The organism is Vibrio sp. IB15 (genome assembly GCF_016406055.1).
Taxonomy (GTDB): domain Bacteria; phylum Pseudomonadota; class Gammaproteobacteria; order Enterobacterales; family Vibrionaceae; genus Vibrio; species Vibrio chagasii.
The window spans coordinates 1-41,692 of record NZ_JAEFCE010000046.1; the positions used below are offsets into that span (position 1 = coordinate 1).

Annotated in this window: 34 protein-coding genes, 1 tRNA gene and 1 riboswitch; of the genes, 26 read left to right on the plus strand and 9 right to left on the minus strand. The window is 43.3% G+C overall.

The annotated features are described in order from the left end of the window. The first annotated feature begins 647 nt into the window (after positions 1 to 647). From JC606_RS16370 to JC606_RS16390, 5 genes are all read left to right on the plus strand, one after another. The gene (locus tag JC606_RS16370; RefSeq protein ID WP_198778992.1) at positions 648 to 1,460 is read left to right on the plus strand and encodes a winged helix-turn-helix domain-containing protein; all 813 of its coding nucleotides are present in this window, start codon (positions 648 to 650) and stop codon (positions 1,458 to 1,460) included. A gap of 130 nt (positions 1,461 to 1,590) precedes the next feature. Then, a complete protein-coding gene (locus JC606_RS16375) occupies positions 1,591 to 1,971 on the plus strand; it encodes a hypothetical protein (RefSeq protein WP_233090427.1) in 381 nt (126 codons plus the stop codon). 186 nt (positions 1,972 to 2,157) lie between these two features. After that, positions 2,158 to 3,561 (plus strand): sphingomyelin phosphodiesterase, encoded by a 1,404-nt coding sequence (sph, locus tag JC606_RS16380; protein WP_137408076.1) that lies wholly within the window; start codon positions 2,158 to 2,160, stop codon positions 3,559 to 3,561. A gap of 656 nt (positions 3,562 to 4,217) precedes the next feature. Beyond that, complete coding sequence (locus tag JC606_RS16385; RefSeq protein WP_137408078.1) at positions 4,218 to 5,549, plus strand: excinuclease ABC subunit B; 1,332 nt, start codon at positions 4,218 to 4,220, stop codon at positions 5,547 to 5,549. 19 nt (positions 5,550 to 5,568) lie between these two features. Further along, a complete protein-coding gene (locus JC606_RS16390; protein WP_137408079.1) occupies positions 5,569 to 6,009 on the plus strand; it encodes a hypothetical protein in 441 nt (146 codons plus the stop codon). A gap of 366 nt (positions 6,010 to 6,375) precedes the next feature. Here the strand turns inward: JC606_RS16390 and JC606_RS16395 are convergent. Further along, positions 6,376 to 6,451 (minus strand) — tRNA-Asn (locus JC606_RS16395). Between the two features lie 509 nt (positions 6,452 to 6,960). Here JC606_RS16395 and uvrB point away from each other — a divergent pair. The 3 genes from uvrB to luxU all read left to right on the plus strand — a co-directional run bounded on the left by uvrB (position 6,961) and on the right by luxU (position 11,037). After that, positions 6,961 to 8,991, plus strand: a complete 2,031-nt coding sequence (gene uvrB / locus JC606_RS16400; protein WP_137408080.1) for an excinuclease ABC subunit UvrB — start codon at positions 6,961 to 6,963, stop codon at positions 8,989 to 8,991. A 289-nt stretch (positions 8,992 to 9,280) separates the two neighbouring features. Then, positions 9,281 to 10,669: a quorum-sensing sigma-54 dependent transcriptional regulator LuxO gene (luxO, locus tag JC606_RS16405; RefSeq protein WP_032553998.1), complete on the plus strand. Its 1,389-nt coding sequence runs from the start codon at positions 9,281 to 9,283 to the stop codon at positions 10,667 to 10,669. A gap of 23 nt (positions 10,670 to 10,692) precedes the next feature. After that, positions 10,693 to 11,037 carry a quorum-sensing phosphorelay protein LuxU gene (gene luxU, locus JC606_RS16410; protein ID WP_061033803.1) on the plus strand — a complete coding sequence of 115 codons (345 nt, stop codon included), beginning with the start codon at positions 10,693 to 10,695 and terminating at the stop codon, positions 11,035 to 11,037. A 79-nt stretch (positions 11,038 to 11,116) separates the two neighbouring features. Here luxU and JC606_RS16415 read toward each other — a convergent pair whose 3' ends face one another. Continuing rightward, positions 11,117 to 12,004 carry a YvcK family protein gene (locus tag JC606_RS16415; protein WP_102426541.1) on the minus strand — a complete coding sequence of 296 codons (888 nt, stop codon included), beginning with the start codon at positions 12,002 to 12,004 and terminating at the stop codon, positions 11,117 to 11,119. Positions 12,005 to 12,198: 194 nt separating this feature from the next. Next, positions 12,199 to 12,351, plus strand: a riboswitch (molybdenum cofactor riboswitch). On the opposite strand from JC606_RS16415, the gene moaA reads away from it, so the two are divergent. From moaA to JC606_RS16470, 11 genes are all read left to right on the plus strand, one after another. After that, the gene (gene moaA / locus JC606_RS16420) at positions 12,340 to 13,329 is read left to right on the plus strand and encodes a GTP 3',8-cyclase MoaA (protein ID WP_004737343.1); all 990 of its coding nucleotides are present in this window, start codon (positions 12,340 to 12,342) and stop codon (positions 13,327 to 13,329) included. (Overlaps the previous riboswitch by 12 nt.) A gap of 79 nt (positions 13,330 to 13,408) precedes the next feature. Further along, the gene (gene moaB / locus JC606_RS16425) at positions 13,409 to 13,921 is read left to right on the plus strand and encodes a molybdenum cofactor biosynthesis protein B (protein ID WP_004737344.1); all 513 of its coding nucleotides are present in this window, start codon (positions 13,409 to 13,411) and stop codon (positions 13,919 to 13,921) included. A 12-nt stretch (positions 13,922 to 13,933) separates the two neighbouring features. After that, positions 13,934 to 14,413 carry a cyclic pyranopterin monophosphate synthase MoaC gene (gene moaC, locus JC606_RS16430; RefSeq protein WP_137408081.1) on the plus strand — a complete coding sequence of 160 codons (480 nt, stop codon included), beginning with the start codon at positions 13,934 to 13,936 and terminating at the stop codon, positions 14,411 to 14,413. After that, positions 14,410 to 14,655 (plus strand): molybdopterin synthase sulfur carrier subunit, encoded by a 246-nt coding sequence (gene moaD, locus JC606_RS16435; protein ID WP_004737346.1) that lies wholly within the window; start codon positions 14,410 to 14,412, stop codon positions 14,653 to 14,655. Before moaC ends, moaD begins: the two co-directional genes overlap by 4 nt. A 2-nt stretch (positions 14,656 to 14,657) precedes the next feature. Continuing rightward, positions 14,658 to 15,113, plus strand: coding sequence for a molybdopterin synthase catalytic subunit MoaE (moaE, locus tag JC606_RS16440; RefSeq protein WP_137408082.1), 456 nt, complete (start codon positions 14,658 to 14,660; stop codon positions 15,111 to 15,113). A 629-nt stretch (positions 15,114 to 15,742) separates the two neighbouring features. After that, a complete protein-coding gene (locus JC606_RS16445) occupies positions 15,743 to 17,374 on the plus strand; it encodes an ABC transporter substrate-binding protein (RefSeq protein ID WP_198778994.1) in 1,632 nt (543 codons plus the stop codon). 115 nt (positions 17,375 to 17,489) lie between these two features. After that, positions 17,490 to 18,410: an oligopeptide ABC transporter permease OppB gene (oppB, locus tag JC606_RS16450; protein WP_198778995.1), complete on the plus strand. Its 921-nt coding sequence runs from the start codon at positions 17,490 to 17,492 to the stop codon at positions 18,408 to 18,410. 12 nt (positions 18,411 to 18,422) lie between these two features. Beyond that, positions 18,423 to 19,325, plus strand: a complete 903-nt coding sequence (gene oppC / locus JC606_RS16455; protein ID WP_137408084.1) for an oligopeptide ABC transporter permease OppC — start codon at positions 18,423 to 18,425, stop codon at positions 19,323 to 19,325. 52 nt (positions 19,326 to 19,377) lie between these two features. Beyond that, positions 19,378 to 20,352 carry an ABC transporter ATP-binding protein gene (locus JC606_RS16460; RefSeq protein WP_008220235.1) on the plus strand — a complete coding sequence of 325 codons (975 nt, stop codon included), beginning with the start codon at positions 19,378 to 19,380 and terminating at the stop codon, positions 20,350 to 20,352. Beyond that, positions 20,349 to 21,344, plus strand: a complete 996-nt coding sequence (gene oppF / locus JC606_RS16465; RefSeq protein ID WP_061033797.1) for a murein tripeptide/oligopeptide ABC transporter ATP binding protein OppF — start codon at positions 20,349 to 20,351, stop codon at positions 21,342 to 21,344. Before JC606_RS16460 ends, oppF begins: the two co-directional genes overlap by 4 nt. Positions 21,345 to 21,549: 205 nt before the next feature. Further along, complete coding sequence (locus tag JC606_RS16470; protein WP_198778996.1) at positions 21,550 to 22,488, plus strand: glutathione S-transferase family protein; 939 nt, start codon at positions 21,550 to 21,552, stop codon at positions 22,486 to 22,488. Positions 22,489 to 22,569: 81 nt separating this feature from the next. On the opposite strand, the gene pta is transcribed toward JC606_RS16470, so the two are convergent. Next, positions 22,570 to 24,735: a phosphate acetyltransferase gene (gene pta / locus JC606_RS16475; RefSeq protein ID WP_105057414.1), complete on the minus strand. Its 2,166-nt coding sequence runs from the start codon at positions 24,733 to 24,735 to the stop codon at positions 22,570 to 22,572. Positions 24,736 to 24,874: 139 nt separating this feature from the next. After that, on the minus strand, positions 24,875 to 26,071 hold the full coding sequence (locus tag JC606_RS16480) for an acetate kinase (protein WP_004737356.1): 1,197 nt from the start codon (positions 26,069 to 26,071) through the stop codon (positions 24,875 to 24,877). 343 nt (positions 26,072 to 26,414) lie between these two features. Here JC606_RS16480 and yfbV point away from each other — a divergent pair, with 343 nt between their 5' ends. Then, complete coding sequence (yfbV, locus tag JC606_RS16485; RefSeq protein ID WP_137408087.1) at positions 26,415 to 26,867, plus strand: terminus macrodomain insulation protein YfbV; 453 nt, start codon at positions 26,415 to 26,417, stop codon at positions 26,865 to 26,867. Between the two features lie 270 nt (positions 26,868 to 27,137). After that, positions 27,138 to 28,106 carry an ABC transporter substrate-binding protein gene (locus JC606_RS16490; RefSeq protein ID WP_137408088.1) on the plus strand — a complete coding sequence of 323 codons (969 nt, stop codon included), beginning with the start codon at positions 27,138 to 27,140 and terminating at the stop codon, positions 28,104 to 28,106. Between the two features lie 98 nt (positions 28,107 to 28,204). On the opposite strand, the gene dusC is transcribed toward JC606_RS16490, so the two are convergent. Then, a complete protein-coding gene (dusC, locus tag JC606_RS16495) occupies positions 28,205 to 29,161 on the minus strand; it encodes a tRNA dihydrouridine(16) synthase DusC (RefSeq protein ID WP_137408089.1) in 957 nt (318 codons plus the stop codon). 180 nt (positions 29,162 to 29,341) lie between these two features. Here dusC and JC606_RS16500 point away from each other — a divergent pair, with 180 nt between their 5' ends. Next, positions 29,342 to 29,962, plus strand: a complete 621-nt coding sequence (locus JC606_RS16500) for an SEC-C metal-binding domain-containing protein (protein ID WP_137408090.1) — start codon at positions 29,342 to 29,344, stop codon at positions 29,960 to 29,962. Positions 29,963 to 30,331: 369 nt separating this feature from the next. On the opposite strand, the gene dsbB is transcribed toward JC606_RS16500, so the two are convergent. Together dsbB and nhaB are read right to left on the minus strand one after the other, a co-directional pair. Then, entirely contained in the window at positions 30,332 to 30,841 is a 510-nt protein-coding gene (gene dsbB / locus JC606_RS16505; protein WP_137408100.1) for a disulfide bond formation protein DsbB, read from the minus strand. A 146-nt stretch (positions 30,842 to 30,987) separates the two neighbouring features. Further along, positions 30,988 to 32,580 carry a Na(+)/H(+) antiporter NhaB gene (nhaB, locus tag JC606_RS16510; RefSeq protein ID WP_137408091.1) on the minus strand — a complete coding sequence of 531 codons (1,593 nt, stop codon included), beginning with the start codon at positions 32,578 to 32,580 and terminating at the stop codon, positions 30,988 to 30,990. A 640-nt stretch (positions 32,581 to 33,220) separates the two neighbouring features. Here nhaB and fadR point away from each other — a divergent pair. Further along, positions 33,221 to 34,060, plus strand: coding sequence for a fatty acid metabolism transcriptional regulator FadR (gene fadR / locus JC606_RS16515; RefSeq protein ID WP_102426029.1), 840 nt, complete (start codon positions 33,221 to 33,223; stop codon positions 34,058 to 34,060). 385 nt (positions 34,061 to 34,445) lie between these two features. Here the strand turns inward: fadR and JC606_RS16520 are convergent, their stop codons facing one another. Together JC606_RS16520 and metG are read right to left on the minus strand one after the other, a co-directional pair. Beyond that, entirely contained in the window at positions 34,446 to 34,925 is a 480-nt protein-coding gene (locus JC606_RS16520; RefSeq protein ID WP_105025319.1) for a DUF1456 family protein, read from the minus strand. A 215-nt stretch (positions 34,926 to 35,140) separates the two neighbouring features. Beyond that, complete coding sequence (gene metG / locus JC606_RS16525) at positions 35,141 to 37,201, minus strand: methionine--tRNA ligase (RefSeq protein ID WP_198778997.1); 2,061 nt, start codon at positions 37,199 to 37,201, stop codon at positions 35,141 to 35,143. Between the two features lie 157 nt (positions 37,202 to 37,358). On the opposite strand from metG, the gene apbC reads away from it, so the two are divergent. The 3 genes from apbC to JC606_RS16540 all read left to right on the plus strand — a co-directional run bounded on the left by apbC (position 37,359) and on the right by JC606_RS16540 (position 41,587). Beyond that, positions 37,359 to 38,435, plus strand: coding sequence for an iron-sulfur cluster carrier protein ApbC (apbC, locus tag JC606_RS16530; RefSeq protein ID WP_198778998.1), 1,077 nt, complete (start codon positions 37,359 to 37,361; stop codon positions 38,433 to 38,435). Between the two features lie 276 nt (positions 38,436 to 38,711). Continuing rightward, a complete protein-coding gene (udk, locus tag JC606_RS16535; protein ID WP_004737367.1) occupies positions 38,712 to 39,353 on the plus strand; it encodes a uridine kinase in 642 nt (213 codons plus the stop codon). 107 nt (positions 39,354 to 39,460) lie between these two features. Then, positions 39,461 to 41,587 carry an AsmA family protein gene (locus JC606_RS16540; RefSeq protein WP_198778999.1) on the plus strand — a complete coding sequence of 709 codons (2,127 nt, stop codon included), beginning with the start codon at positions 39,461 to 39,463 and terminating at the stop codon, positions 41,585 to 41,587. Positions 41,588 to 41,692: the final 105 nt, after the last annotated feature.

The following is a 41,692-nucleotide window of genomic DNA, read 5'->3' on the forward strand; positions in this document are numbered from 1 at the left end:
AAAGGATCAGATCGCAGGACTCGAAAAAGGTTCAACTGATTTAGGCAACAACGCCGGGTTAGTGTCAAATTTTCTGGTAGCTGGCCAAAAAGGCGTACTCTTGTTGAGCAAATGTACGTATCAGTTTTAGAAAATAATTTCATCACTGAGGATTGGGGGGAAGAGTCAAATCATTTGCCCAAAATGAGTCTCGCATACGCAAAAACTTAATCTGCGAAGATTAGTTTGTTGTAAATACGATTCTGAGCGAACGTCTAGGCAAACGTTTTTCCCAGTAAGAGCAAAAGCCAAGAGACATTTATTGTCATTATAAGTCAATATATTAATTAATTTGTAATATTTACCAATAATTAAGTGAGATCCACTCTCTTTTTTTTATGAAATAGTTATCAAGTTTAGATTGTATGCGTTTTAGTTTTTTTTGTTTCATGGCGAAGCATTTTTTATATATAGTTGCTTTTACAAAAAAGTTACTTATTTTGCCTTTTTAAATAACCATTTAATTAATCCTGTTAACGTTCGGTTAGTGATAAATGGTTGAATGAATCAAGTGACATATGAAAAATTATTTTAAATGAATTCAATATTTATCCATGAAATTTATGTTTATATAAATATTATGGTTATTCAGTTTTTAAGGCTAATTTATGTACAAATTAAATAATTGGTTAATTCACTTAGACCACCCGTTAGTGACTGATTTACTCAAAAATGAAGAAAAGCGCATCGGCTATCACGATCATCTTGTGATTCTAATGTTGTGTGAAAACGCTGGGAAAATTAATACAAAAGAAGATTTGTTGAACAGAGCTTGGCCAGGAAAACATGTGTCTGAAGGGTCACTTACACAATCGATTAGCGCGATACGTACTTTGATCGAGGATGATGGGAAGCAACAAAAGTACCTGAAAACGGTCGCGAAGGTTGGTTATAAACTAGAAAGTGAGGCGGTATCGTGGCTAGAAGACAGTGATAGTAAATTAGGTAGCCAAGACCACTTATTAACCGGGGAACCGAGTGGTAAGGCTGAGAGCTTTGAAGAAAGTACCGATAAAAACACACAACATACATTTGGACGTAATCAACTCTATATTGCATTGGGCATCGTATTCATTGTGATTGCGGCATTGTTTCCATTGGTGTTTACTGCAAAAGAGCCTAATTTAACGAGTTGGCTTCCACTAACCAAAATGTTTTCTAGCGAAGCGTTAACTGTCTATTGCGATAATGAAGAAGAGGCCAAAGTAGTCGCAAAAGGCGTTACTCCTCTGGTTTCTGAAGAAGTCAAACAAGGTAGGTTAAGCCGATTGATCCTTGCTCACTCTCAAGAAAGCTTATCTATTGTAATCCTCAAGCCATTGGCACCACCTGTCAATTTAGTGGTTTTGTTTGAATCTCCTCAGTCTACGGACGATCTCGTTGGTATGGTTAAGGCGGAGCTTAGTCGTTATGTTTACTAAAAATAAAAGCATTTACTTTTTTCTTTTTTGTCTTTGTTTAATGTTCGCTTCTATTACATACAGCCTACGTTCGAAAAATAATGTTTTGGTCAACTCTACCACCCTTTATATGACAGTAGATGGTGACTATATGGCCACAGAGCACATGGACGTCGTGATCAGTGAGGATAATTTCGAGGCGGTTACAGTTATAAAAGAAGCTGGACTCAATAACACCTTAGGTATTTACACAAAAGGAAAATTCATTCGCAAGAGTGATGGCCTATTTAATGTAAGCTTACGTGAAGAACGCGTTGATCATGGCGATATTGATTTTGAGCATGATGATGACATGCTTGTTTATGATAGATATGTAAAAGCACGAAATAAGTTATCCTTCTTTAAGTCAGTTCAAATACTTGAAGAGCTACCGAACCAATATATGCTTATCATTTCAAATAGCCCTGTAAAGAAAATGGTCGCTGTGAAAATGGAACCACTGCCAATTGCAGACTTTTATGATGACTATTAAGGTTTTAACCATGGTTTGATATTTTTTTTAGGTCTATTTAATTACTATCAATTATATCATTATGGGAGGATGCATCTCAGTTTAATAGGAGATGTACTAACCATGACACGATATCTAATATCAGTTTTTCTAATACTGTTCACATTAACTTTACGAGCTGATGAGAACAGCTCACCTCCCAAGATAATGAATTATAATGTCTATATGCTGGATCATCATCTGGGCATTTTCGTTGGTGGGACTAATCCAAACAAGCGAGCAGAGTTATTGGCGAACTCGTCGATTTTTGATGATATTGACGTGGTTGTATTTAACGAAGTGTTCGATAACCAAGCGAGTCAAATACTTATCGATGCACTCGCTCAGAAGTTTGGATATCTAACGCCCGTTTTGGGGCGCACAAAGAGTGGCTGGGATCATACTGAAGGTTGGCGTTCGACATCTCTTGATGATGGCGGTGTGATTGTATTCAGTAAATATCCAATTGAGTATAAGTCACAAGTGATTTTCAGAGAGGGTTGCGGTGCGGATTGGGCTTCTCAAAAAGGTTTTATACACACCGTCATTAATAAAGGTGGGGAGAGGTATAATGTTATTGGCACTCACGTTCAAGCTGACGATGACACCTGCAACATTTCTCCATCAGTGGTTAGACAAGACCAGTTCGCACAGATAGAGAGTTATGTTTTCAGAGCGAACCGCTCAGCTGACGAAATGTTTTTTATCGCTGGTGACCTAAATGTAGCAAAGGACTCACAAGAGTTTTCCTCAATGCTCGAGACCTTAAATGTATCAGCGCCGACCAACTATGCTGGTGCGCCATACTCATGGGACCCTGCTGTCAATGGTTTAGCTCACGCAAACTACCCAGACTTAAAAGGGCAATTACTAGACTATGTTCTTGTTGAACGTAGTCATAAGCAACCCAAGAACTGGCACAACCAAGTGTTAGATATCGTATCGGATAGAGTTTTTCTGGATGGCACACAGGAGTCATATTACTTTTACGAGTATTCAGACCATTTCCCTGTCGCTGCATTTGAGTATGCGGATAAAAACACGCCAACTCATAGTGTGCGCCCAACCAATAAGCCATATGACGCAATCAGGCTAAAGCATCGATCGACTGGCGAATATGTTTACGCAGATCCAAATGTGTCTAATGGCTGGCTTACCTATGGTCATGATGGAGAGCAATCCAACGCGAAGTTTAAGTTGGACAACTGGCATCCATATATTAGTACTTGTATCCATGACCATGACTATGTACAGATTTCTAGAACAGATGATTATAAAGATTACTATTGGACCTATAGTGGCAGTTCGTATTACACGGCAGATCACGATTCTTCTGACTTCATGAAGATTAGTCGCCTAACAGAATCCGATAGCTGCATCCAGAATGGTGATGTTGTGTATATTTATGATCATGCTCATCATCTCTGGACATCCGCAGACAAATATCTTGAGCCTAGTAAAATGTATATCAAAGGGACTAACGAGCTACCCGTTGGCGACAATGGGCTGTTCATTATTGAGATGGACAACTTTGAATTTTCCGACTGGGAATCGAATCTTACTTATGAATGAACATATTCTGAATGTTGATTTTTATTGAAATTACTTGATTTTCAGTACTATTTGAAGAATTTAGTTTATTATAAATAGTAAATCATTAGAGTGTGTTTAGTTATAGTAAGAGGTGAGCATGGTTAGCGATCACCGCTGTCCAGAGTTCACTAGTATAAGAAAAAAAGGCCACTTTAACGTGGCTTTTTTACATTATAAAAACAATCCACTCAATTTTCGGTTATTAAATGGCTCACTGAATTTTTAAATTCATGATGTGTTGAAATTTGGTTTTTGGCTTTAGTAAGATATTGAATTATGAACTTTGACGGATACTTTGAAAAAATACAAATTCAAATAGAGAAGGTCGATTCGTTAGAAGACCTATTAGTATGGCGGAAGAGAATTAATATAGGGCATTCAGGCCTTTCTTTTCGTACAGAGCAGGGGCGACTTACTTCACATTGTTATCGAAGGTTTAAGGAAGAAGAGTCTAAAATTATCAATCTTAATTTTTCCTGTGATATATGACTGAAATGGTGATTTCACTATTATTCAGGTTATTTCAAAAGCACAATAGATTTTTTTATTACAACTTAATTGCGATTATATTCTTTTCGCTCGTTAATTTTAAAAGGCATCGATATTGATGTTAACGCAATTAAAAGGAACGAGTGATGAAATTAAAACGCTTCAGTTTAAGCTTGATAACAGTATCTATGTTATCTGGCTATGCTAATGCATCTCCTATCCCTGGGATTGATGATGCCTACTTCAAAGGGGCTGATGAGTATGTTGCGTACGATGACCCGGCAACAGCCTGTGATATCTTTAATGCCAAAGTGGAATACATTAACAATCACCTAGAGCAGCAGGGTTTACCTGGAAAAATTGCGAACCTCTGTCAGCATGCAAGAATAGAAGATGGTCAAATTGAAGAGCAATTTATGATCACTTCTCAGAATGGTGCTTATAGCTATGGTAAGGAGAGGTATCAAATTCATGAACAGGTTGATGTCGCACGTACTATCGATTTGTTGATGTTTTCTCAGTCAAATAAGACTAACTATATTATGGCGGTTGACGGCAGTATGAATGTCACGCGCCAAACCCTTGCCGATGGAAGCTATTTTTTCGAGTGGGAAGATGAGAAAGTTGCTCCACATTTTTATTACAGAGAAGGATACTTAGGTCAGATCTTCCATGGTAATTCTCAATTTAATTTCATGTCAGGTGACAATGCCTACAATTGGGCTCACCAGAAAGCCGTTGAAGAGGCACCTAATAATGCGAAAGAGCAATCAAGGCTGACTTGGAAGTACTTGTCTGAAGAGTGTGAAAACGATAAAAACAACGATTACTGTCTCCCTCAAAGCCGACATGGAAATCTGTTTGTGAATCAGCAGAGCTTTCCAAGTTCGAGTAATGTGAACAAAGAGATTTCGTTAGCTGAGAGTACGTCTTATAGCTTTGATATTACAGGCTCTTTTGAAGCGAGTAAATCAGATGGTCCGTCTGCTGGTCTCGGAGTGGGCTTTGGTTTTAGCCAAACCAAAGAATCGAGCCAGACACACAGTATGTTGAATTACACCTCGGTTGATGAAGGTAATGATATCGGTCACTCGGTTATCCAGACTATTAATACAAAAGCTGTGGGAGAAGCTGGGTATTACAGAGATGCTCCATCTGAAGAATTTTGGCATGTAAAGAATGCTGCTGAAATTTGGGGTGAAGACCTGTACCGAGTTTATGATCTGAAGAGCTATGAGACGTGGCAGGAAAACTACACTGCTGATTGGAATACTTGTCGTGATCAAAAGCTGGTATTTGGCAATGCGGTGACGGTTTCGCGCGCTTATCTGAACATGTATGGCAGCAATTGGTCAATTAATGAGAATGAATCAACTTTATACCAAAGAGATTCTAACTACGGCATTACGATCGATACCGATTGCACTATTGACGATAAAGGTCAAACTTTCCGCATTATGAAAGAAACAATTCTTTAGTTATTAGAGGGTAAAGAGAATGAATTTTGTTAAAAGTACTGTTTTTGCTAGTACACTGCTATTGTCTTTGGCTTCTAATGCTGCGAGCCTATCTACCATTGGAACGCAAGATAATGGCGTGTTCAATGAGATGCAGCAACTACAACTGAAGTCTGCTGGAGAGCGAAGCTCTACGAAGTCTGCGGATATCTTTTTTATTAATAGTAATGATGTTCAAGTTGAAGATCTGACTAAAGAGCTACTGAAAGATTTTAACTCTATCGTGATCGTTGGCGACTCATTCAAAAATAAAGACTTGATGATTCAGTTGGTTGGGTTTGGTATCGAGAGAGAGGTGGTAGCTATTACCAATATCCACGACTCATCGAAGCGTCAGATCAATACCTACAGCAAGGGCGATAAAGCTGGCGATGATAAGATTGCAGCTGTGCTAATGGATACGATCGCTCGTCACCTGTAATGCAACACAAATGGGCTCTACTGTTTACCTATTGCTTTTCGGGTAGTCTGTAGTCTCAAAGGTTAACTAAGCCACGGATTCGTTTGTGGCTTTTTTGATCCGCGCTAGACACATCCTACCTTTTCCAGAAATTTGGCTCCCCCTGCGGGACTCGTACGTGGCCGACTAGGTCTGAGACATTAACTTGGAACAAGTTAGTCGCAGTTAAAACGAAAAAAGCTCAATCTTTCGATTGAGCTTTTTCTAGAATTTGGCTCCCCCTGCGGGACTAGAACGCGGGCGGCCAGCTCTGAGACATTGGTTTGGTACAAACCAGTCGCTTTAAAACGTAAAAAGCCGCATCTAGTGATGCGGCTTCTTGAAATTTGGCTCCCCCTGCGGGACTCGAACCTGCGACATACGGATTAACAGTCCGCCGTTCTACCAACTGAACTAAGGGGGAATTGCTTGTTAGCGACGCGAATTTTAATAAGACTCCTTTTTTCTGTCAATAAAAAATCACAGAAAAAAATCAGATAAAAAACTTTACTTTCTTGAACGCCTTATTGGGTTTGGCTTTGCTTTAGTTATCCACCAAAATTGTGGATAAGTGTGTGTGTGAAACTTTAACAACAATAGCTGGGATAAATCTGAAAATGTAAAAATCTGATCTAACTTGATGTATTTAAAGGATAGTTTGCAATTTATTACGATTGTATAACTTTTCTTGATTACAAAGGGAGCAGTAAAACAAGCGGTATTTTTAGATTTTTTGGGGAAAAGTAGTGGATTAAAATTCGAGTAATTTAGCTGAGGAAACTTTGCAGGGGCACGGATAATACCAAGTTCTAAAATTAAAAGCTATAACTGATCTCTAATCTTAAGATGCATTTCTCCAGATAATAGTTGCATCGACACTCCTCATAGAGTGACAATGACCTGATTAAAAAAACAGTATGGAAATGGCGACCTATGAGTAAACTTTTTGATTTGGTATCGGACTACAGTCCGTCCGGTGACCAGCCGACTGCGATTACCCAATTACTAGATGGACTGGATTCCGGTCTCGCACATCAAACTCTATTAGGGGTCACGGGGTCGGGTAAAACCTTTACGCTTGCTAACGTCATTTCCCAATCTCAAAGACCAGCAATCCTATTGGCGCCGAATAAGACGTTGGCTGCTCAACTATATGGTGAGATGAAGTCTTTCTTCCCAAATAACGCCGTCGAGTATTTCGTTTCTTACTATGACTACTACCAACCAGAAGCCTATGTTCCAACCACGGATACATTTATTGAGAAAGATGCGTCTGTAAACGCTCATATTGAGCAAATGAGGCTCTCGGCAACTAAGGCCCTATTAGAAAGAAAGGACGCCATTATCGTTGCGTCTGTGTCCGCTATCTATGGTTTGGGTGATCCTAAATCTTATTTGAAAATGATGCTTCACTTGAGCCGTGGCGAGATCATGGATCAGCGCGATATCTTGCGTCGTTTGGCCGAACTTCAATATTCCAGAAACGACGTTGCTTTTGAGCGTGGTCAGTTTCGTGTTCGTGGTGAAGTGATTGATATCTTTCCGGCTGAATCCGACCAAGACGCAGTACGAATCGAAATGTTTGATGATGAAGTCGACTGTATCAGTATCTTCGACCCGCTAACTGGCGCAATTAAACAAAGAGATTTGCCACGCTTTACGGTTTATCCAAAGACTCACTATGTGACACCGAGAGAAAAAATCCTTGAAGCGATCGAGAACATCAAAGATGAACTGCGAGATCGTGCCCAATACCTTAAGGACAATAACAAACTTCTCGAAGAGCAGCGCATCTCACAAAGAACTCAATTTGATATCGAGATGATGACAGAGCTTGGTTTCTGCTCGGGCATTGAAAACTACTCACGTTACTTGAGTGGTCGTGCTGAAGGTGAAGCGCCTCCAACATTATTCGACTATTTGCCTGATGATGGTCTGCTGATCATTGATGAGTCACACGTTACCGTGCCGCAAATCGGTGCGATGTATAAAGGTGACCGCTCTCGTAAGGAGACCTTGGTTGAATTTGGCTTCCGTCTACCGTCTGCGTTAGACAACCGACCAATGAAGTTCGATGAGTTTGAATCGATTGCTCCACAAACGATTTTCGTCTCAGCAACGCCTGGAAACTACGAGCTTGAGAAATCAGATGGCGAGATTGCCGATCAAGTGGTTCGTCCTACTGGTTTGTTAGACCCAATTATTGAAGTAAGACCTGTTGCAACTCAGGTTGATGACTTATTGTCTGAAATCAGAATCCGTTCAGCGAAAGAAGAGCGTGTTTTGGTGACTACGTTGACTAAGCGAATGGCGGAAGACTTAACAGAATATCTAACAGAACATGGTGTTAAAGTGCGTTATTTACACTCGGATATTGATACGGTTGAGCGTGTCGAGATCATCCGAGATCTACGTCTGGGTGAGTTCGACGTGTTAGTGGGCATTAACTTACTTCGAGAAGGTTTGGATATGCCTGAAGTATCGCTGGTGGCGATTCTTGATGCAGACAAAGAGGGCTTCCTACGTTCTGAACGATCTCTTATCCAAACCATTGGTCGTGCGGCGCGTAACCTTGAAGGTAAAGCGATCTTATACGGTGACTCGATTACTAAGTCGATGAAAAAAGCGATTGATGAAACCGACCGTCGTAGAGAGAAACAGCAGGCTTACAACGAAGAGCAGGGCATAACGCCGCAAGCGCTTAAGCGTAATATCAAAGACATTATGGAACTGGGTGACATTACCAAGTCGAAGCAACAGCGCCAATCTAAACAGGTGCCATTGTCTAAGGTGGCAGAGCCTTCACAGAGCTATGCTGTGCTGACGCCACAACAACTCGATAAAGAGATCAGTAAGCTGGAAGCGGCGATGTACCAACATGCTCAAAACTTGGAGTTTGAATTGGCAGCGCAGAAACGCGATGAAATTGAACAGCTGAGAAAGCAGTTTATAACCAATAGCTAAATGTTACTTATTATTGGCTCAACCTCCCTCTTGCTCGTGTTCTAGACAAAAAATAGCCAGTAGGAAATGTTCTACTGGCTTACGTTTGTGAACACTAAGTCCACTAACAACGTCAGTTGGCTAGGTGACCCGAAGGTCAATTACACAACTGCATCGTTCATGCCACATAGATAAAACATTGATTGTTTGAAGTCGGTATAGAAATACAATACAAATATTGTGGCTAATTTGCATAATGCAAAGCGGAATGCGACTATAATAAGAAATGCAAATTATAAATGGCTAGGATATGCAATCAAAAACGCTAGATAACAAATCAAAGTATTTGTTGATGGTAGAGGATACCGCCTCGGTAGCAGCTTTGTACCGCTCGTATCTTACACCGCTGGAAATTGATATCAACATTGTCGGCACCGGCCGCGATGCAATTGAGAGTTTGAATCATCGAATCCCTGACCTAATTTTATTAGATTTACGTCTACCTGATATGACGGGTATGGACGTGCTATTTGCGGTCAAACAAAAGTACCCTGAGGTGCCTGTTATCTTCATGACAGCTCACGGTTCGATTGATACTGCAGTTGAAGCTATGCGTCATGGTTCTCAAGACTTCCTTATCAAACCGTGTGAAGCCGACCGTCTACGTATTACGGTCAACAACGCAATACGCAAAGCGACGAAATTAAAGAATAGTTCAGAGCACCCTGGAAATCAGAACTATCAAGGTTTCATCGGTAGTAGCCAAACTATGCAGCAGGTGTATCGAACTATTGACTCTGCCGCATCAAGTAAAGCGAGTATTTTCATAACCGGTGAAAGTGGTACCGGTAAAGAGGTGTGTGCAGAAGCGATTCATGCTGCGAGTAAGCGTGGCGATAAACCGTTTATCGCCATTAACTGTGCGGCGATTCCCAAGGACTTGATTGAAAGTGAACTGTTTGGTCACGTGAAAGGGGCATTTACAGGGGCGGCAACAGACCGTCAAGGCGCGGCTGAGCTAGCTGATGGAGGCACCTTGTTCCTTGACGAGCTTTGTGAGATGGACCTTGAACTGCAAACCAAGCTTCTGCGTTTTATTCAGACAGGCACCTTCCAAAAAGTAGGTTCGTCGAAGATGAAGAGTGTCGACGTTCGTTTTGTTTGTGCGACCAACCGCGATCCTTGGAAAGAAGTTCAAGAAGGGCGCTTTAGAGAAGATTTATACTATCGTTTGTATGTAATTCCTCTGCACTTGCCGCCATTGCGTGAGCGTGGTGAAGATGTAATCGAGATTGCATACTCACTGCTAGGTTACATGTCAGTGGAAGAGGGTAAAGCGTTTGTGCGTTTTGCTCAGGAAGTGCTGGATCGTTTTAATCAATATGAGTGGCCGGGTAACGTTCGTCAGCTGCAAAACGTATTGCGAAATGTTGTGGTATTGAACAATGGTAAAGAGATTACGCTCAACATGTTGCCGCCACCACTAAACCAGCCAATTGAAAACAGTCTACGTTTGAAAGAGAAGCAGAGTGAAGACATCACAGTTAAGGATATTTTCCCGCTGTGGATCACTGAAAAAACAGCCATCGAGCAGGCCATCAAAGCGTGTGATGGCAACATTCCAAGAGCAGCTGGTTTCTTGGATGTAAGTCCATCGACCATCTACCGTAAATTGCAAGCGTGGAATGCAAAGCAGTAATCACCAAACGAAAAGAAATAACAATGACCAAAGTATTGAATCAACAAAAAGTTGATGAGCTTGCCGGTGAAATAGGGCAAGAGAATGTTCCGGTGTTACTGGAGATCTTTTTAGGAGAATTAAAAGGCTACTATGAGCACCTAGAGATAAATAAAGAGTCGGATACCTCCAAGTATCTGGCGGATATTAGCCATGCTCTAAAGAGCAGCGCTGCCAGCTTTGGTGCTGACTCCTTGTGCAGTTTCGCGATTGATTTAGACAGTAAAGTGAAACAGTCTCTGCCTATTACCGATGGTGATTTTGAAGATATGCAGTCACTACTGCTTTCGACATACACAGAATATCAGCAGTTGATGACGGATCTCTAAAGCAGAGAATTACTATATAAACTAAAAAAGGAGCGTAATGCTCCTTTTTTAGTTTCTGTTGTTTGAGCTGGCTTGTGGTTTAAGCCAACTGAGCTTCGATCGCTTGTTGTAACTTCACTCGGTCATGGCGCCAGTCTCGGTTGGCCGACGCAAGATCAGTGGTGACACAATTCCATTGTCCTTCAAGTTCAGGGTGAGGCTCATTACCAAGAATAATGTCTATCTTGCGTGCCTTGCAGGTACGTTCACACCACTCAAGCTGTTCTTGAAGTGTCATTTTCCCGGCAGGACCATGCTCTGGCGATAAGTTTTCGACGAAGATAAGCTTAGCACGGGTATTTTCGGAAATAGCTTTACCAATCTCTGGGAGCAGAAGTGGTGGCATCACACTGGTCAAAAAGCTCCCTGGTCCAAGAACGATGCAGTCCGCTTGCTCAACTGCAGCAACGGCTTCTTTAGTTGCTGGCACTTCCGGCGACAAGTCCATCATGCGTAGCTTTTCTGTCATGTCATCCACATTGGTTTCACCTGTTACCCAGCGCCCATCCATAGATAGGGCGGTAAGGTCTGACGGGTGTTCGGTCATAGGGACGATATTGACATCGACCTTGAGCATATTTCGGATCAGGTTAATCGCTTCTAATGGACGAACCGAGAGGTTGTCTAGTGCGGTCAGCATCAGATTACCCAAGTTATGACCGTCGAGTTCACCTTGACCGCGAAAACGGTATTCAAACATCATCGAGCTGATTGACGGCTCAGTGATTAATTGATTGATGCAGTTACGAGTATCACCCCATGCGATACCACCTTGGCAATCTCGAATTCGTCCGGTTGAACCACCGTTATCTGTTGTAGCAACAATGCCCGTGGCGTTACTACCGAAATCTTTTAATGCCGCCAACATGCGACCTAAGCCATGGCCGCCACCGATTGCGACCACCTTCTTTGAAGTGTAAATATTCATTTTTTATTCTTGTTAGATTATTACCAACTATAATTTAGGTTAAATGCTTCTTGTCAGATACTCAACAAGAGTTATTTTGAGCGTTTGATACGTTTTTTTTGCCAATGTGACCCGTTTTTTGTCATCAAAGCTAGATTCACGTACAAATATTAAGTATTTTATTACCCAGCTACTGCGCGTGTGAATATAACGTGCGGTTGCCATAACTCCGAGCTCTCGTATGCTAAGTCGCACAGTGGTATTTGCTGTACCGATACGCATCAAGAGCCAGTGACATGTTGTCACAAGGGCTTAATTGGAAATGATTATGCCTCCCGTGTTTGGAAAGGTGTTCCGTGGCGCAACAATTCGAAGATAGATTCCATCGCAAGTTTTATTACTTGCGCTTGTCGGTTACAGACGTCTGTAACTTTAAATGTACTTACTGCTTGCCAGATGGCTACAAACCGTCAGGGCAAAAAAACTCGTCTTTTTTAAGTGTCCCTGAGATCAAACGTGTCGTTAAAGCGTTTGCAGATTGTGGCACCTCAAAGATCCGCATTACAGGCGGAGAGCCGAGCCTGCGTAAAGACTTCCCCGAAATTATTCAAACCGTTGCCAACACTCCAGGTATCAAAAAAGTTGCTACAACAACTAACGGCTACCGCATGGAGAAACAAGTAGGGCAGTGGCGTGATGCTGGTTTAACTCACATTAACGTAAGCGTAGATAGCTTAGATCCGCGCATGTTCCATCAGATTACTGGTGAGAATAAGTTTACTGAGGTAATGCGAGGCATTGATAAAGCGTTTGAGGTTGGCTTTGAACAAGTCAAAGTAAACGTAGTATTGATGAAAGACCTCAATAGCCAAGAGTTGCCTGCCTTCCTTAACTGGATCAAAGACAAACCGATCCAACTGCGTTTTATTGAGCTGATGAAAACTGGCGAGATGGACGAGTTGTTTGATAAACATCATGTGTCAGGTGTCGCGATTCGTAACCAACTTATTGCTAATGGTTGGTTGCTTAAAGTGAGAGCCGTTAATGATGGCCCTGCGCAAGTGTTCGTTCACCCAGATTACAAGGGTGAAATTGGTTTGATCATGCCTTACGAGAAAGACTTTTGTGAGAGCTGTAACCGACTGCGCGTTTCTGCGACCGGTAAACTTCACTTATGTCTGTTTGGCGATCACGGTGTTGAACTGAGAGATTTGATTCAAGAAGATCAACAAGAGCAAGAGCTCATCGATCGAATACAGGCTCAGCTACAAACCAAGTCCGTTAGCCACTTCTTACATGATGGCAACAGCGGCATGACTCCAAACTTGGCGTCAATCGGCGGTTAACCCGCACACACTCAAGCGTATTTTATCGCTCAGCTTATTTAAGCTGGGCGAATCAGTCTAATTTTATATAGGTGAACAAATGGGTCACGCAGAAAGCAAATTTCAAGCAGCAAACATCGCAGTACTAACAGTTTCAGATACACGTACAGAAGAAAACGATACGTCAGGTGGTTACTTAGCTGAAAATGCTAAAGAAGCAGGCCACAACGTAGTTGATAAGCAAATCGTTATTGACGACATGTACAAGATCCGTGCGATCGTATCTAAATGGATTGCTGACGAAAGCGTACAAGCGATCATGATCACTGGCGGTACAGGCTTCACATCTCGTGACAGCACGCCTGAAGCGCTTAAGCCACTATTCGACAAAGAAGTTGAAGGCTTTGGTGAGCTATTCCGTCAAGTATCTTACGAAGAGATCGGTACATCGACAATTCAATCTCGCGCAATTGCGGGCTTTGCTAACCACACGGTTATTTTTGCAATGCCAGGCTCTACCGGTGCTTGTCGCACGGGTTGGACTAAGATCATCAAGCAACAGATGGATGCTAGCCACCGCCCTTGTAACTTCATGCCACACCTTTCTGTATAAGGCGGTTTGAGTATGAGCCAATTTACACACATTAACGCGTCTGGCGAAGCGAACATGGTCGATGTATCGGCTAAGGCTGAAACGGTACGTGAAGCGAGAGCAGAAGCGTTCGTGCAAATGTCTGCTGAAACGCTGCAACTGATTGTCTCTGGTAGACACCACAAGGGTGATGTTTTTGCCACGGCACGTATTGCGGGTATTCAAGCGGCTAAGAAGACGTGGGATCTGATTCCGCTTTGTCACCCTCTACTATTAACGAAAGTAGAAGTGCAGCTTGAGGCTATCGAGTCTGAAAACAAGGTTCGTATCGAATCTGTTTGTAAGCTTGCTGGTAAGACGGGCGTAGAAATGGAAGCGCTAACGGCAGCTTCAGTTGCTGCGCTAACCATTTACGATATGTGTAAAGCTGTTCAGAAGGATATCGTTATCGAGAATGTACGTCTGCTAGAGAAGACAGGTGGTAAATCTGGTCACTTCAAGGTGGAATCATGATTACAGTACTTTTCTTTGCTCAAACTCGTGAACTTGTTGGTGTGGACAGCGTCGAAGTGGATGCACAGTTTAAGACGATTGAAGCGATTCGCAGTCATCTTGTGACACAAGAAGGTAAATGGGATATTGCTTTGGAAGAGGGCAAACTTCTGGCAGCTCTTAACCAATCTATCGTACCTCTGACAACTGAAGTGAAAGACGGCGACGAAGTAGCATTCTTCCCACCAGTGACTGGAGGCTAAGCATGGACCCAAGAGTATTAGTGACAGCCGAGGACTTCTCGGTAGGCGAAGAATACGACTACTTGGCTCAAGGTACAGCTGCCGGAGCGATTGTGACGTTCGTTGGTAAAGTTCGCGACATGAACTTGGGCGACAACGTGATTGGTTTGTCTCTGGAGCATTACCCTGGAATGACAGAGAAGTCGTTGAGCGAGATTTGTGATCAAGCCGAAGCGCGCTGGCCTATCCAGAAGATGCGAGTTATCCACCGCGTGGGTGATCTCGATATCGGTGACCAGATTGTTTACGTTGGTGTATCAAGTGCACACCGTGGTGCCGCCTTTGAAGCGTGTGAGTTTGTGATGGATTTCTTAAAAACGAAAGCGCCGTTTTGGAAAAAGGAAAGAACGACAGAAACGACTCGTTGGGTTGATTCTCGCGATTCGGATGCAAAAGCGGCAGAACGCTGGATGAAGTAAGCAATCAAGTGGCAGGTTTTGTCATGATGTTTGTGAAATGAAGGTCAACCTTGAGGTTGGCTTTTTTTGTACTCTAAAAATAGATATATAAATAAAATGTTTCGCGGTTTTAGTCGCTATTTATAAGTTTAAATTCAAAACTATTTTTTAGGAGTTTATTGTACGGTAAGGGGGATGTCTTATAAGGGGATACTGTTGATTATCTTCAAGTGATGATTATCACAAAAACTGTATCCAACTGCGGGTGAATGTAATCATTATTTGTTCTTGTTGTTTATTGGGTGTTAAATTCCCTGCGATTTTAAACATATGATAACGAATGCAGTACTTATAAAATCATTTTATAAGATTGAATATGGTTAATGTCGAAGTGCACACACACATCTCGCTATGCATTTTGGTTTTTATTAGATATTTATCCTGAAATCTTGATTTTGTTGGAGAATTATCCATATTTTACGACTTGTATGTGGAAAATAGATCCAATGATTGGTAGTGTGTGCTTCTGTCTTTGTAAGGTTTTAGGTTTTTGTGCTTAAAATATAAGCTAATTCAATCTAAATCACTGCCGTTCAGTGAGCTTTGCAAAGATGTCATGGATGCAATACATAAAACTTGGAGTTTACTAAATGTACAAGAATAAAATCACTCAGGCCCTTCTTCTAGGTGCTGGTTTGGCAGTGGCTGCCTCTTCTACTCTTTCTATTGCTGCTGAAGTACCAGCGGGTACTAAGCTAGCAGAAAAACAAGAAATCGTTCGTGGTAATGGAACTGAGGTTGCGACTATTGACCCTCATAAGTCATCAGGTGTACCCGAGTCTCACGTTATTCGCGATCTTCTAGAAGGCCTAGTCAACCAAGACAGTGATGGTAATACTATTCCTGGTGTAGCAGAAAGCTGGGAAACGACAGACAACCAAACCTTTACTTTCCACTTACGTAAAGACGCAAAATGGTCCAATGGCGACCCTGTAACCGCTCAAGATTTCGTTTACAGCTGGCAGCGTTTTGTTGATCCTGCAACGGCTTCTCCTTATTCTTGGTATATGGAATTTACTAAGATGGCGAATGCCAAAGAAATTATTGAGGGTAAAAAAGATAAAAGTACACTAGGTGTGAAAGCAGTAGACGCACATACATTAGTTGTTGAACTTGAAACTCCAGTTCCTTATTTTGTGATGATGATGGGGCACACCTCGACCAAGCCAGTTCATCAGGCAACGGTAGAAAAGTACGGCGACCAATGGACTAAGCCTAAACATTTCGTCGGAAATGGTGCTTATGTGCTTGATCAGTGGGTAGTTAACGAGCGCATGACCTTAAAACGAAATGAGCAATATTGGGATGATGAAAAGACAGTTCTGAATAAAGTAACTTTCCTACCGATCGAAAATCAAGTCGCTGAAATGAATCGTTTTCTTTCAGGTGAAGTTGATATTTCCTACGATATGCCAATTGAGCATTTCAAGCGTATGCAGAAAGAACATCCTGAAGATGTCTCAGTTGTCGGCAATCTCTGTAGTTACTACTACAACTTTAATACTAAAGTTAAGCCTTTTGATGATGTTCGCGTGCGTAAGGCTATTTCTTATGCGGTTGATCGCGATATCGTCTCAAATGCTATTATGGGGCAAGGCCAAAAACCTGCATACTTCTTAACGCCTGAAATTACGGCTGGTTTTAATCCGAATTTGCCACAATACGCACAAATGTCACAAAAAGAACGTAATGCGGAAGCTGCTCGTCTGTTAGCAGAAGCGGGATATACCAAAGATAACCCTTTGGAGTTTACACTTCTTTACAATACTAATGAGAACCACAAGAAAGTGGCGGTAGCTCTTGGTTCTATGTGGAAGAAAACACTAGGTTTAAAAGTGACGCTTGAGAACCAAGAGTGGAAAACTTACCTGTCTTCTAAGGATACGGGCAATTTCGAAGTTGCGCGAGCTGGCTGGTGTGGTGACTACAATGAGGCATCAACGTTCCTCACGCTCATGACAAGCGAAAATACCAGCGGCGGCCAGCATTGGGGCAGTAAAGAATACGACACTATAATCGACAAAGCCATTCACTCTACATCAGAGCAAGAACGTAAAGCTCTTTACTTAGAGGCTGAAAAGCTTATGGCCCAAGAAATGCCTATTGTCCCTATCTATCAATATGTGAAGACTCGTCTACTGAACCCGCATGTTGGTGGCTTCCCTGCGAACAACGCACAAGAAATGATTTATTCAAAAGACTTGTATATCAAGGCGCAATAATCAGCATTTCTATTCTCAAACGTTAATATAACTATAACGATATAAGCTCTACATGCGCACTTTGTGCATGTAGCGCTTTTTATATTCAATTGTCACAGTCTAAAAGAGTGAGTTTATGCTTAAATTCATTATGAAAAGAATATTTGAAGCAGTGCCAACCATGTTGGTGCTGATCACTATTTCTTTTTGTCTCATGCGTTTCGCACCGGGTAACCCTTTCTCAAGTGAACGTGCTTTACCGCCAGAAGTTATGGCAAATATTGAAGCTAAATACGGCCTAGATAAACCGGTTTTTGAGCAGTACACCACGTACCTGACCAATATTCTGCAAGGTGATTTTGGTCCTTCTTTCAAGTATCTAGATTACTCGGTTAATGAATTGATTTCTGCTGCGCTACCAGTATCGGCAAAAGTTGGTTTCATCGCTTTTATTTTTACGGTCATCATGGGAGTCTCCGTTGGTACCATCGCTGCGTTAAAGCACAATACTTGGATTGATTACACCATCATGTCAACGGCGATGCTTGGGGTTGTTATGCCTTCGTTCGTACTTGCACCCGCTTTGATATACGTATTTTCATTACATTTCAACCTTTTCCCGGCTGGTGGTTGGTTAGATGGCTCTGCTAAATATCTAGTTCTGCCTGTCCTTGCTATGTCGTTCCTCTATGTCGCAACTTTTGCCCGAATCACTCGTGGTTCAATGATTGAAACACTGAACAGTAACTTTATCCGAACTGCTCGCGCGAAGGGGTTAAGCTATCGTTATATTGTTATTAAACATGCTCTTAAGCCAGCACTGCTGCCTGTTGTTTCCTACATGGGGCCAGCCTTCGTAGGTATCATCACAGGTTCAGTCGTTGTTGAAACCATCTTCGGCCTACCAGGTATCGGCAAGCTTTTTGTTAACGCCGCGTTCAACCGTGACTACTCGCTTGTAATGGGTGTAACTATCTTGATTGGTTTCCTATTCATCTTGTTTAACGCGATTGTTGATATTTTGTTAGCGGTTATTGACCCGAAAATTCGCTACTAACAGGGACTGGTTATGTTGAAGAAAAAAGAAAATTTAGAAGCGATCGAAAAGTTCTCTGAGAGTTTGGAGATTGAAGGTCGTAGTTTATGGCAGGATGCTCGTATTCGTTTCATGCGTAACAAAGCGGCGATGGTCAGCCTGTTCATCCTTACTATTATGGTACTGGCGGTTATCTTTTTGCCGATGCTGGCTCAGTATACTTACGATGATACCGACTGGTATGCAATGCACGTAGGTCCTAATGCTGACCACTGGTTTGGTACCGATAGCTTAGGTCGTGATTTGTATGTACGTACTCTAATTGGTGGCCGCATCTCATTGATGGTTGGTGTGATGGGTGCCTTTGTAGCAGTATTGATTGGAACGCTTTACGGTGCAGCTTCAGGCTTCATCGGCGGCCGTACTGACCGAGTGATGATGCGTATCTTAGAAATATTGTACGCAGTACCATTCATGTTCCTAGTAATCGTTCTAGTGACATTCTTTGGTCGTAACATCATTCTCATCTTCGTTGCGATTGGTGCGATTGCTTGGCTAGATATGGCGCGTATCGTACGTGGCCAAACGCTGAGTTTACGTAGTAAAGAGTTCATTGAAGCTGCACACGTATGTGGTGTAAGCAAATGGAAGATCATTACACGTCACATCGTTCCAAACGTTCTAGGTATCGTAGCGGTTTACTCTACGCTGCTTATTCCGAGCATGATCCTTACAGAATCATTCTTATCTTTCCTTGGTCTTGGTGTTCAAGAGCCTATGACAAGCTGGGGCGCATTGCTTCAAGAAGGTTCGCAAACAATGGAAGTTGCAATTTGGCAACTGGCATTCCCTGCGGCATTCATGGTAGTCACGCTGTTCTGCTTTAACTACGTAGGCGATGGTCTGCGCGACGCGCTTGATCCAAAAGACAGATAAAAATTAATAGCAAATAAAACTACAAAAGCTATAAAAGATTAAGGAAGCAATGATGAGCTTATTAGATGTCAAAGACCTGCGCGTCGAATTTACCACGCAAGATGGTATCGTAACCGCAGTAAACGACTTGAACTTCTCACTTAACCAAGGCGAAACGCTGGGTATTGTTGGTGAGTCAGGTTCAGGTAAATCACAGACTGTATTCTCTATCATGGGGTTGTTGGCAAAAAACGGCATCATCTCTGGTAGTGCAAAATTCGAAGGTAAAGAGATCCTTAACCTTCCAGAAAAAGAACTGAACAAAGTTCGTGCTGAACAGATCGCGATGATCTTCCAAGATCCGATGACATCACTGAACCCTTACATGAAAGTAAGTGATCAGCTGATGGAAGTACTTATGCTGCACAAAGGCATGGGTAAAGCGGAAGCATTCGAAGAATCAGTACGCATGCTTGAGGCGGTTAAAATCCCTGAAGCACGTAAGCGTATCACCATGTACCCCCACGAATTCTCTGGCGGTATGCGTCAGCGTGTAATGATTGCAATGGCGCTACTTTGTCGTCCTAAGTTGCTTATCGCCGATGAGCCGACAACAGCATTGGACGTAACCATTCAAGCACAAATTATGGAACTGCTGAACGAACTGAAAGATGAGTTCAATACGGCAATCATCATGATTACCCACGATTTGGGTGTTGTTGCGGGTTCTTGTGACAAAGTACTTGTTATGTACGCAGGTCGTACAATGGAGTACGGTACGGTTGATGAAATCTTCTACAACCCAAGTCACCCATATGCGGAAGGTCTACTGAAAGCGATCCCTCGTTTGGATACAGAAGGTGAGATCCTACCGACTATTCCAGGTAACCCACCAAACTTACTTCGCCTGCCAACAGGCTGTCCTTACCAAGACCGTTGTCACCGTGTAATGGACCGTTGTAAGCAAGAAGCACCGATTCTGACTCCATTTGGTCAAGGCGACCGTCAGCGTGCTTGTTTTTCTGATTGGGAGGCTTGGACAAAATGAGCGTAGTAGATAAGCAGTTATTATTAGATATTAAAGACTTGAAAGTTCACTTTAGCATTGCGGCTAAATCAGCGTGGCCTTGGGCAAAACCTTCAAACCTAAAAGCAGTTGATGGCGTTGATATCCACCTTTACGAAGGTGAGACGCTGGGTGTAGTAGGCGAGTCTGGTTGTGGTAAATCGACGTTTGCTCGTGCAATCATTGGTTTGGTTGAAGCAACTGACGGTGAAGTCATGTGGTTAGGTCAAGACCTAACTAAGATGCAAGAAGTACAACGTCGTGAAACTCGTAAAGAGATTCAGATGATCTTCCAAGACCCACTAGCATCGCTTAACCCGCGTATGTCTGTTGGTGACATCATTGCTGAGCCGCTAGAGACGTTCTACCCAGAGCTTTCTAAGCAGGAAGTGAAAGACCGTGTTAAGGAGATGATGGCGAAGGTAGGTCTACTGCCAAACGTAATCAACCGTTACCCGCACGAGTTCTCTGGCGGTCAGTGTCAGCGTATTGGTATCGCACGTGCACTTATCTTGAAACCTAAGATGATCATCTGTGACGAACCTGTTTCGGCACTTGACGTATCTATCCAAGCTCAAGTTGTTAACCTGCTGAAAGAGCTACAAAAAGAGCTAGGTCTTTCGTTAGTATTCATCGCGCACGACTTGTCAGTTGTGAAGCACATCTCTGATCGTGTATTGGTAATGTACTTGGGTAATGCGGTTGAGTTGGGTGAATCAGATGCACTGTTTTCTGATCCAAAGCACCCGTACACCAAAGCGTTGATGTCTGCGGTTCCTATTCCAGATCCTCGCTTAGAGCGTAGTAAAACAATCCAGATGTTGGAGGGCGATCTACCATCGCCAATTAACCCACCATCAGGTTGTGTTTTCCGTACTCGTTGCCCACAAGCGACAGAAGCTTGTGCACAAACTAAGCCGACAATTCAAGGCGATGACGTTCACGCAGTATCTTGCTTGCACGTACAAGTCTAGAGCCAATTTAAAACGGTTCAGCCTGTGACAGGCTTAAGCGCGACTAGTTTTTAGAGTCGCGCTTTTTTTGTACTGCAGGCCTAGTTCCTATATTTAGCTCAACAGCTTCATCAAATAATTCGAACAACTAAGCCAACTTCTTCTAGTTTTGAAAAAGTTGGCTTTTTTTATACTAGAGAAAAGTTAGCATCACAGAGGTTTGGATATGGGCAAATTAGTTGAAGGTGTTTGGCACGATGTGTGGTACGACACCAAAGAGAACGGTGGTAAGTTTATCCGAGAAGATGCCGGTTTCCGCCATTGGGTTGAGAATAAAGCAGGCGCGCAGTTTGAAGCAGAAAGTGGTCGTTATCATCTGTATGTATCGTTAGCTTGCCCCTGGGCACACCGTACACTTATCTTCAGAGAACTTAAAGACCTAACAGATCATATTGATGTGACGGTGGTTTGCCCGGATATGATGAGTGAAGGTTGGCAAATGGGCTTACCTGAGCCGTTGTTTGGTCATACTCGCATGCACCAAATCTACACCCAAGCCAAACCGGACTATTCAGGTCGAGTCACGGTTCCTGTTTTATGGGATAAGAAAACCAATACCATTGTGAGCAATGAGTCGTCTGAAATCATCCGCATGTTTAACTCAGAATTTAATGAGCTAACGGGCAACACCGATGATTACTACCCATGGGAGTTGGCGAGCCAGATTGACGAATGGAACGACTACATCTATCCGAACATCAACAATGGCGTTTATCGTACTGGATTTGCAACTACACAAGAAGCTTATGAAGAGGCGTATGACGCGTTATTTGAAGCGTTAGATAAAGTGGATGCGCATCTTAGTGAGAACCGTTATTTAGCGGGAGAGCAGATTACTGAAGCGGATTGGCGGTTGTTCACGACCTTGGTTCGATTCGATGCTGTGTATGTGGGTCACTTCAAGTGTAACAAGCAACGAATTGCGGATTACAAACATATCCAAGGTTATCTAAAAGAGCTCTATCAAATAGAGGGTATTAAAGAGACGACGGATTTCTACCACATTAAGCGTCATTACTATTACAGCCACACTGGTATCAACCCGACTCAAGTGGTGCCTAAAGGACCTGATCTGGATTTAGATTCGCCTCACGGACGTGGTTAGAATCATTAATTAATTCGCTTTTCTTCAGGCGTAAAAAACCCTAGATAAACATCTAGGGTTTTTGCTTTCTGAAAAAGAAAATTAGTTAACTACTTTTTCTTCAGCTTGCGCAGCTTGGTCTGCTTGGATAGCCGTTAGAGCTACTGTGTACACGATATCGTCTACTAGAGCGCCACGAGACAAGTCATTTACTGGCTTGCGCATACCTTGAAGCATTGGACCGATAGATACTAGATCTGCTGAACGTTGTACCGCTTTGTAAGTCGTGTTACCAGTGTTTAGGTCTGGGAATACGAATACAGTCGCTTTACCAGCTACTGGAGAGTTCGGTGCTTTAGAAGCAGCAACGTTTTCCATGATAGCAGCATCGTATTGTAGAGGACCGTCGATCACTAGATCTGGACGTTTCTCTTGAGCAAGCTTCGTCGCTTCACGTACTTTATCTACGTCTGCACCCTTACCAGATTCACCAGTAGAGTAAGAGATCATAGCAACGCGTGGGTCGATACCGAATGCCGCAGCAGAATCTGCAGATTGGATAGCGATTTCAGCAAGCTGTTCAGCTGTTGGATCTGGGTTGATCGCACAGTCACCGTAAACCAGTACTTGGTCAGGCAGTAGCATGAAGAATACAGAAGATACGATAGACGCATCTGGTGCAGTCTTGATGATTTGGAACGGAGGAACGATAGTGTTCGCAGTAGTGTGAACAGCACCAGAAACCAGGCCGTCTACTTCACCGTTTTCAAGCATCATTGTGCCTAGGAATACTGAGTCTTGTAGCTTCTCACGAGCAACAACTTCAGTCATGCCTTTCGCGCCACGTAGCTCAACTAGACGAGCTACGTAGTTTTCACGCACTTCATCAGAGTTGATGATCGTTACGCCAGCACCTAGCTCAACACCTTGTTGTGCTGCAACACGACGGATTTCTTCAGGGTTACCTAGAAGCACACATTCTGCAATGCCGCGCTCTGCACATATAGCCGCAGCTTTAACTGTACGTGGCTCATCACCTTCAGGAAGAACGATACGTTTACCAGCTTTACGAGCGAACTCAGTTAGTTGGTAACGGAATGCTGGTGGGCTTAGACGACGAGACTTCTCAGTACCTTCCGTCATTGACTCGATCCAGTTGCCATCGATGTGACCCGCAACGTGTTCGTTGATGAACTCGATACGCTCTTTATCGTCTGCTGGTACTTCCAGGCTGAAGCTCTGTAGGTTCAGAGATGTCTGCCAAGTGTTACCTTGTGCTTTAAAGATTGGAAGACCAGTCTCTAGAGCAGGCTTGATTAGGTCTTGGATTTCCGCAGGGATATCGTAACCACCAGTTAGAAGAACAGCACCAATCTCAACGCCGTTCATTGCTGCAAGTGCTGCTGCAACGATAACGTCAGGACGGTCAGCCGAAGTCACAAGTAGTGAACCTGGCTTGAAGTGTTCAATCATGTGCGGTAGAGAACGCGCACAGAAAGTGATGCTCTTAATACGACGAGTATTCAGTTCACCTTCGTTGATGATCTCAGCGTTTAGGTGAGAAGCCATATCTGCAGCACGAGTAGCGATTAGCTCGATGCTCCAAGGCACACAACCAAGAACACGGATTGGAGAAGTGTTGAAGATCTCCATTACTTTTAGTTCGCTTTGCTGAGCGCTGTCTGCATCGTCAAAGATTTCAGATAGGTCAGGGCGAGTACGGCCTGCTTCATCTACTGGAGCGTTAAGCTTGTTGATGATAACGCCAGAGATGTTTTTGTTCTTAGTGCCGCCGAAGTTAGAACATGCTACTTCGATACGCTCTTTAAGTTGAGCAGGGTTGTCAGTACCCGGAGTTGCAACAAGTACAATCTCTGCACCTAATGTTGCAGCAATTTCTGCGTTCACTTGGTTAGCGAATGGGTGCTTACGAGTTGGTACTAGACCTTCGATAAGAGTTACGTCAGCATCTTTGTTGATCTGGTTGTAACGCTCAACAACTGTTTCTAGTAGCTCGTCCATGTTGTCGTTACCGATTAGGCTTTCAGCAACAGACATAGCAAGAGGTTGACCGATCTTAACATCGCTGTTTACGCCAACGATAGTTGAAGTTAGATCAGGTTGGTCGCCACCAGAACGTGGTTGAGAGATTGGTTTGTAGAAAGAAACCTTAACGCCCTTGCGCTCCATTGCGCGAAGAACACCCATGCTTGCGCTAGTTAGACCAACACCAGCACTAGTAGGGATAAGCATAATAGTACGAGACATTCGTATGAGTACCTTTAGCTATTGGATTAAAAAAGCTCAACTTCATATTCCTATTTAAGGGTAGGAATAGGAATAGAAGCTGAGCCCCATTTTTATCAAAAGACCGCCGACTCGTTAAAGCCTGCGGTCCTAAATTTGATTAAAGACCTGCTAGTTTCGCAGTGTCTTCAGCAATTACTAGCTCTTCGTTAGTAGAGATAACCATTGCAGGGATACGGCTGTTAGCTGTAGTGATAGTACCTTCGCCGCCGAAACGAGCTTTAAGGTTAGCTTCACCGTCAACTTCGATGCCGAAGATGCCTAGGCGGTTTAGAACCATTTCACGGATTGGGCCAGAGTTCTCGCCGATGCCGCCAGTGAAAGTGATTGCGTCTAGACGACCTTCTAGAGTTGCAGTGTAACCAGCAACGTATTTAGCTAGACGGTGACAGAACACGTCCATTGCACGAGTTGCTTCTTCTTTCTCACCGTAGTTGTCTTCAACGAAACGACAGTCAGAAGTCACTTCAGTTAGACCAGCAAGACCAGACTCTTTAGTTAGCATGTTGTTGATTTCTTCAACAGAGTAGCCAAGAGCGTCGTGTAGGTGGAAGATGATTGCAGGATCTAGGTCACCACAACGAGTACCCATTACTAGACCTTCAAGAGGAGTAAGGCCCATAGAAGTATCTACAGATTTACCGTTCTTGATTGCACATACAGAAGCGCCGTTACCTAGGTGACAGTTGATGATGTTAACTTCTTCAACTGGCTTGTTTAGTAGGCCTGCAACTTCACGAGTGATGAATAGGTGAGAAGTACCGTGCATGCCGTAACGACGGATGCCGTGCTCTTTGTACAGGTTGTACGGTAGAGCGTATAGGTAAGACTCAGAAGGCATTGTTTGGTGGAACGCAGTGTCAAATACAGCAACGTTTTTAAGGCCTGGGAAGTTCTGTTGAGCAGCTTCGATACCGATTAGGTGAGCTGGGTTGTGAAGAGGTGCGAAAGTCGCAGCGTCTTGAATACCCTTAAGAACGTCATCTGTGATTAGTGCAGATTGAGTGAACTGCTCGCCGCCGTGTACGATACGGTGACCGATAGCGCCAAGGTTAGCTTTAAGCTCAGGCTTAGAAGCAAGAATAGTTTCTACCATGAAAGATAGTGCTTCTACGTGAGCTGCGCCCGCGCCTAGTTGTGCTTCGTGCTTGCCGTCAAGTTTCCACTTCATACGAGCTTCTGGAAGACCTAGACACTCAGCAAGACCAGTTAGGTGCTCTGCACCTGTTTCTGCATCAACAACAGCGAATTTAAGAGAAGAACTACCACAGTTTAAAACTAAAACTAGCTTAGACATTAATGACTACCTGTTAATTTTTCTGATCGAAATCAGTTAAGGATGAAAATTAATCTCAAGAATAGACGAAGCTCGCTAGCTTGCGTACTAACCTTGGTCAAAAAACGTTAATTTCCGTATTAAAGTGAAAGCGCACTTTTTAAGCAAAAGCGGCTTGTGCATTCCTTGCAGAAGTCTTCTCAAAGTTGCTTAAATTGTAAATAAGGGCAACAATGAGATTGAGGTCTGCAAATAATAGCGATATTGTGCAAATATAACAAAAAAATTTGAAAGAATATTATTTTTCGTCAAATTTTTGTGTTTTTAGTTGATGATTTCAACTTTTTTTTAATGGGGGACTCATATGAGCAATAGAGTTGGTTTAGCTGGCAGTTTAAAAGATGGCCAAAAGTACATGGATCTCTGGCCTGTTCGAAAAGAGTTAAACGCTATTTTCCCAGAGCAACGCATCATTAAAGCGACGCGCTTTGGTGTTAAGGTAATGCCTGCGATCGCTGCTATCAGTGTTCTTACGCAAATGGTTTTTAATAATTACCAAGCAATGCCACAAGCTGTGGTCATGGCTTTGTTCGCTATTAGCTTGCCACTTCAAGGCATGTGGTGGTTAGGTAACCGTTCAAACACTCAACTTCCGCCGGCTTTGGTCTCTTGGTATCGAGAGTTACACGAAAAGATCACTGACACTGGGTTCGCGTTAGAGCCGATGAAGCCGCGCCCTCGTTATAAAGAATTAGCCATTATCCTTAACCGCGCTTTTCGTCAGTTAGACAAGTCGTCAATGGAGCGCTGGTTCTAAAAACACCTCACATCTCCCTATAGGCCTGAGAGCATCGATATTCTACATACTTGCTTGCTCTCAGAGCTAACACTTGCATATCTTATTCACCCCATTTCTTATCGTATCCCAAAGCAAACCTAGCTTTCCTCGCATAATTCGAGCCTTGTTGTGTTTTTGTTAAATATCACTTCAAGTTATCAATTGTTACTGGTAATAATATCAATAGTGATTTGATGTTGTTCTCTTTGATCGAGCAATAACAATGGAAGCTTGATTCAGGGAGTGTGAATGGGTTTAGTAAAAAAAGTATTAACGGCAGTTTTGAGCTGTTCTCTGCTGCTATGGACTAGCAGTGTGATGGCAAACATTGCGAAAGTGTCGGTGTCACAAGTGGTCGATCACCCAGATTTAAACGCGACACGTTTAGGGCTTCTTGAAGGGCTAAGAGCAAAAGGTTATGAGCCTGGGAAAAATCTCGAGTTTTCTTACGAAATGGCGGAAGGCAATCCAGCGCAGGCAGCGAAAATAGCCAGAGAGCTCGTCAGCGAAAATCCTCATGTGTTGGTCGGTATCGCGACGCCAAGCTCACAGGCGCTGGTTTCGGCAACTCGGTCTATTCCTATCGTGTTCACGGCTGTCACAGATCCTATCGGTGCAAGGCTTGTCAAACAACTCGAAAAACCAGGGCGAAATGTAACCGGTCTTTCTGATCTATCCCCGATTGTTCAGCATGTCTCATTGATCAAAGAGTTGTTGCCAGAGGCTAACTCCATCGGTGTGGTTTATAACCCGGCTGAATCGAACGCTGTCGCCTTAATTGCGTTACTGAAGAAAGCAAGCCGAGACTTTGGCTATGAGCTTCATACTGAAAAAGCGTTGACCATCGAAGATGTGGAATCAAAAGCAGAATTATTGGCAAAGCGATCTGATGTCATCTATGCGCTGACCGACAATACGGTGGCTAGTGGTGTGGAAGGCCTTATTAAAGCGGCAAGCCAAGAGGGCATTCCGGTAGTGGCGGGTGCGATGTCTTATGTTAGCAAGGGAGCTATAGCAGGTTTGGGCCTTGATTATTACGACGTTGGTGTACAAACCGCCGATTATGTTGCCGCGATTTTGAACGGGCAAAAGCCTGGCAAGTTGAGTGTAAAGACTGCCCAGAGTTCGCAATTGGTGGTGAACTTAGAGGCTGCTCAAAAATTGGGTGTGACGATACCTGAATCTGTGGTGGAACGAGCGAAGCTACATCAGCAATGAGAAGCTTTACGTGGCTATAACGACCGGTAAAGATCGTATTGAATTCTAGCCACGTTGTTCAGTCGAAATGCTTAAATAGACAGTTCGAGAGGGGAGAGCTATGCAGGCTGATTGTACAGCTCTTGGTGGCGTTTGATCTGCTCGACAATAGGCGCGGCTTTTTTGTAGGTTCTGATTTCTCGGAACAGTTCTTCCGCTTCTGGGTACTCTTTACGCAGGTACACAAACCACTGTTTTACACGGTTTGGATAGTAAAGACCTTTATCGCCCTCAATTTCGAACTCTGAATAGCGCAACAGCAGAGCAATAACCTCTATCCATGGCATTGGCTGGTGGTTGTGCTTGACCACGTTACCAAGGTTTGGAACGTTGAATGCGCCTCGGCATACCATGAGTGAATCGACACCTGTCGTTTTAATGCAATCTTGACCGTCTTGATAATTCCATATTTCGCCATTCGCGATCAAAGGTAGCGATGTCTTCTGGCGGATCTGATTAATGTAATCCCACTTGATTTCACTTGCCTTGTAGCCACCGGTTTTGGTTCTTGCATGAACCGTCAGTTCGTCCGCTTTGGCTTGTTCAATCGCATCGACAATCTCAAAGCACTCATCTGGGTGTTCCCAGCCTAAACGAATTTTAGCGGAAACAGGGATGTGCTCAGGAACGGCTTCTCGGGTCGCTTTAACAACTTGGTAGATAAGCTCAGGTTCTTTCAGTAAAGATGCGCCACCGTTACTCTTATTTACCGCTTTTGCTGGGCAACCGAAGTTTAGATCGATACCTTTGGCACCAAGGTTCGCAGCTTGAATCGCATTTTCTGCCATCCATTTCGGGTGTTGACCGAGTAACTGTACATGGACAGGAACGCCCGCCATCGTTTGAGAGCCTTGATGAAGCTCAGGACACAAGCGATGGAATACATGCGGCGGCAATAGTTGATCAGTAACACGCACGAATTCGGTTACGCAGAGATCGTAATCATTGAGCTCAGTGAGAATTTCACGCATTAGGTGGTCTAGAACGCCCTCCATAGGGCCAAGTATTACTCGCATGCTGATCTACCGAAACATCTCTGTCCTGAAAATAAAGAGGCGTGATTGTACGGCTTGCCTACATGTTTGTCACTATGAGTGTGGCTTTGCCTATATGGAGAGCGGCTCTATGGGTTAAAGGCGACATATCGCACGTGATAGCGTTATAATATTGAAAATGCCCCAATATCCAGAGCTTTCATGACATATCAATTATTAAGCCTACCAGAATCAATTACAGACATTACCCCGCAGTTTTTTGAAGGGGCCATTCTTGCTTCTAACCTAGCCACTAAGCCGCTAGAGCCTGAAGCGTGGCTTGCGATCATTGCTCCAGAAGCAGGTGAAGCGCTTGTGGCAATCGTGACAGAACAGATCAATCGCCAACACAATCTTATTCAGCGTAGTGAATACTTACTTACAGATGTACTTTCTGAAGGCGATTTTACCGAGCTGTTCGCTGATTTCGCAGAAGGCTTCATGATGGTGTGGCCAACCGTTGAAGAGCAATGGCAAACTGTGAGTGTCGCTGATGGCACACTACGTATGCTACAAGCTTTACTGACGACATTGATGCTTGCGATTGATGAAGAGCAGACTCAGCAGCAAATGGTGACGGCTGGACTAGAGAACCCGCCAGCACTTGCTGATCTTGTTGGCCAAGTTGACTTAATGATTTCTGAGGTTGCATTGGCTGCTGATGAAGCGATGCTCGGTAATAAGTCGCAGAGCGTGAATCCATTTAAAGATATCGGTCGTAACGATGCTTGTCCGTGTGAAAGCGGTAAAAAGTTCAAGCAATGCTGTGGTAAGAACAGTTAATCGTTTACTGCGCTCTAAAGCGTAAGACAGACCCGATACTAAAAAGTCGACCCTAAGGTCGACTTTTTAGTTTTTGTAAAGCGTGAGTGACTAGGGCGTGTTGATCTTTCGAGCTGATTTTTGCAGCGAATTGCTGGGGATTTATACAAGGCAGAGGCTTTGATGTGTAGCTAGTCTACATGAGAAGCCGATAACGTAGTAGAAATGACCAGCAAACGCTGCCCGGAAGGTTTGGCTAAAAGCGTTTTACTCTTTGTTGAGGGAGATTTGCTTAGAATGACTAGGCTACTTCTCCCTCGCCGCGATTAAAACGCTTTTGACTAGGCGTCCCCATCCGAACAAAGTTTAACTACGAAAGGTCAACACGCCCTAATTGTTTTTAGATTTAACGAATTGAGAAATTACCACGAAACCGAACGCTACCAAGTTGCCCGCAAAGATTATGACAAGCCATTGCGGCATAGAAAGCGACAAGAACTGCCATACGACCTTACTGCAGTCGCCGTAGGCTTCAAACATCCACGGAGCCCATTGGTTTAGAGGTGCCCAGCTAGGGAAGGTTACGAATAAGTCACAGGTCGCAAATGGAGACGGATTGAACTGGTAATCAACGTGCTCCAAAGCCAACGTTAAACCTTTGTATGCGCCAAATCCCCAGCCAGCAAGGCCAAGCCAGCGCGATACAGGGTTATTAGGGGCAATGGCGCCTATGATTGCTGCGACACCAATAGAAAGCATTGCCACACGCTCATAGATACACATGACACAAGGGCCAAGCATCGTGACATGCTGGAAGAAAAGGGCACATGCCTCAAAAAATACAACAAAAGCCAGCAGTAAAAGCCAAGATAAACGTCCCTTAGAGAAGTCTTTGAGCATTACAAAAAAGTTCACGAATTAAATCCCGTCTAAAAATAAAAAAGCCCTGAATACTCAGAGCTTTTTATCTTGGATAAGTTTCCTAATCAACTAATATTTTTGATTAGTGAGTTACACATTTTGTGCTTTGCGACACAGTGTGTAGCTTAGTGACCACCAGATATCACTGGAGTAACCGCTTCACCTGTACGCTGAATGATCCAGCCTGCGTCATAGAACCACGCTGTCATCGGTTCCACGAAGTATATCATGCCTGCAAGACCAACCAGTGCCAGTACGATAGTGTATGGCAGCGCCATGATTACCATACGGCCATAAGACAGTCGAATTAACGGAGCAAGTGCAGATGTTAATAGGAATAGGAACGCAGCTTGGCCGTTTGGTGTTGCAACTGAAGGTAGGTTAGTACCTGTGTTGATAGCAACAGCTAGTAGGTCGAACTGGTCACGAGTGATAATGCCTTCAATCAATGCAGTTTTCACTTCGTTGATGTAAACCGTACCTACGAATACGTTATCTGAAACCATCGATAGAATACCGTTGGCTACATAGAAGAGGGCAAGTTGTGTGCCTTTATCTTCAACGTGAAGTACCGCATCTATTACTGGCTTAAATAGTGCTTGGTCGATAATTACTGCAACGACAGCGAAGAACACAGCAAGAAGCGCAGTAAATGGTAGCGCTTCCTCAAAAGCTTTACCCATAGAGTGCTCTTCGATTACACCTGTAAACGCAGTCGCTAAAATGATAACTGAAAGACCAATTAAACCAACTTCAGCAACGTGAAGTGCCAAGCCAACGATAAGCCAAACTGCGATTGCACTTTGAACCCAAAGCTTTGCAACATCTTGTTTAGTTCGGTTTTCACGTTCTTTGTTGTCAAACTCAACTAGGATTTGGCGAACGTTGTTTGGAAGCTTTGCGCCATAACCGAATACTTTGAATTTCTCGACAAGCGCACAAGTTAGAATACCGCAGAAGAAAACAGGCAATGTTACAGGAAGCATACGGATAATAAACTCACCGAATTCCCAGCCTGCTTGTTTAGCGATAACTAAGTTTTGTGGTTCACCAACCATGGTCATTACACCACCTAGCGCAGTACCTACACCTGCGTGCATCAGTAGCGAACGTAAGAAAGCACGGTAGTCTTCTAAGTCTTCACGAGTTAGTTCAGAGATTTCTTCATCGTGAGTATGGTCGTGTGCAGAGTTAGAGCCTTTGCCCGATGCCACTTTGTGGTAAATCGAGTAGAAGCCCACAGCCACGCTGATCACAACGGCGATTACAGTTAGTGCATCTAGGAAAGCTGATAGGAATGCTGCTGCAACACAGAAGGCGACAGAAAGCATGATCTTAGAACGAATGCCGAGCAGTATCTTCGTGAAAATGAACAGAAGAAGTTCTTTCATGAAGTAAATGCCGGCAACCATGAATACTAATAAGAGTAATACTGGAAGGTTTGCTTGCAGCTCATGATAAACCATTTCAGGTTTGGTCATGCCAATCGCAACGGCTTGAATTGCCAATAAGCCACCCGGTTGAAGAGGGTAGCATTTGAGAGCCATAGCTAGGGTGAAAATAAACTCAACCACCAATAGCCAGCCCGCAACAAATGGGTCAACTAGGAAGAAAACAAACGGGTTGATGATTAAAAAGGAAATGATGGCAAGTTTATACCAATCAGGAGCTTTACCAAGGAAATTCTTGATAAAAGCGTTTCCGAGAGACATCGGCATGTTAATACTCTTTTATGTTGATTATGAATAGACAAGCAATACAACATTTTGAGAATCGAGCTATAGAAAGTGTTAAAAACTATAACTAACAGTGACTTAGAAAAACTACATTCCATGTAACGTTCTGTGGTCTTGCCAAGTCACTCCCTTAGAAACTCAAGCACTGCTTATTTTTGAGCGCAACTCTACTCTTAGATAACATTTAGTCAACAGGAAAAGCCCTGTAGCACCTAAAATACCTCTTTTTTGTGTGAGAAACGCGATCAAAGTAGCGGAAGCATACCACTTAAAATGTGATAAAAACCGACTAGAATCAATATTTCAGCGAAATGATTGAAATTTACAGAATAAAGACGGTTTATATATGATTATTACAACTTAATGTTGCAATTTGGTGGCTTTGAAAATATGACCAATATCGTTGATTTTAAAGAAGATTTATTGTGTTAATTATTTGTTGAAATGCTGGTTTATATAGACTTGCTTTGCAAACCTTGGACGGAAACATGAGCTTAACTTTAGAGCTTTAGCTCTATTGGTGTTTTGGGGGAGTAAAATTTTTGAGGGTGTTTCCGCTCGCCTTTACTAGTGGTATGATGAGTAAATTAGAAGAAAATAATTTAATTGGATTGAAGTGTAGATGGTCATTAAGGCGAAGAGCCCGGCAGGATTTGCAGAAAAGTATATCATTGAAAGTATTTGGAATGGCCGTTTCCCTCCAGGTTCTATCTTGCCAGCAGAGCGTGAGCTTTCTGAGCTAATTGGTGTTACACGTACTACGCTTCGTGAAGTACTACAACGTCTTGCTCGTGATGGTTGGTTAACAATCCAACATGGCAAACCAACTAAAGTTAACCAGTTTATGGAGACATCAGGCCTTCATATCCTTGATACGCTAATGACGCTGGATGTTGATAACGCAAGCAAGATGGTAGAAGACCTGCTTGCTGCTCGTACTAATATCAGCCCGATTTTCATGCGTTATGCATTCAAAGCAAATAAAGAGGCTTCAGAGCGTACAATCAGTAATGTGATTGAATCGTGTGAAGCGCTACTTGCGGCACCTACATGGGATGACTTCCTAGATTCGTCTCCGTATGCAGACAAGATCAAGCAAGCAGTTAAAGAAGACACAGAGAAAGACGAAGCAAAACGTCAGACGATCTTAATTGCGAAGACGTTTAACTTTTACGACTACATGTTGTTCCAACGCTTAGCGTTCCATTCAGGTAACCAAATTTACGGTCTGATCTTTAATGGCGTACGTAAGCTTTACGATCGTATCGGTAGCTACTACTTCTCTAATCCTGAAGCGCGTCGCCTAGCGATGGAGTTCTATAAAGAGCTGTTTGTTATCTGTGAAAGCGGCCAACGTGAAAACTTGCCTTTGGTTATTCGTAATTACGGTATCGCAAGTGCACAGATCTGGAACGAAATGAAAACGACGTTACCAACGAACTTTACGGAAGACGACAGCTAATATTTTGGTTGACTTAGTCAGTCTCTAAAGTAGGAACAAAGAAAAGCGGCGAGATAATTTAATTATCTCGCCGCTTTTTATTTATCAAGAGTGTGGCTAATTTGCTAGTAGATTAGGGCGTGTTGATCTTTCGTGGTTAAATTTTGTTCGAGATAAAAGCGTTTTAATCGCGGCGAGGGGGAAGTAGCCTAGTCATTCTAAGCAAATCCCCCTCAACAAAGAGTAAAACGCTTTTAGCCGAACCCTTCGGGCAGCGTTTGCTTGTCATTTCTACTGCGTTATCGGCTTCTCATGTAGGCTAGCTACACGTCAAAGCCTCTGCCTTGTATAAATACCCAGCAACTCGCTGCAAAAACCAGCTCGAAAGGTCAACACGCCCTAGTAGTTAACCTGCGAACTCTTCTGAGTCTGGGCGGTTAGTAAACTGAACACCATTTAGGAAATCACAAAGCAATTGGTCTTCACATACTTTGTAGTTTTTGTTTTCAGGCTTGCGGAAGTAGGCACCAATTTCGTATTTGCTTAGGCTGATACCCACCACTTCTAATACATCGAGCACGTCTTCTGCTTTCATGTTCAACGCAATACGTAGCTTCATGAAAATCATGTTGTTGGTAAGTGCAACTTCAGGCTTTGGCTGAGCCCCTTCTTTTTTACCGCGCTTAAGGTTGATGAAACCATTTAGGAATACCGCTAACTCTTTGTCTTTCATCTTAGAGCATGACTTATCGTTATCCGCTTTTAGCCAGTTAATCACTTGGTCGTGGGCAACAGTGACATCCGCTTGCTCAATAGCTTTGATGATTTGTGCGTTCTTAAGGTTTAGTGCGTGTTGAATACGACGCAAGATTTCGTTGTTAGTCACAGAGGTGTCCTAAAAAGGTTTAGAGAGTAAAGTGGCTTCAAACGGCGTATTGCTGCAGATAACCTTGTCATACTTTACTTAGCATAGTTGACGGCGACTCTAACAGAGAACGCCGATTTTCGATAGATATAAAAAATCCCCGATGCTATTAACTCTTTCAAGTTAAGTTACATCAGGGATTTGGCAATGAATGCTTTATCTGACAGACGCCAGAATTACATTACACGCATACCCGGTTGAGCACCTTCGTGTGGCTCAAGGATCCATAGGTCGCTGCCGCCAGGGCCCGCTGCTAGGATCATGCCTTCAGACATACCAAACTTCATCTTACGAGGTTTTAGGTTTGCAACCATAACAGTTAGTTTGCCTTCTAGCTCTTCAGGTTTGTATGCTGACTTGATGCCAGAGAATACTTGTCGAGTCTCACCACCGATGTCCAGTTGGAACTTCAGTAGTTTGTTCGCTTTTGGCACTTCTTCACATGAGATGATACGAGCAATACGCATATCAACCGCTGCGAAAGCGTCAAATTCAATCTCTTCAGCGATTGGCTCTTTGTCTAGCTCAGTTTGGCTTGCTTTTTCTTTCTCAGCTTCCGCTTTCTCTTTAGCTGCCATTTCTGCTGCTGCGTCTTCTTTAGAAGACTCAATCATCGCTTCCACTTTCTTAGGATCAATGCGGCTAAATAGCGCTTTGAACTTAGTGATTTCGTGATCAGTTAGTGGAGTAGCAACACCTTCCCACGTTAGCTCTTCGTTTAGGAAAGCTTCAGTGCGAGCCGCAAGTTCAGGCATCACTGGTTTCAGGTAAGCCATTAGGACGCGGAATAGGTTGATACCAACAGAAGAAACTTCTTGAAGCTCTTTCTCTTTACCTTCTTCTTTTGCAAGAACCCAAGGTGCTTTTTCGTCGATGTACTGGTTCGCTTTATCTGCTAGTGCAGTGATCTCACGGATAGCACGGCTGAATTCACGCGTTTCGTATAGCTCACCGATACGCTCTGCAGCAGCAACGAATTCGTTGTATAGCTCTGGTTCTGCAAATTCAGCGGCTAGCTTGCCTTCGAAGCGCTTAGTGATGAAGCCAGCGTTACGAGAAGCTAAGTTAACAATCTTGTTTACTACGTCAGCGTTTACGCGTTGAGTGAAGTCTGCAAGGTTAAGGTCAAGGTCATCGATACGGCTGTTTAGTTTCGCAGCGTAGTAGTAACGTAGACATTCAGGGTCTAGGTGATTTAGGTACGTACTTGCTTTAATGAAAGTACCTTTAGACTTAGACATCTTCGCGCCGTTTACAGTCACGTAGCCGTGTACGAATACGTTGTTTGGCTTACGGAAACCAGAACCTTCTAGCATTGCAGGCCAGAATAGGCTGTGGAAGTAAACGATGTCTTTACCGATGAAGTGGTAAAGCTCAGCGGTGCTATCTTTCTTCCAGTACTCGTTAAAGTCTAGATCGTCGCGCTTGTCACATAGGTTCTTGAATGAGCCCATGTAGCCGATTGGTGCATCTAGCCATACGTAGAAGAACTTGTCTTTTTCGCCTGGGATCTCGAAGCCAAAGTATGGTGCATCACGAGAGATGTCCCACTGTTGTAGACCAGACTCGAACCACTCTTGCATTTTGTTTGCTGTTTCAGCTTGCAGTGAGCCAGAACGTGTCCACTCTTTTAGCATGCTTTCAAACTGAGGTAGATCGAAGAAGAAGTGCTCAGAGTCTTTCATTACTGGAGTTGCGCCAGAAACTGCTGACTTAGGATCGATTAGCTCAGTTGGGCTGTATGTCTCACCACAGTTATCACAGTTATCACCGTACTGGTCTTCTGACTTACACTTAGGGCAAGTACCTTTTACGAAACGGTCTGGTAAGAACATCTCTTTCTCAGGGTCGAAAAGCTGAGAAATAGTACGGCTAGAAATGAAACCGTTCTTTTTAAGTTCTAGGTAGATGTGAGAAGCCAGTTCACGGTTCTCGTCGCTGTGTGTGCTGTGGTAGTTATCAAAGCTGATATCAAAGCCAGCGAAGTCTTTTTGGTGCTCTTCACTAACAGCAGCGATCATCTCTTCTGGCGTGATACCCATCTGTTGAGCTTTAAGCATAATTGGCGTGCCGTGAGCATCGTCAGCACAGATGAAGTTTACAGTGTTGCCACGCATACGCTGGTATCGAACCCAGATATCAGCTTGGATATGCTCAAGCATATGGCCAAGGTGAATAGAGCCGTTAGCGTACGGAAGCGCACAAGTTACCAAAAGTTGTCTTGGATCAGTTGCCATACTTAATAATTCGCTTTTTTGATAGGTATAAATTTGATTGGTAATACTACTTTATAACGTGTGATACGCCAAGGTATCAGACAAAGGATTCCCCTAGTTTTTTAGGGGTTCAGTCTTCATCTCGTGGGTGATAGCATAAATAAAAAAAGGAGCCCCAATGCGTAACTTTACTTCGAAGCAAGATTTCTGTTCATGGTTGAATGAGTTTGAGTCACCAATCCTCATCCCGGAGTGGGCGCTACACCAAAACATTGTCTCTGTTGATCCTCGTGGATCGTTTGTTCTTACTTTGCCTTTCGCTGCGAATCAGCTTGCTGTTGACCTGGAAAATTGGATTAACGCTCAGATTGAACAAAAGCTTGTGAGTGCTTTTCAATTTGAAGTGAAGGTCAAGCCATCGGCACTTGAAACGACGGTATCAACGCCACTTAAAGGTGTGAAGAATATTATTGCTGTCACTTCTGCCAAGGGCGGGGTGGGCAAATCAACGACTTCAGTTAACCTTGCGCTGGCTTTATCTAAGTCAGGCTCAAAAGTCGGTTTATTGGATGCGGACATCTACGGCCCATCGGTCCCCATGATGCTAGGACAACTAGATGCGAAGCCAGAAGTGCAAAACAATAAGTGGATGATGCCAATCGAAGCGCACGGTATTTTCACGCATTCAATTGGCTACCTTGTATCGAAAGATGACGCTGCTATTTGGCGTGGTCCGATGGCGGCAAAAGCGCTAGGTCAGCTTGTGAATGAAACCATATGGCCAGAGCTGGATTACCTTGTGATTGATATGCCACCGGGCACGGGTGATATCCAGTTAACTCTATCTCAACAAATTCCGGTAACCGGTGCGGTGGTTGTGACTACTCCTCAAGATCTGGCTTTAGCAGACGCACGTAAAGGTGTCGCGATGTTCGATAAAGTGAGTGTGCCTGTAGCAGGCTTAGTTGAAAACATGAGCTACCATATATGTAGTCACTGTGGTGAGAAAGAGCATATCTTTGGCGCTGGTGGCGCAGAGGCTATGTCTGAAGAGTTTTACCTCGATATCTTAGCGCAAATCCCACTGCATATTGATGTTCGCGAAGACATCGATGCCGGTTGCCCGACGGTAGTGCGTCGCCCTGATAGCGAACATACACGTCACTACCTTGAGCTTGCTGAAAATGTCGCGGCTAAAATGTTTTGGACGGGTAAAGCGCGCCCAGAAGCGATCAACTTTTCTATGGTTGAATAGTAAGCGCGAACCTCAACGCGGTATAGATAATCAGTGGTTTAGATAAACAGCCCGTGGTTTTTGCACAACTATCGTTTGTTGGTTTGGTAGTTGGCAAGCCTGTGCAAATAGTTGTAGGCAAGTTATTTGAAAGCAAACGATTGTCTTAAGTAAATGTATTGAGATCATCAATTTGACTGCAATTTGCTAAAATGGCGACTAGAATCTCGGTGCTTTAGCCCCTATAATCAGGCGGTTTATCTATTCCCACCACCAAACCATATCGGGTGCAAAATAATGTCTGATAATAATCAATGTGTCATCGTAGGTATCGCTGGCGCTTCAGCTTCAGGAAAAAGTCTGATTGCTAGTACGATTTATAATGAGCTGCGCGAAAAAGTAGGCGACCATCAAATTGGTGTTATCACGGAAGATTGCTATTACAGCGACCAAAGCCACTTGAGTATGGAAGAGCGTGTTAAAACTAACTACGATCATCCAAATGCACTGGACCATGATCTGTTATGTGAGCATTTACAGCAGCTGATGAGCGGCAATGCTGTAGAAGTACCAGAGTACAGCTACACAGAACATACACGTACTTCTGAAACGACTACACTTACTCCTAAGAAAGTGATCATTTTAGAAGGTATTCTGCTATTAACAGACCCACGTCTTCGTAACCTAATGCACGCAAGTGTGTTCATGGATACACCACTAGACATCTGTCTACTACGCCGTGTTAAGCGCGACGTTGAAGAGCGTGGTCGCACAATGGATACAGTACTAAAGCAATACCAAGAAACAGTACGTCCAATGTTCATGCAGTTTATCGAGCCTTCAAAACAACATGCAGACATCATCGTTCCTCGTGGTGGTAAAAACCGTATCGCGATTGATGTACTGAAAGCGCACATTGCGAAGTTGTTGAAGTCTTAATCGAATAAAAGTTTTGTCTAAGTGACTCACTTAGCTTTATTTTTTACCGAATCAGTGGCACTTTTATAGTGCCACTTTCTTTTGGAATCTAAGTAAGGAATATGCGGATGAAGAAACTACTCATTTTCATAGCTGTGCCAGTGTTTATTGTTGTTGCAGCAATTTTGGCACTACTACTGTTAGTGAATCCCAACCAATTTAAGCCATTAATTGTCGAACAAGCCCAGAAGCACACCGGCCTTGAGCTAGTTATCGAGGGTGATATCAGCTGGCAATTCTTCCCATCTATTGGCTTCGAACTTGGTCAAACTGAATTACGCAACCCAGAAGGGTTTACCCAACCTAATCTATTTAAGGTTGATACCGTTGGCGTTGACGTTTCGGTTACTCCGCTATTTAGTAACCAACTAGAGATCGGTAACATCACTCTAGATGGCGCTGAATTCTACTTAGAGACGCTTAAAGATGGCCGTAAAAATATTGATGCGCTGACGCAAGCATCGGCATCTGATGCGTCGGCTCCAGCTGCTGAGACAACGTCTGAGCCTGCGCAGGCTCCACAAGAGCAAAGCGCATCTGAGGCATCTGGCTGGACGATTAATCTAGCAGGCGTAACCATTTCAAACGCACTATTTGAAATGGACGACAAGCAAGCCGGTTCTTTCACTAAGCTCTACGATGTGTCTTTGAACCTATCTGAGTTCGCAGTAGACACGTGGACTACGGCAAATTTTGATGCGTCTGGTGAGAACAACCAGCAAAAATTCTCAGCCAACGGTAGCGCTGAGTTCAAACTGGCTGAAGGCTTTGCAAGCTATGCGCTACGTAATATCGACCTAAACGCTAATTTTAATGACCCAACGACGTCAATTGACTCCGTAAAGCTTGGTTTAGATACGTTTGAGTTCGATAAGGTTAACCAACTGACTTACGCTGTGGTTGGTAAAGCTGCTGGTCTAGATTTAGACCTGAAAGGTGTCGGTGAGCTGACGGTTGATAAAGCAATTTCAAAAGTGACACTGAACAAGTTAACGTTAGACTCTATGTTCAAGGGTGACACGCTTCCTCAGTCACCAATGAAAGTCGACATGTTGTCTGATCTTAGCTTTGATCTAACGAAGAGCCATTTGAGCTTTGTGCTAGAGAAGCTACAAGCTAACTCTATTGCATTAGACGGTAAGGCCGACGTTACTCTATCAGAAATACCAAAAGTTCGTTTCTCGCTGCATAGTCCGAACATTGATTTAGACGAGTTCCTAGGTTTAGGTAATTCAACAGAAACCGCGAGCACGGCGCCTTCTGGTTCTGCTGGTGGCTCAACGTCAAAGTCAGGCAGCTCAGGGCCAGTGAAAGAAGTTGAACCTGACCTATCAGCATTGAAAACGCTTGATGTGAAAGGTGATATAACGATCGATAAGTTCAAAGCGAACAATGCGAAAATGCAGAATGTTAAAACGGCATTCTCTGTTAACCGTGGTGTTGCTGAATTGACTTCATTCACATCAAACCTTTACCAAGGTTCTATCTCTGCGACAGCGAAACTAGACGCTCGTAAAACACCAGCGACTTACACTGCTAAGAAGAGAATTAAAGGTGTGAAAGTTCAGCCATTATTGGTTGATGTTGCCGGTAACGATATGCTTGAAGGTACGGGTAATATCGATGTTAATGTGAAAGGTAAGAGCCTTACACCAACAGGAATCAAAAAGAACTTAGTTGGTACTATCGCGATTAACTTTGAAGATGGTGCGGTTAACGGCATCAACGTTGCACAACTGATTCGTGAGAATTACGCGAAGATCAAAGGCGAAAAAGTTGAAAGCACAAATGAAGCTAAAAAGACTGATTTTAGTGCGATGAAAGCGACGCTTAAGGTTGATAAAGGTTGGGTTTCAACGAATGACTTGTCGGCACAATCACCATTACTACGCGTTACAGGCCAAGGCAAAGCTAACTTCATTAATGAAACGGTAGATTTCTTAGTAAGAACATCGATTGTTGGCTCATTGGAAGGTCAGGGCGGTAAGAGTATTGATGACCTGAAAGATGTGACGATTCCGATTAAGGTGACTGGCCAATGGGCTGACCCGAAATTTGCACTTGTTTTTGATGATGTATTGAAACAAAAAGCACAGAAAGAGATTGACCGTGGTGTTAACAAGCTAACGGACAAGATTAAAGATGAGAAGACCAAAGAAGCCGTAGATGGTTTATTGAAAGGTTTCTTTAATTAACGATTACTCGCTAAATATAAACAAGCGCCATTCCTATTGTAGGAATGGCGCTTTTTATTGGTTCATCGCGGATTAGCGGGAACTAAAAACAAAAACGGTAGTAAG

Excerpts from the sequence above, each read along its gene's own strand:
- JC606_RS16490 (WP_137408088.1), top strand. The coding sequence starts at position 27,138 with ATGGGTTTAGTAAAAAAAGTATTAACGGCAGTTTTGAGCTGTTCTCTG.
- apbC (WP_198778998.1), top strand. The coding sequence starts at position 37,359 with ATGCGTAACTTTACTTCGAAGCAAGATTTCTGTTCATGGTTGAATGAG.
- JC606_RS16540 (WP_198778999.1), top strand. The coding sequence starts at position 39,461 with ATGAAGAAACTACTCATTTTCATAGCTGTGCCAGTGTTTATTGTTGTT.
- fadR (WP_102426029.1), top strand. The coding sequence starts at position 33,221 with ATGGTCATTAAGGCGAAGAGCCCGGCAGGATTTGCAGAAAAGTATATC.
- JC606_RS16415 (WP_102426541.1), bottom strand. The coding sequence starts at position 12,004 with ATGAATATTTACACTTCAAAGAAGGTGGTCGCAATCGGTGGCGGCCAT.
- oppB (WP_198778995.1), top strand. The coding sequence starts at position 17,490 with ATGCTTAAATTCATTATGAAAAGAATATTTGAAGCAGTGCCAACCATG.
- JC606_RS16390 (WP_137408079.1), top strand. The coding sequence starts at position 5,569 with ATGAATTTTGTTAAAAGTACTGTTTTTGCTAGTACACTGCTATTGTCT.
- JC606_RS16445 (WP_198778994.1), top strand. The coding sequence starts at position 15,743 with ATGTACAAGAATAAAATCACTCAGGCCCTTCTTCTAGGTGCTGGTTTG.
- udk (WP_004737367.1), top strand. The coding sequence starts at position 38,712 with ATGTCTGATAATAATCAATGTGTCATCGTAGGTATCGCTGGCGCTTCA.
- uvrB (WP_137408080.1), top strand. The coding sequence starts at position 6,961 with ATGAGTAAACTTTTTGATTTGGTATCGGACTACAGTCCGTCCGGTGAC.
- moaC (WP_137408081.1), top strand. The coding sequence starts at position 13,934 with ATGAGCCAATTTACACACATTAACGCGTCTGGCGAAGCGAACATGGTC.
- sph (WP_137408076.1), top strand. The coding sequence starts at position 2,158 with ATGAATTATAATGTCTATATGCTGGATCATCATCTGGGCATTTTCGTT.
- JC606_RS16470 (WP_198778996.1), top strand. The coding sequence starts at position 21,550 with ATGGGCAAATTAGTTGAAGGTGTTTGGCACGATGTGTGGTACGACACC.
- pta (WP_105057414.1), bottom strand. The coding sequence starts at position 24,735 with ATGTCTCGTACTATTATGCTTATCCCTACTAGTGCTGGTGTTGGTCTA.
- nhaB (WP_137408091.1), bottom strand. The coding sequence starts at position 32,580 with ATGCCGATGTCTCTCGGAAACGCTTTTATCAAGAATTTCCTTGGTAAA.
- moaB (WP_004737344.1), top strand. The coding sequence starts at position 13,409 with ATGGGTCACGCAGAAAGCAAATTTCAAGCAGCAAACATCGCAGTACTA.
- yfbV (WP_137408087.1), top strand. The coding sequence starts at position 26,415 with ATGAGCAATAGAGTTGGTTTAGCTGGCAGTTTAAAAGATGGCCAAAAG.
- oppF (WP_061033797.1), top strand. The coding sequence starts at position 20,349 with ATGAGCGTAGTAGATAAGCAGTTATTATTAGATATTAAAGACTTGAAA.
- moaD (WP_004737346.1), top strand. The coding sequence starts at position 14,410 with ATGATTACAGTACTTTTCTTTGCTCAAACTCGTGAACTTGTTGGTGTG.
- metG (WP_198778997.1), bottom strand. The coding sequence starts at position 37,201 with ATGGCAACTGATCCAAGACAACTTTTGGTAACTTGTGCGCTTCCGTAC.
- JC606_RS16500 (WP_137408090.1), top strand. The coding sequence starts at position 29,342 with ATGACATATCAATTATTAAGCCTACCAGAATCAATTACAGACATTACC.
- JC606_RS16460 (WP_008220235.1), top strand. The coding sequence starts at position 19,378 with ATGAGCTTATTAGATGTCAAAGACCTGCGCGTCGAATTTACCACGCAA.
- JC606_RS16370 (WP_198778992.1), top strand. The coding sequence starts at position 648 with ATGTACAAATTAAATAATTGGTTAATTCACTTAGACCACCCGTTAGTG.
- dsbB (WP_137408100.1), bottom strand. The coding sequence starts at position 30,841 with ATGCTCAAAGACTTCTCTAAGGGACGTTTATCTTGGCTTTTACTGCTG.
- JC606_RS16480 (WP_004737356.1), bottom strand. The coding sequence starts at position 26,071 with ATGTCTAAGCTAGTTTTAGTTTTAAACTGTGGTAGTTCTTCTCTTAAA.
- moaE (WP_137408082.1), top strand. The coding sequence starts at position 14,658 with ATGGACCCAAGAGTATTAGTGACAGCCGAGGACTTCTCGGTAGGCGAA.
- luxU (WP_061033803.1), top strand. The coding sequence starts at position 10,693 with ATGACCAAAGTATTGAATCAACAAAAAGTTGATGAGCTTGCCGGTGAA.
- JC606_RS16375 (WP_233090427.1), top strand. The coding sequence starts at position 1,591 with ATGGCCACAGAGCACATGGACGTCGTGATCAGTGAGGATAATTTCGAG.
- JC606_RS16385 (WP_137408078.1), top strand. The coding sequence starts at position 4,218 with ATGAAATTAAAACGCTTCAGTTTAAGCTTGATAACAGTATCTATGTTA.
- luxO (WP_032553998.1), top strand. The coding sequence starts at position 9,281 with ATGCAATCAAAAACGCTAGATAACAAATCAAAGTATTTGTTGATGGTA.
- dusC (WP_137408089.1), bottom strand. The coding sequence starts at position 29,161 with ATGCGAGTAATACTTGGCCCTATGGAGGGCGTTCTAGACCACCTAATG.
- oppC (WP_137408084.1), top strand. The coding sequence starts at position 18,423 with ATGTTGAAGAAAAAAGAAAATTTAGAAGCGATCGAAAAGTTCTCTGAG.